The sequence below is a fragment of the Roseobacter sp. MED193 genome (assembly GCF_000152965.1).
Classification (GTDB): Bacteria; Pseudomonadota; Alphaproteobacteria; order Rhodobacterales; family Rhodobacteraceae; genus Pseudophaeobacter.
In genome coordinates this window covers 2,066,754-2,123,827 of the sequence record NZ_CH902583.1, presented here as the reverse complement: position 1 = coordinate 2,123,827, position 57,074 = coordinate 2,066,754, and the positions used below count along the sequence as shown (strand labels likewise).

The window sequence follows — 57,074 nt, the reverse complement described above, 5'->3', positions numbered from 1 at the left end:
CTGTATCTGGCTGTGGGTCAAAAGAGCTGCGTGATATCCGTAGCACCGGCACCGGACCGGATGAATTCCTGGTGTTGCCGCCCAAACCTTTGAGCGCTCCTGACGACTATGCCGCCCTGCCAACCCCCACCCCAGGCGGGCAAAACCGTACAGACGCTAACCCGCAGGCCGAGGCCGTTGCGGCACTGGGGGGCAAACCGGATGCCCTGCTGCCGGGCAATTCGATCCCAGCCACGGACTCTGGCTTGGTTACCGCCTCCAGCCGCTATGGCGTGTCGCCGGATGTGCGTCAGGTCCTGGCCAGCGAAGACGCGGCCTTTCTCAAGCGCAGACGCCGCGGCGGGCGGATCAAGATTGCTCCGGTTGATCGCTACGAACAAATTTACTCGAAACAAACGCTTGATCCTTTTGCGGTCAATGAAGCCTTCCGCCGCGCTGGCGTGGCAACACCATCGGCGCCGCCTCGCAACGAAGAGTAACAGCGTTTTACCTGTTGCATCGGGTGTTACAGTTTGAACCGAATGGGGCTGCTTTGGCGGCCCTGTTTGATTTTGACCTCTCGGTTTGTGTTGGATGCCACTACGCATGTTGAAGAGTTTTGCTTCATCTATTGTTTAACCTGGTCTTGCTACTGTTATGCCGCAAGGAAAGTCAGACCGTGGCCCTATTCACGTTTGCGATAGTGTTGCTTGCGCCCAAGCGTCAGGGGCGTAGGTTGAAGACTGGGCAGGACTGCACCAGATATATGGCTAGCCCATAGGGCAGCGACTTCAAGAATGAGGAGAATGCCAAATGTTTCCAAGGATTGCTTTGGTCGCCACCATGTTGGGCATCAGCCTGACCGGCGCTCTGGCCAAAACAGGGGATGGCACGTCTAGCCCGGATGACCTGGTGACCAGTTTTGCCTTGGACAATGGTATGCAAGTCGTTGTCGTTGAGGACCACCGGGTGCCGGTGGTGCAGCATATGGTCTGGTATCGCGCGGGATCAGCTGATGAGCCAATTGGCCAATCCGGGGTTGCGCATTTCCTGGAACACCTCTTGTTCAAGGGCACTGATACCCTCGCCCCGGGAGAACTCTCCGCGACTGTGGCGGCCAATGGCGGGCGCGACAACGCCTTTACCAGCTATGATTATACCGCATATTACCAGCGTGTTGCCTCGGACCGGCTAGAACTGATGATGCGGATGGAGAGCGACCGCATGGTCAATCTGCGCCTGTCCGAAGACGAGATTATCACAGAGCGTGAGGTCATTCTGGAAGAACGCAACCAGCGGACGGACAACAATCCACGCGCGTTGTTTGGTGAACAATTGAACGCAGCCCAGTATCTCAACCATCGCTATGGTCAGCCTATAATTGGTTGGCGCCACGAAATGGAAGAGCTGGATAGGGAAGACGCCCTGTCATTTTACGGCACATACTATGCGCCCAATAATGCCATTTTGGTGGTCTCTGGCGATGTGGAGCCTGATGCTGTCAAATCCCTTGCAGAGACGTACTATGGTGTCATTCCCGCCAATCCTGATCTGCCCATAGTGCGGGCACGTAGCAAAGAGCCGCCGCAAAATGCCGAGCGGCGTCTGATCTTTCGCGATCCCCGTGTGGCTCAGCCCTATGTCCAACGCGCCTATCTGGCGACGGAACGCAATGCTGGTGCCCAGGAAGAGGCAGCCGCGCTTTACCTTCTGTCGGAGCTTCTGGGCGGGGGGAACACCTCTTATCTGGCCAATGCGCTGCAATTTGACCAACAGATCGCGGTTTACACCGGGGCGTTCTATTCCGGGGTTTCTCTGGACAAAACCAGCTTTGATTTTCTGATTGTCCCAGCGCAAGGCGTGAGCCTGGAAGAGGCCGAAGCGGCGCTGGACGCAACCCTGGTCGCTTTCCTGGAAGAGGGCGTTGACGCGGAACAGCTGGAGCGGATCAAACTGCAGCTGCGGTCTTCGGAAATCTATGCGCGTGACAATGTGGACGGGATCGCCAATCGTTACGGGCGGGCGCTGACCTCGGGCCTGACGGTGCAGGATGTACAGGACTGGCCGCAGATTTTACAGTCTGTCACCTCGGATGAAATCATTGCTGCAGCGCAAAACCTGCTGCGTCCCGAGGCTTCGGTAACGGGATGGATGATGCGACAGGAGGAGGGCGAATGATGCGTCTCACAGCTTTGACAGTGGCAGTCTGTGCATGGGTGTCCGTTTTGGTCGTGCCTGCGCAGGCGGAGATTCAGATCAATGAAGTGACTTCTCCGGGTGGTATCACCGCTTGGCTGGTTGAGGATCACTCGATCCCCTTTACCGCGCTTGAACTGCGCTTTCGCGGCGGCACCTCGCTGGATGCACCGGGCAAACGTGGTGCTACCTATCTGATGGCTGGGTTGCTTGAGGAAGGGTCAGGTGAAATGGGCGCGCAGGACTATGCCCGCGCCGTGGAAAATCTGGCAGCCAGCTTTGGTTACGATGCTGACCGTGACAGCCTGTCGATCTCAGCGCGTTTCCTCAGCGAAAACCGCAGGGAAGCCATGGCGCTGTTGCACCAGACGCTGCATGAGCCGCGTTTCGACCAGGATGCACTGGACCGGGTGCGGGCGCAGGTCCTTGCCGGGCTGCGTTCTGATCTGAAAGACCCCAACAAAATCGCGGGTCAGGCCTTTGCTGCTATGGCCTATGGCGATCACCCCTACGGGAGCTCTGGTAAGGGGACGATTGAGAGTGTTTCTGGGCTAACGCGACAGGACATCTTTGCGGCCCATGAGGCAGTTTTTGCCCGTGACAGACTGTTTGTGAGCGCTGTTGGAGACATTACCCCGGCTGAACTGGGGACCCTGTTGGATGACCTGCTGGGGGATCTGGCTGCCAAAGGGGCGCCATTGCCCGGACCGGCGGAGGTCACGATCTCCGGTGGCGTTAGCATCGTTGACTACGACACACCACAATCGGTCGCATTGTTTGGCCACAGCGGGATCACGCGCGATGATCCGAGGTTCTTTGCGGCCTATATCATGAACCAAATTCTGGGGGGTGGCTCTTTTGACAGCCGCCTGATGAAGGAAGTCCGCGAAAAGCGGGGCCTCACCTATGGGGTGTATTCCTATTTGCTGCCGCAGGATCTCGCCACGGTTTATATGGGGCAGTTGGGATCGGCGAATACCAAGATGGCAGAGGCGGTTGCCGTGATTCAGGGCGAATGGCAGCGTCTGGCCAGCGAAGGCGTCACCGAGAAAGAGCTGACAGATGCCAAGACCTATCTGACAGGTGCCTATCCGCTGCGCTTTGATGGCAACGGGCGGATTGCCTCTATTTTGGTGGGGATGCAGATGGATGACCTGCCCATAGATTATGTCCAGACCCGCAATGACAAGGTCAACGCGGTCACTCTGGAGGAGATCAATCGGGTGGCGGGTGAAATCTTGATGCCTGAGGCTCTGCATTTTGTTGTGGTTGGACGCCCCGAGGGTCTGATCGCCAGCCCTTGACGGGCCAAGCGACGGGCCAAGCGCCCAGGCGCAGCGGCAACAGGAGGCGAAGTTAAATAGATCTCAGGGCCGGGGAATTCCTCGGCCCTGAGATTTTGAAGCTTAGCTTGCAGGGCTTTCCCTATTCGCCGTAGGGCACCCAGATGTTTTTCACTTCGGTGGATTCCATCAGAAACTTGCGGCTGTGATCAAGGCCCCAGTCCAGCGCGGTGCCATTGTTCACCCAGGTCCGTTTGAGGTTGAGCGCTGAGGCCTTTTCAATGGTTTCCGACAGGTCTGTCGACGCAAAGCTCCAGACCGCATCCACATTCATGTGGGCGGCCAGGGGCTGCGCCAACTCAGTGGCCTCGCCGGTCAGGATATTGACCACGCCTGCGGGTACATCAGAAGTTTCGATCACCTGATAGAAATCGGTGGCGGCCAGCGGGAAGGGTGCTGAGGCAGCCAGTACCACCCGGTTGCCCATGGCCAGCGCCGGGGCCATGACCGAGACCAGCCCCAACAGGGGTGCTTCATCTGCGCAAATCGCGCCAATCACCCCGATGGGTTCCTTCATCGCCAGTGCGACAGCACGCACCGGTACGCCATGGGCCTGACCGTCGTATTTATCGGCCCAGGCCGCGGCCGTGAACAGGCGCTGAATAGAGGCCTCGACCTCTTTTGCACCGCCCTTTTTGCCGGTCATCGTGTCGATGCGATGGGCAAATTCATCCGCACGCGCCGACAGGTTTTCGCCAATGTAATACAGAATCTGCGCCCGCAGATGGCCGGTGGTCTTGGACCAGGCCTTGGCCCCAGCCGCGGCCTCAACCGCGTTGCGCACGTCTTTGCGACTGCCCATGCCGACATGGCCCAAAAGCGCACCGTGGGCATTGTAGACGGCTTTGGAATAACCGCTGTCCGGCCGTGTCTGCTTGCCGCCGATATACATTTTGGCGGTCCGATCTACAGGGTCGGCCGCATGGCTGTCCTGTTTGCCGGCAAAGGCTTTGATCGGGGCTAGCGGCTTGGCCTTGCCCTTGGGGCGGGTATAGGCGCTGAGGCCTTCCCAGCCGCCTTCACGGCCAAAGCCGCTTTCACGGACACCGCCAAACCCGGCGGCCGCGTCAAACATATTGGTGCTGTTGATCCAGACAACGCCAGCCACCAATTTTGGCGCCAGATCCAGCGCCAGATTGATATTTTCGCTCCAGACCGTGGCGGCCAGCCCATAGCGACTGTTATTGGCCAGCTCCACGGCTTCGGCCGGGGTGCGGAAGGTGCAGGAGGCTAGAACCGGGCCAAAGATTTCTTCTTGCATGAGGGGATCGGCAGGCGACAGGCCCTGGATCAATGTCGGCAGGAAAAAACAACCGTCAGAGGGCAGCGGTAGGCTAGGCTGATAGGTCTCGCCCGCCTGGTTGCTCGCGACCAGCGCGGTGATAGTTTCCAGCTGAACCGGATCAACCACGGCGCCAATGTCGATTGATTTATCCAACGGGCTACCAATCCGCAGCTTGTCCATACGGGCTTTGAGCTTGGTATAGAACCGCTCGGCAATGCTCTCCTGCACCAAAAGGCGCGAGCCGGCACAGCAGACCTGCCCCTGATTGAACCAGATCGCATCCACCAGGCCTTCAACCGCAGAATCTAGATCGGCATCGTCAAAGACGATATAGGGCGACTTGCCGCCCAGCTCGAGCGTTAGCGCCTTGCCAGATCCGGCAGTGGCTTCGCGAATGCGCCGCCCGACAGAGGTGGAGCCGGTAAAGGCGATCTTGTCGACGTCGGCGGCGACGATCATTTCACCCACGGCCCCATCACCAGTGACGATATTCACCACCCCCTTGGGCAGGCCCGCCTGTTGGCAGATATCGGCAAAAAGCAGCGCGGTGAGCGAGGTGTATTCCGCCGGTTTCAGCACCACGGTATTGCCCATGGCAATGGCAGGGGCGACCTTCCAGGCCAGCATCAAGAGCGGAAAGTTCCAGGGGATGATCTGGCCACAAACGCCGAGCGCCTGCGCGTCGGGTAATTCGCTTTCCATCAGTTGGGCCATGCCCGCGTGATAGTAGAAATGCCGCTGTGCCAGAGGAATGTCGATATCGCGGCTTTCCCGGATCGGCTTGCCGTTATCCAGCGTTTCCAGCACCGCAAAAAGGCGGGAGTGTTTCTGCAATAGCCGGGCAATGGCATAGAGGAAGCGCGCGCGTCCCGGCCCGCCGAGCTTTTCCCATTTTGGCTGGGCGGTGCGAGCGGATCTCACCGCTGCATCAACGTCATCCTGACTGGCCTGGCTTAGGGTTGCCAGCACTTCGCCGGTGGCGGGGTTGCGGCTGTCAAAGCCATCCTGCGGCGCGGTGAAGGCGCCATTGATGAAGTGACCAAAGCGGTCGCCTTGGTCGATCAACCAGGCCAGTGCTTCGGCGGCATTTTCGGGGGCAGGGCCATAGTCCATGGAGTCGAACTTCTCTTTGATGGTCATGTCTGATGCTCCTTCAAGCCGACGCATGGCGGTAGCTGGCGGAGTAGGCTCCGGTGGTGTGGTGTTCCAACTGGCGTTCGATATCGTTCAGCAAGGATGAGGCACCAAAGCGGAACAGATCCGGTTGCAGCCAGCGGTCGCCCAGCTCTTCCTTGATGAGCGACAGATAGACCAGCGCGTCCTTGGCCTTGGAGATGCCGCCGGCAGGTTTGTAGCCGACTCGAAAGCCAGTGCGGTCATAATAGTCGCGGATGGCGCGGATCATCACCAAGCTGACAGGCAGGGTGGCATTGACGCTTTCCTTGCCGGTCGAGGTCTTGATGAAATCTGCCCCGGCCATCATGCAGATCACTGATGCCCGTGCCACATTGCGCAGGGACCCCAGCTCTCCGGTGGCGAGGATGGCCTTCACATGGGCCTCGCCGCAGGCTGTGCGAAAGGCTTTCATCTCATCATAGAGCGCCTGCCAGTTACCCGCGAGCACATGGCGGCGTGAGATCACGATGTCGATCTCTTTGGCGCCGGCCTTGACGCTTTCGCCGATCTCGGCCACCCGCAGATGAAAAGGCGACAGCCCGGCGGGGAAACCGGTGGAGACCGCAGCAACCGGAATGCCGCTGCCCGTCAGCGCCTTGACGGCGGCGGGGACCATGTCGTGATAGACGCAGACGGCACCGGTGGTGATCGCAGGCATATCCAGCGCCTGAAGGATATCGCCGCGCAGAGGCTGGCGCGCCTTGGCACAAAGACGGCGGACGCGCTCTTCAGTGTCATCGCCGGACAGGGTGGTCAGGTCGATGCAGGTCACGGCTTTCAAGAGCCAGGCGGCCTGATGCTCTTTTTTGACGCTGCGCCGGGCGGGCAGCGTGGCACAGCGGCGCTCGATCGCCGATGTATTGGCCTGCACGCTCGCGACCCAGTCCAGGTCAAGGTTCATGCCCGGGTTGCGGGGCTCTTGCGCCAGCACAAGCGGCTGTGTGTGTTCCAAGGTTTGGCTTTCCATTCCGGAGATCCTCAACAGAGTTCTGCGCGAAAGTCGCACGGGTGCGGCATCTTGGCAAGTAAACCGGCCGGGCTGGGGATGCAATATTTGACCTTTTGGACAAATGTCACAGAAGTTTTGTTGAGAATAATTCTCATTTTCATTGACTAAGTTGAGAATCGTTCTCATATTCGCATCAAGTTCGATATTTCAGGAGCCTTCGTCCAATGAACCTTACGCGACGCACCATTGTGGGACTGATGATGTCCCTTGCTCTGCCGTTTATGGCAGCAGGCGCCCGGGCGGAGGCACCGCTGAAGCTGGTGGCGACCACTGGCATGATTGCGGATGCGGCCCGTCAGGTCGGGGGAGAGCAGGTTGAAGTCAAAGCTCTGATGGGGCCTGGGGTCGACCCACATGCCTATCGTCAGACACGCTCTGACATCGTTGCCATGACCCGCGCCGATCTGGTTCTGTGGCATGGGTTGTATCTGGAGGCCCAGATGGAAGAGTTCTTTCATGATCTGGAGCGCAAACGCAAAGTTGTCGCTGTGGCCGAAGGTCTGCCCAAGGATGTGCTGCGCGGCCATGACGACTATGCCGACAAATTTGACCCCCATGTCTGGATGACGCCCGCACTGTGGAAACTGGTTGTCACCGAGGTCCAAAAGGCCCTGACCGAAGCCCGCCCCGAAGCCGCCGAAGTCTTTGCAGCCAACGCTGCAGAGCATATGGCGGAGTTGGATCGGTTGATCGCCTATGGCGATGATGTCTTGGCGCAGGTTCCGGAAAGCAAACGCGTCTTGCTCTCAGCCCATGATGCCTTTGGTTATTTTGGCCGCGATTATGGGTTCGAGGTCTTGGGCATTCAGGGCATCTCGACTCAGTCCGAGGCCGGCCTCAACCGCATTGGCGAATTGGTCGACCTGCTGGTCACCCGTGATATCAAGGCGGTTTTTGTTGAAAGCTCGGTCTCGGATCGGTCCGTGCGCGCCCTGATCGAAGGCGCAGCGGCACGGGGACACGAGGTCACCATCGGCGGCGAGCTGTTCTCGGATGCCATGGGCGCGGATGGCACCTATGAAGGCACCTACCTTGGAATGCTGGATCACAATATGACAACCATCTCCAGCGCCCTGGGGGCTGCGAATGTTCCAGCCCGTGGCATGGATGGAAAACTATCGGCAGGATTGTGACAGTGGAAATCGTGAAGACGCAGGCCCAGGGCGACCTGAGCACAGACAAAGCGCCAGAAGCAAAGCTGGCACAAAGCCCGCTTGCCATTCGCGGTCTCACCGTCAGCTACGGTGAAAAGCCGGCGGTCTTCTCGGTGGATATGACCGTGGAGCCGGGGCAGATGACAGCCATTATCGGCCCAAATGGGGCAGGTAAATCCACCCTGCTCAAGGCCGCATTGGGCATCGTTGCGCCGGTTTCTGGTCGGGTCACGATCTTTGGGCGTTCTTTGGCCGAACAGCGTGCCAGAATTGCCTACGTGCCACAACGCGCCAGCGTCGATTGGGATTTTCCAACACGGGTGATCGATGTGGTGCTGATGGGGCTCTACCGTGAACTGGGTCTGTTGGGCTGGATCAAAGGGGCCCATCGGGCCAAGGCGCTGGACTGTCTGGAACGGGTCGGTATGGGCGATTTTGCCACGCGTCAGATCGGCCAGCTATCCGGTGGTCAGCAACAGCGGGTGTTTCTGGCCCGCGCCCTGGCCCAGGGGGCGGATCTCTACCTCTTGGACGAGCCCTTTGCCGGAGTAGATGCCGCCACCGAAAAGGCGATTATCTCGGTGCTGAAATCCCTGCGCGAAGCAGGCAAGACGGTGGTAGTGGTGCATCATGACCTGGCCACCGTGGCCGAGTATTTCGACAATGTTTTCTTGATCAACACCCGCCGCGTGGCCGAAGGGCCTGTTTCAGAGGCCTTTACCGAGGAAACCTTGCAGGCGGCCTATGGTGGGCGGCTTGCGACCTCGCAAATCGACAAGCTGGCCAAGGCTTAAGGGGGCAATTTATGCTACTGGATGCTCTGCTCCTGCAGCTTGGATATAATGCCACCCTGGTGGCAGTTGGGGCCGCGCTCTTGGGCACGTCTGCAGGAATTACCGGCACGTTTCTATTCTTGCGCAAACGTGCGTTGGTTTCTGATGCTGTGAGCCACGCCACCCTGCCCGGTGTCTGTATCGCCTTTTTGCTCATGGCCTTTGCCGGTGGTGATGGCCGCAATTTGGCGGGGCTCTTGGCGGGGTCCGCGGTCTCTGCGGGGATTGGTCTGTGGTGCATGAATTGGCTAACACGCAACACCCGCCTCGCCGAAGACGCGGCGATTGGCGCGGTTCTGTCGGTTTTCTTTGGATTTGGAATCGTCCTGCTCACGGTCATCCAGACCTTGGGCGTGGGGCGTCAGGCGGGGCTTGAGGGGTTCTTGCTCGGCTCCACCGCAGGCATGCTTTATAGCGATGCCGTGGTGATTGCAGCGGGCGGAGCCATGACTCTGGCTCTGGTTTTGCTGACACGCAGGCCCATGACGCTGGTGGCCTTTGATCCTGAATATGCTGCGGCCCGCGGCCTGCCGGTGGATCGCATTGATATGCTGATGATGGGGCTGGTGATGGCGGTGACTGTCGTGGGTTTGAAGATCGTCGGATTGATCCTCATCGTGGCGCTGTTGATCATTCCGGCCGTCACCGCGCGGTTTTGGACAGAGCGATCGGAATATGTGGTTTTGCTGGCAGGCCTGTTTGGTGGCGTTGCGGCCTATCTGGGGGCGGCACTTTCCGCCTCAGCTCCCAATCTGCCGACGGGGCCATTGATTGTTCTCGTCAGCTTTACCCTGTTTTTACTCTCGCTGGTTTTGGCGCCCAATCGGGGTGTTCTGGCTGCGGTGCTGCGTCATCTCCGGCTCCAGCGCCGGGTGCATCTGCGCCAGGGACTGTTGGCCTTGGCACAGGGTCAGGCCATCTATGAAAGCCTAACACTACGCCTTTTACAGCGCGCGGGTCTGGTGCGGGCGGATGGGGTGCCAACGGCCAGCGGCAAGGCCCGCGCGGCTAAGGCCCTGCGTGATGAACGGCGTTGGGAAGTAGTACGCCGCGACATGGCCCATGAGGCTGCTGCGGCGCTTTATGACGGGTTGCGCGATATAGAGACGGTCCTGACGCAGGATCAGATACAGGAAATAGACCGCCAAATCGGTGGCCCGCGTGAGGTCTTGTCATGAGCGGAGAAGAATTTGTACCCCTGTCGCTTACGCCGATGTTGATTGGAATTTTTGCCGCTGTGGCCTGCGCCCTTCCCGGGAATTTCCTGTTGTTGCGGCGCCAGGCTCTGATCGGTGATGCCATCAGCCATGTGGTGTTACCGGGCATTGTATTTGCGTTTCTGATGACCGGCGTGATTGCCACTTGGCCGATGATGCTGGGTGCCGCCGGGGCGGCGATTGTGGCTGTGGTAATGATCGAGGCGATCCGCCGCCTTGGCCGGATCGAACCCGGTGCGGCTATGGGGGTGGTCTTTACCACCATGTTTGCCGGCGGAGTCCTGCTCCTGGAACAATCCGATACATCAGCCGTGCATCTGGATGTGGAACATGCGCTTTACGGCAATTTGGAAAGCCTGATCTGGCTAGATGCCACCGGCTGGTCCTCGCTGCTCGATCCGGAAGCTCTGCGATATCTGCCGACCGAGCTGCCACGGATGGCGCTCACCCTTTTGGGTGTGTGCCTTTTCACCGCGCTATTCTGGCGGGCATTGAAGATTTCCACCTTTGACGAAGGTTTTGCCCGCACCATGGGCATCCGTACCAATCTGCTTGGGCTGGGTCTGGTCATCACCGCTGCTGTGGCGGCTGTCGCGGCCTTTGATGCGGTCGGATCGATTATTGTGATTGCCATGTTCATCTGTCCGCCTGCGGCGGCGCGGATGATGACCAATCGACTGGAAGCGCAGATCGCCTGGAGTGTGCTCTTTGCGGTGCTTTCAGCGGTACTTGGCTATGTTCTTGCCGGTTTTGGCCCCCTCTGGCTGGGGGGCGGGGATGCGGTCAGCGCGGCCGGCATGATCGCCACCGTCTCTGGCGTGATCTTGGCGATCACCGCTCGATTTGGTCCCTGTAGGGGTCGTTCCGGGGTGCCGGCTACGGTCTGAGGCGGGCGTGCGCCGATCTCTGCGCAAAGGATGACCGGGCATGGCAAAGCGCGGCGCTCTTTTTGTTCCCCTCTTGTTCGATTTATGCACCAGACCCTGTGGTAGAATCGTGGGAAGCTGCTAAATTTAGCGGTATGAGCAGCCAAGACCCCCATATCAGCGATCATGATCGCCCGACCATTCGTCAGCTTGACGACAGTGCAATCAACCGGATCGCCGCTGGTGAGGTGGTGGAACGACCCGCCTCAGCCGTCAAGGAACTGGTGGAAAACGCCATCGATGCAGGGGCGCATCGCATCACCATCGAGATTGCGGATGGTGGCAAGACCCTGATCCGGGTGACCGATGATGGCTGCGGTATGACTTCCCGCGATCTGCCACTGGCGCTGTCGCGCCATGCCACCTCCAAAATTGACGGAACGGATCTGCTCAATATCCATACCTTTGGTTTTCGCGGCGAGGCACTGCCAAGTCTGGGTGCAGTGGGGCGGTTGACCATCACCAGCCGGGCGGCAGGTCATGACGCCGCGCAGATCCGGGTGGCGGGCGGCAAGATGGAACCGGTGCGCCCAGCGGCCCTGCGGGCGGGCACAATCGTTGAGCTCGCCGATCTTTTTTATGCGACCCCGGCGCGGCTGAAATTCATGCGCACGGATCGTGCGGAATCCCAGGCTATTGGCGATGTTGTAAAACGTCTGGCCATGGCAGAACCCTCGGTGGGCTTTACCCTGCGCGATGTTTCGGGAGGCGGCGAAGGCCGCGTGACCTTTCGGGCGGATCCGCTCACCGGGGATCTGTTTGATGCTCTGCACGGGCGCCTGGCCTCGGTACTGGGGCGAGAGTTTGCCGAAAACGCGCTCAAGATCGATGCCACCCGAGAGGGCATTCGCCTGTTTGGCTATGCGGCCTTGCCGACCTACTCGCGGGGGGCTGCGGTGGCGCAGTTCCTGTTCGTGAATTCGCGGCCCGTGAAGGACAAAATGCTGACGGGCGCCCTGCGGGGGGCTTATTTTGATTTCCTCAGCCGCGACCGCCACCCAGCGGCGGCGCTGTTTATTGACTGCGACCCGACCCTAGTGGATGTGAATGTGCATCCGGCCAAATCTGAGGTGCGCTTTCGCGATCCCGGCTTGGCGCGGGGATTGATTGTCTCGGCGCTGCGGCATGCCCTGGCCGAGGCCGGGCATCGGGCATCTACAACGGTGGCAGGGGCCACATTGGGTGCGATGCGTCCCGAAGCGCCGACTGCAAACGGTGCGGCGCGGGTCTATCAGATGGATCGACCCTCCTTGGGCGCACGCAACCTGTCTTATGCGGCGCAAGCCCCGGGTCAGCCGCAAGAGATGTCTGTGCCTGCGCCGCCAGCGGCAGCCCCGGGTTTTGCCGAGTTCCAGCACGAATACAGCGGCCGCCTGACCGACCCCCTTGCGGACACTGAGGCCCCGGGTCAGATGTCGGATGCGCCCGAGCCCACCGCGCCCGGGGCCGAGCATTTGCCGCTTGGGGCGGCGCGCGGGCAGGTGCATGAAAACTACATCATCGCCCAGACCGCTGACGGGATGGTTATCGTTGACCAGCACGCTGCCCATGAACGGCTGGTCTATGAAAAGCTGAAGCAGCAGATGGCGGAGAATGGCGTCGCTGCCCAGGCCTTATTGATCCCCGAGATTGTTGAGCTTGGGAGCAACGACTGCGCGCGCATCCTGGCCCAGGCAGAGGAGCTGAAAAAATTCGGCCTCGGGCTGGAGGCTTTCGGCGGAAATGCCGTAGCCGTGCGTGAAACCCCTGCCATTCTGGGAGAGGTCAATGCGGAGGCCATGGTGAAAGACATTTTGGATGAGCTGGACGATCAGGGCGAAAGCCAGCTGGTGCAGGCCCGGCTAGAGGCAATCCTGTCCCGCGTCGCTTGCCACGGGTCAGTCCGGTCTGGTCGTCGGATGCGTGGTGAAGAGATGAATGCGCTGCTGCGCGAAATGGAGGCAACACCGCATTCGGGCCAGTGCAACCATGGTCGCCCCACCTATGTGGAGTTAAAGCTTGCCGATATCGAACGGTTGTTTGGACGCAGCTGATGGAGGAAATGGGGGACGCAGTTCAGGCAATGAATGAGGTCGGGGTGCTGATCCTTCTGGCAGGCGGATTTGCCGCGGTGCTGTTGCTGTTGCTCCTCCTGTCGCTGCGGGCCTCGGCGCGGATGGCGCGGGTCATGGGGCCGCTCACGGGGCAGATCGGGCAGTTGGGCCAATCGGTGCAGCAACTGCAGGGAGGCTTGCAGCATGTGTCTGACACTCAGACGACCGCGCAGGTGCAGATGGTGCAAACGGTCGAGGCGCGCCTGACAGCGGTGCAGCAGCATATGAATGACCGGCTGGCGGACAATGCCCTGCGTCAGGCTCAGTCGATGGCGCAGATGCAGGAGCGTATGCAGGAAAGCCTGCATGGCAGCAGCAAACGCACGGTGACCTCGCTCACCCAATTGCAGGAACGTCTAGCGGTGATCGACAAGGCGCAGGACAATATCACCAAACTCTCAGGCGATGTGCTGGGCCTGCAGGATATCCTGTCGAACAAGCAGACCCGCGGTGCCTTTGGCGAGATCCAGCTGTTTGATATCGTCTCCAAGGCGCTGCCGGCGGGCAGCTATACGATGCAGGCTACCCTGAGTAACGGTAAGCGTGCCGATTGTCTGGTGCATCTGCCAAATCCACCGGGCCCGATTGTCATTGACAGTAAATTTCCGCTGGAACCCTATGAGGCGCTGCACCGGGCCGAGACACGGGATGAAAAGGCCTATGCCATAAGGCAGATGAAAGCCGCGCTGCGGGCCCATATCTCTGCGATCTCGGAAAAATACATTATTGACGGTGAAACTGCCGAAGGCGCGCTGATGTTTCTGCCTTCCGAGGCGGTTTACGCAGAACTTCACGCGAATTTCACGGCTGTGGTGCGCGAAGGCTTTGCCGCCAAGGTCTGGATCGTTTCGCCCACCACCTGTATGGCGACGCTCAACACTATGCGGGCCATCCTCAAGGATGCGAGGATGCGCGAACAGGCTGGGGCGATACGATCTGAGCTGGGGCTCTTGTACCGCGATATGGAGCGCTTAGGTGAGAGAGTAAGCAACCTGGATCGCCATTTCGGCCAGGCTGCCAAGGATATCGCAGAGATCCAAGTCAGCGCTGAGAAGGCTGGAAAACGGGCCAAGCGTTTGGATAACTTTGACTTTGAAGAGATCGGTGGCGAGGCCGCTGGCAATATTGTGCCCCTGGAGCAGACCCCACAATGAAAAGCCAACCTCTGGATACAAAACTACTGCATCGGGCGGAAGTGAAGGTTGAGCGGATGGTTGCCGTTCTGCGTGTTGCTGTGGCTGGTTGTTTGTTGGCGGCTTTCCTTCTTCTGGTAAAAGGGGAAGGGGCAGACCAGCCCTATCTGAAAATCCAATGGCTTTTGGCGCTGCTTACGCTGCTGTCCTATTTTATCCTGGGGGCGATATCTTATTGGCTGGCCAGCTCTGGACGGTTTCGGCGCTGGATGGTCTGGCCAGCGGTGACACTGGATTGTCTGTTCATGCTGGTGAACACCTGGGCGGGGCTGGCAAATACCGGCTTTCCGGGGGAACTGACCTTTTTGTTGCCGCCCACCTGGCTGGTGCCGGTCATTATGGCCTTCGCTGTGTTGCGGTTTAATCCCTACCTGCAGGCCTATTGCGTTGTGCTGACGGTTGGAGGGCTGTCTTATCTGACGCTCTGGCAACCTGCAGAAATCACACCTGATCTCGCCGCACGCGCCGAATTTATGCTGCTGTTGCCTCCGAATATGGTGCGGATAGTGATGATTGCGCTGGGGGGGCTGGTGCTGATCGTTGCGGCCTACCGCACGCGCCAACTGTTGCATAATTCGATCACTGACGCCCGTGCCCGTGCCAATTTGACCCGCTATCTCCCGGCGCAGATGGCGGATCGGTTAGCGGCAGGGGAATTGAGCGAGCTGCGCAAAGGCCGCCAGCAGGAAATGGTGGTGATGTTTGTCGATATTCGCGGTTTTACCAACTGGTCTGAGGGGCGGGCCCCGGAAGAGGTGGGCGCCTATATCAGCGAGTTTCGTCTCAGGGTACAACGGGCTGTGGGACAGAACCAGGGGATGATCGACAAGTTCATTGGTGATGCGGCCATGATCCTGTTCGAGGATGAGAATGCGGCCTCCCGTGCGTTGAGCTGTGTCGATGACCTTTTGGCAGAGTTAAAGGACTGGAGCGCTGAGCGCCAGGCCGAGGGACGTGATCCGGTGCGCGTGGGAATTGGCCTGCACCTAGGGGAGGTCTTTTCCGGTGTGGTTGGGGACGCCCAGCGTTTGGAATATTCGGTCTTTGGCGATACCGTGAATACTGCGGCGCGTCTGGAAGAGCTGACCAAGGCGGTCGGTGCCGATGTCATTGCTTCGGCGGCTGTGCTGCAGGCTGTAGGGAGCGGGCCCGCGCGCGATGGCTGGTCGGCTCTGCCGACGGAGCACCTGCGCGGGCGCAGCAGTGGGCTGGAGATCTTCGGACGGGGGCTGGGGACAGATCGCGCGGGTTAGCCTGCTGCCCATTGCGGTTTTCTTGCCTCAGATCAAAGACCCCGACCTTGCGCTGCTGTCAGATGACCACAGACGGCGAACAGAAGGAGACAAACAATGTTGGAGATTTCCAAACGCAAGGTTGCACAGGTGGCCCTGATGGCGCGGGAACTGGGCCGGGCTGAAGGTGAGTTACGCGCCTTTATTGAGCGTCTCGGTATGGATGAACAGGCCGAACTCACTGCAGTTATGTGGATCGGACGGGGTAGTTTTGAGCGTGAAGAACTGGCGGAAGCCATTGAGACGGCCAAGTCCGAAGCCTCCACCCCTACTGCCGACTACCTGATTGGCACGCCGCATTTGGCCGACAATATCGAAGCGGGTCTGGATGCACTGGGCGTGGATGTGCAGGACGTCGAAGAGGATCTGATCGGCCGCTAGGCCGACCGCTCCCTTGCAAGACAGCGTGGTTTTATCAGAGCTGCGGCACCGCTAGCTTCAGCTCGGTCGCCTCGGCCCGGCTGAGCTGCTGTCCCTGTTTGCGCTTGGTCAGCACCTCGCGGGCGCGGGCATACTGATCGTCTTGCCAGAAGATCATGCAGCCATTGCAGCCCTTGCCGCAGCAGCCCTCGACCCCGAGGCGATTGGTTTTGAATCGTCGCTCATTTCCGTCTTGCTCGATGCTTTTGGCCAGAGCATCGCGGCGCTTGGCATAGGCCTTGGGGTTTTCTGTGCCACTGATCTCGAGCCCCTGGGTCAGCTTGTCAAAGCGCACTCGGTTCCATTGTTCCTCTGTCAGGGCGCGCTCCTTACGCAGGACGGAGTATTGCGGGAAGCGCGCCTTCAGGTCGTCGATTTCTTCGTGATCAAACAGAGTAAAGGGCAGGCGGATCACCGTCTTGGTACTGCCCTGAACCACCTCCGTGCGCATTCCATTGGCGGCGTTTTCAAAGTCATAGACCCGCAAGAGCACGGTTTCGCGGGCAATGGGCGAGACAAATTCCAGTACCTCGCCGGCAACTAGCTTGTTCTTCACCTCCACCAGCAAAGCATCCTCGGTCACCTCGGTGACAACCCCGGCATATTCCCACTGCGCGAGTGACGCGGTGTGTTCGTAGTTGTGGGCGTAATTCGTCAGCCGCCCCTCGTGGAAGGCCAGCGTATATCCGCGGTTCCCGACCGCTTCCAGTTCGCGCATATAGGGCTTGGGGTCCCAGTTTCCCGGGTCAGCATAGTAGTCATCAATCGCCATGCGATAGGCGCGTGCCACGATGGCGCAATAGTATTCCGACTTGCCACGGCCCTCGACCTTGAGACTGTCAACGCCGATCTCCAGATACTCGTTCAGCTTGGGCATGATGCAGAGATCTTTGGAGTTGAGGATGTAAGAGCCGCGCGCGTCTTCCTCAATCGGCATCAGCTCACCGGGGCGGCAGCCCTCTTCGAGCAGGAATTCGAACATATCGGCGTTGTCATCGGTGATCTGCAGATCCTGCACTGTGCCGTCTTTGAGCCGCATGCGGAAGGTATAGTTCCAGCGGCAGGAATTGGCGCAGTTGCCCTGGTTCGCACCGCGTTCGGCCATGAAGTTCGACAAGAGGCAGCGGCCGGAATAGGTCATGCACATAGCGCCATGGACAAAGGCCTCTAGCTTGATATCCGGGCATTTCTCGCGGATCTCTTTCAGCTCGGCAAAGGAGACCTCGCGGGCCAAAACGCAAAGCTCAGCCCCCTGATCCTGCCAGAATTTCACCGAGAGCCAGGAGCAGATATTACTCTGGGTGGAGATATGCAGAGGCAGCTCTGGTGCGCGATCCTTGACGTATTGGAACACACCGGGATCGGCGATGATCAACCCATCAGGGCGCACCTTGCGGACGGTCTCGACATACTCATCCAGCTTGTCGATGTCTTTATTATGGGAAAACAGGTTCAGCGTCAGATAGGCGCGCCGTCCGTATGCATGGCAAAACGCTACACCCTCAATTACCTCTTCCAAGGAGAACTCGGATTTTGTGCGCAGGGACATATCCGGCGTGCCCAGATAGACGGCGTCAGCCCCGTAGAGAATGGCGAGCTTGAGCTTGCGCAGGTTGCCTGCGGGCATCAAGAGTTCAGAGCGATGCTCGGGAGAGGACGCGGGGCGGATCATCGGTTTCATACCCTTCACCAGGACTGGAAAACGCGCCTATAGAGCAAGCCAGGGTATGGCGATTTGATCTAGCGCAAATTTGCGCAGATGCGATCTTGCCAGCCCAATTTTGAGAAGGGCTGTCAAAGGGGCGCTCCCTTCCGCCAAAGGGCGCGCCTGCTGAGCTCAGCTTTTCAGCGAGCAGGTGTTGATACCTAAGATCGAATAGAGTGGGCAGTTGCCCAGAAGGCCGGTGGCCAGAGGCACAATACCGATCAAACCCCAAAGCGACTGGGGGCCGATAAAGATCAGTGAGAGCAGTATGATGCCGGTGATGACACGCAGGATACGGTCCGTTTTGCCTTCGTTCTTAGTCATGGAAAATCTCCTCTTTTGCGGTGCTGAAAAAAGCATAGCAAAAAGAAGATGTGAGGCGCGGTGACAGAGTCACCAGATCTGCAAAGAAAGCTATTTTTGTTCGGAAATCTGAGCCAGTTCAGCCGGGTTGCACAGGCGAATACCCTCTGCAAGCTGTTCGACTATGCCACGGCGGGCAAATTCTGCCAGACGGCGCGATACATAGGCCCGGCCTGAAGCTGTTTCTGCAGCCAGTGCCGTATGGGTAACATGTACAATCCCGGTTGCATCGACAAGACGCAGCAAAACCTTGGCAAGGCGGGCATCAAATCCTGTGAGGGCAACGTCTTCGATCAGTTGCTGATATTCGCTAAATCGTAGCGCCACCGAAGTCAGTACATCGTTGCGAAAGGCGTCATCCTGTTCCATCACCTGACGAAACTGACCCGCCGAGATCAAGTCGCCTTGCAGATCTTCTTCGACAACGCCCTCGGCGGAATAGGTCTGATCTTCGATCAGGCAGGTAAAGGTCTGCAGGCAGACCTCACCGGGATGGACCCGGTAAAGCACGACCTCGCGCCCACTGCTGCCGGTCAGAGTGACCTTGATGCAGCCCTGTTTCAAGATGAGAAACCCAGGGCAGTCTTGGCCTGGGCTGAACAGGATCGTGCCCTTTGGGGCGGTGAATTTTTTCGCGAGATTCAACAGGGCTACTCCAAACGCACTTTCTGCTACCGGATACCAGCGCGCCGGAGAGTGCAAGCCTGATCCAGAACCGCGCCCTGAAGAAATGAAAAAGGGCCCGCTCGCGCAGGCCCCTCGAATGGTGATAGGCTGATGCCTCAGGCCAGACGGTCGGTGATCTCCAGGTGCTGTGCCAGGCTACCAATCTTGCCCATCCAATCCGCGACCAAACCAGCATCGCTCGGCGCCGCATGGACACCGGCGGCAATCTTGCCGTTCATCACCGCCTCAATGGCATAGGACACAGGATAGGAAACCAGGCGCGCCATGGCGGTTCCACGTTCGTCGCCCCAGGCATCCATCACATAGGTCTTATGCCAGACCGCTGCGCCGTCCTTTTCAGCCTTGAGATCGACACAGAGCACAACCCGGTCAGGTTCACCCTCGTCATAGGAGTTTTCCTCCCAGAACTGATCTGACATTTCCTTCAGGCGGGCATCGCCAGTTTCGCCTTCGAGCGTCTCTACCTCTTTGAACACATCCCCCCAGGCCTCGGTCCAGCCGTTCAGGCGCAGGGTGCCGCGGACGAATTCCTTCACCTTCCAGTCGGCGCCAAAGTGATACTGCCCTATAAAGGGCAGGGAGTCGCGGTTTGGATAGACCTCAAAGCTTTCTGGGGTTGGCAGCGGGGCGTCGAAGGTTGAGATCGCATCCCAGGGACGGGCGACGTCCAGCTCTTTGAAATCACGGATTGATTTCGACGGTGACCGCAGCGCCTTCAGCACGCCCAGGGGCGACCAGCTGAATTTATAGCGGAAGGGGTTGGGGGTCTTGGGAATGCCGCCACAATAGGAGAGGAAGCTCAGCTCATTTACGGAGTCAAAAGCCTCCGACGCCTTGTATTCATCCACCAGGGCGTGAGCCATCAGGTGGTCAATCCCAGGGTCAAGACCCACCTCGTTGACCAGCGCGACACCGGCTGCTTTGGCCTTGTCATTCAGCGCTCGCATTTCTGGCGCGATGTAGGACGAAGAAACAAAATGCGCCCCTTTTGAGATCGCCAGTTCTGCTAGCGGCACATGCCAGTCACCGGGCAGCATCGAGACGACAACATCCGCCGGGCTGAGCATTTCCCCCAAGTTGTTAATGTCAAAGACATGAATGTTGGAAGTGAGATCGCCGACTGCTTCGCGCGCCTTGTCGGCGGTGCGATTCCAGACAGCGACATCGTGACCAGCCTCCAGCAGGCGACGCAGGCCTGGGATGGCGGAGAGGCCGGTGCCGCACCAGTGAATAGTCATGAGAGTTCTCCCTTATTTGTAACGCAGTTTGGCAGCGACAATGCTCAGCACGATGAGAATGGCGCAGATATTTGCAATGATGATCGGCCAGTCACCGACCAGGATTCCGTATAAAAACCACAGGCTGACGGTCAGCAGAAACATTAGATTTGCAGGCAGAGATAGGCCAGAGGTATCGCGACTGGCCCAGGCCTTCCAGGCCTGTGGCAGCCAGCAGATCGTCCCCATAAAGGCCGCGAAATATCCCAGATAGAGTTCCATCAGGCGGGCACAAAGTCGAGGAATGTGGTTTCAGCCCGGCCCCAGACGCCCGTCTTCAGATCGGTGAGCGTCAGCAGCGAGGGCAGCAGCTGTGCAGCATAGTCCTCAGAGCTCTCCACCGGCAACATCGAAGGCAGGTTATCAATCGCCATGACATCCATCACCGGGTCATTGGCGACCCGCAGGGCTGGCGCCTCCCAACTGGTGGCCTCAGCATAGATGGGCACCGGGTTGTAGTCGCTGTCTGGGTCACAGGCCACATCGCCGATCGCGGTCAGTTTGCGCGCGGCGGTGAGCGCTTCGGCAGGCACAAAGACGGGCGTGCCGGGGCGGGCAAAGATGCAATTGAGGAACAGATCATGCTGCAGGATTTCCGGGAAAGGGCCGCCGCTTGCGGTCTCTGCCATGTCCCATTTGGTGACTGTGACCCCCATGGCTTCGCACAGGTCAGCGGCACCGGTGCCAACCCGGCCCATAGCGCCGATGACAATGGCCGTAGGGACATCCGCCGGCACGGCTTTAAGCTCTGCACCTAATTCGGTCAGCAGGGCATCCTTGCCGGGGTAAACACCAACCGGGCCGCAGATCTCGCCCCGTTGTTGCGCGCACCAGCTCTTGAGGGTGACCGCAGCGCCCGCATAGCCCGCCCAATAGCCAAAGGCCGCGACCCGGCGGCCAGCCTCATCCACCAGATACTCCAGATCATATAGTGTACCGCCACCAGCCGCGAAACGATCCAGCAGCGCCTTGCCGGAATGCTGACCCTTGAAGGCATGGCCAAACATAATGTGGCGATGCGGCAGGGGCGTGCCATCTTCGGGCAGCTCTTTCAGACCAAAGATGATGGCGTCCGCTGGTGCTGTGGGCCAGGAGTTCTCTGGCGCGATTTCGCAGCCCGCATCGATGTAGCCCTGCAGCGGGATCGCCCGGACCGAGCTCTCCTCCACCGTGACCTTGATGCCGCCTGACAGAAGCGCCTTGGCGCCTTCGGGCGTCAGGCCTACACGGTCTTCATTGGGGCGCTGTTCGGCCCGTACCCAGAGATGTGTCATTGTGGAATCCTTTAGAGCATGTCCTTGGCATAAACGGCGCGCAGCGAGTCGCGCTGTTCCATTGCCGTCATGAAGGACTGTATTTTTGGAAAATCTGCAAGGGTGACGCCATCGCCCTCCAGCCAGGTGCAAACCACATACAGATAGCAATCTGCCAGGCTGACCTCATCGCCCAGCACAAAGGGGCCGCGCAGCCCGTATTGGCTCAGATGGGCGCAGCTCTCTGCCATGGTCTGGGGCACCTTGGCCTGCATGTCCTTGTAGCTAGAGGTCTTGCTGGCCCAGCGACTGCCGCGCAGTTTATGGGCGTGGTTCACGTGCATGGTGGAGGCGAGATAATACATCACCTCACGCATCCGGGCGAGCAACACCGGATCGCTGGGGCGCAGGCCTGCTGTGGGGGCGACATCGGCGATATAATCCAGCAAGGCGCCGGTCTCAGTCAGGATGCCGCCCTCCACCGCCAATGCCGGCACACGGGCCTTTGGATTGATCTGCGCATAGGCCGGGCTGAGCTGTTCCTTGTTGGCAAAATCAATTTTAACGGCCTCATAGTCGAGACCGGCCTCTTCCAGTGCGATGGCCACGGCAACCGAGATTGTGCCTGGGGAGTAGTAAAGCTGCATGTCAGATCTCCTGTTGGGGCTTGGCTTCTGATTGGGGTCCGGCCGTTATAGATGCGTTTGAGCGTGTTGCCGATCCGCCCTATCCAGATGCGGGACTGCATTGAACAGAACGGGGCTCAGGTGACCGCCAATGGGGAACAGGCGGTGCATTGATGTATTCATAATCGCCAGCGCCATGCGGGCCATGCCATCGGTATCCAACCCCATGGCCTGTCGCATTGCCATCGAGATAAAGCCCCCAGAGGTGACCACCAGAGCGGGGCCATCGCCCGCGGCAATCTCGGTCAGAACCGATTGAGTACGACTTTCAAAATCGCTCCAGCTTTCTGGTGGGTTCTCAATCTCACCCGCCGACCAGGCTTTGAACACCTTGGGCAGGTGGGCAATAAAGCCCTCGCGCTCCTGTGGGACAGGCAGACCCTGCTGGGCCTCCATGGCTTGGGCCATGGTGAAATACTCCATCTCGTTGAGACGGGCATCCTGAACGACCTCATCATGCCCCATGCCTGCTGCGGTCTCGATATGGCGGGTCAGGGTACCGCAATAGACGCGTGGGTGATGAATGCCGCTGCTTTCCAGATGCGCACCAAGCCAGGCAGCTTGCTGATGACCCAGCTCACTGAGCCGGTCATAGCTGACCTCATCGCGGGCCTCGGTGTTGGCCTGCCCGTGGCGGATAAGGGTGATATGTGTCATGCGCCGCTTCCCATTCTCGTTCCTGAGAATTTCATAGGTGAGCTGGCAGCGACATGGAAGAGAGGGTTTTAGGGGAGCGCAACTTTTTGGAGCGGTGAAATTTCTTCAAGGTCTCCTAAGGTGATTTGAGCCCCAAATGTTCGATTTTGCTATTTTATCAACACCAATAGTAAATGCACTCAAATCCAATCTTGGCCATTGCGCTGTGGGCAAAGGCATGAATTATATCAAATATCGCAGAATGCGAGAAGATCGGTGACCGTTACGGTGCACCCAAATTAGAGGTAGCCCTATGACATTGAACCCTGATCGTTTTCTTGATGATTTGCACCGGCTACAATCATTTGGCGCTTCGGGTCAGGGAAAGGGAGTAGTCCGACCGGCCTTTACAGCAGTGGATATTGCTGCCCGGCGGTGGCTGGCCGCCCGGATGAAAGAGGCGGGGTTGAAAACCCATTTTGATCCAGTTGGAAATCTCTTTGGGGTCGGCGGAGAAAGATCGTTACTGATCGGATCCCATAGTGATAGCCAACCCGAAGGGGGATGGCTCGACGGGGCTTTGGGCGTGGTTGCTGGGCTAGAGATCGCCCGCGCCGCCAAGGAGGCGGGTGGTCCCCCCATCTCTGTAGTGAACTTCCAGGACGAGGAAGGCCGCTTTGGCATTCTTACTGGTTCGGATGTCTGGACAGGTAAGATCCCGTTGGCCGAAGCGGATATGTTGACTGATACAGATGGCTTGGCCCTGGGCGCCGCCCGGGCCCGTATGGCGGAACGCGCCCGTGAGTTTTTGCCTCATGATATGTTTACCGGTTTTATCGAACTGCATATCGAGCAGGGGCCGGGCATGGATGCTTCGGGGGATCAGATCGGCGTGGTGAGCGAGATTGTCGGCATTCGCGAGGTGCGGATCGTGATAAGAGGCCGCCAAAACCACGCTGGCACCACGCCTATGGCGCAGCGCCAGGATGCCTTTCAGGCGCTGTCAAACTTCAATCAACGAATTAATGAGCGTTTTTCGACGGTGGCAACCCCTGAGACCGTCTGGACCCTTGGCCATGCCACATTAAGCCCGAACGCGTCCTCTGTTGTGCCAGGGCAGGCGCGGTTTTCATTGCAATGGCGTGACGGCGATTCCGCACGTTTGAACTATATGGAAAAGATCCTGCGGGAGGTTGCAGAAGAAGTCGCCCGCGATCGAGGGGTTGAGATCGAACTGAGCGAGGTGGGCGGTATTGAACCCTCTGCGATGGACCCGCGCCTCAAGGCGGCTTTGCGCCAGGCAGCAGAGGAGCTCGCACCCGGGAAATGGCTGGATCTGCCCTCAGGCGCCCTGCATGATGCGGCCAATGTCTCCAGTGTGATACCCTCAGCGATGCTTTTTGTGCCCTCGATTGGAGGCATCAGCCATGCCTTTGATGAAGACACCAAGGAGGCCGATCTTGTCAAAGGGCTGGAGGTTCTGGCTCAGGCGGCTTTTTCACTTTGATGCGCTGTCGGCACTTGGGGGCTTTACAGGGGTGCTAGACTGATCACGCCATTAATGTTGGAGTGATTTCAATGCCAGTCCTTGCCATAGTCCCAAAGGGATCAGAACGCGCCTGCCAGGATTTGGCGCTGTCGCCGGGGGTCCTGTCCGGAGAGCATCTGTTCCTCACCGGGATGACCGGTTCCGAGGCTTCGGGGGAAATGCCGGATGATCCAGAGCAGCAGTTTCGCAACGCCTTTGCCAAGATCGGAGCAGTGCTGGCAGAGGCGGGTCTAGATTTTTCTTCGATTGTCGAAATGACCAGCTACCACGTAGGGATGAGCGATCATTTTGATCTGTTCACTGAGGTTCGCCGCGACTACGTTTGCGAGCCCTTTCCGGCTTGGACTGCCCACGGCGTGGCGGAGTTAAGACGCCCGGGAGCGGTGGTGGAAATCCGGGTCATTGCTCAAAAGCCAAAGACACCTTGAGGCTTGCTCAGCCGCGGGCGTAGCCGCGTTTCAGCATGCGATTGCGATGCTTGTCCGCCGCCAGTGAGGCCTCGCGCAGGTTGTCATAGATGTTGATGGCGCTTTGACCATTGCTCCCAGCGATCCCCCATTCCCGAAGGACGGACACCTCGGAAAACAGGTTCAGTGCCAGCTCGATCCGATAGAACCGAGAGCGGCGGCTTGGGGTTTGGCTATAGAGAAGACAGGTGGCCATGAGGTGATTCTATACCAAAGCGAATCGCCGGGGCAAGAGGCGGTAGCCGGGATTTCCGAGGCGCTGCCCGGAGGTTAGCTCCAGGTCACATCGCCCAGAAAGATATAGCCAGCACCGTAGATGGTTTTGATCAGGCGTGGATTTTTGGGATCTTCGCGCAGTTTGGTGCGCAGCCGCGACACGCGTACATCCATGGCCCGATCAAAGCTGTCACCAGCTCCACCGCCCAGGCTCTCCTGCATCTGGGCGCGCGAGATCAGGCGTTTGGGACTGTCCAGAAACAGCCGTAATACCTCACCCTCGGCATGGGAGAACGGCACTTCAATTCCCTGGTCATCTTCGAGCAGGTAGCGATCAAAATGCGCGGTCCAGCCGGCAAATTGAGCGGAGTTTCCGCCTACAGGTTGGTTGCGGGGGCCAGAGCGCAGCCGGGCACGAATACGGGCGACCACCTCTGCGGGGTCAAAGGGTTTGGTGATATAGTCATCCGCGCCAAGCTCCAGCCCGGTGACGCGATCCTGCACCTGGGCGCGACCAGAGATAATGATCACTGCGGCGCCCTGCTCTAGCGCTAAGCGATGTACAAGGGCCAACCCATCTACATCCGGCAGCGACAGATCCACCAGACAAACATCCGGCGTGACCCGTTTGAGAGAGGCCTCGAACTCGCGGGCACGGGCAAAGCTCTGGGTGCGAAACCCGGCCTCTTGCAGGCAGTCCGTGAGGATCTGACGAATTTCGGGTTCATCGTCCAAAATGGTGACAAGAGGCGCGGTCATGCAGGTGTCTCCGTGGGGATGAGGGCCGATAGTTGCTGTGTCGTAAAGGGTTTTGGCAGGACAGGTCCAGCCTTCAATGCCAAACGGAACTGCGGATCACTGGGCGGTAAGGAGGTCATAAGGATAATAGGCAGGTGGGAGCCCTTGAGGCGTTGCGCCAGGTCAATGCCGGTGGCTTCACCTTCCAGCCGCACGTCTGAAAGGACCAGGGCAATATCAGGAATATCTGCCGCCAGGGCCGATGCTTCGTCAACGCTGGTGGCTTCGATTACCGAATAACCAAGATCAATCAACATATCGCGGAACGTGGCGCGCAACTCTTCACTGTCCTCAACCAAGAGGGCCAGGCCGCCATTGGGATCGGGGGCGAGCCTGTAGGGCAAGCGCAGTGTGACGCTGGCACCAGAAACTGTGTTGCCCACGCGCATGTCCCCGCCCGCAGATTTTGCCATATCATAGACCATGGGCAGACCAAGCCCAGAGCCCTCGCTGCCCTTGGTAGTGAAAAAGGGGTTGAGCGCATTTTTGAGCGCATCATTGGAAAATCCGGGGCCGGTGTCCGAAACGCTGATTTCCAGCCAGACTTTGCCAACGACATGGGCGCTGACAGTGATCTGGCCATTAACGCCACAGGCGTCACGCGCGTTGAGGATCAGGTTCAGCAGCGCATCTTGCAGCTTTCCTGCATCCAGCAGCAAGATTACATCGGGCGTATTGTCCAATACGCTTAACCCTACCCCCTGGGGCAACGAAGGGGTAGCGAGAATTTTTAGTTCAGACAGGAGCGCGTGCATATTGGTGGCCTGTGGGCGCAGGCTGCGCTGTCCGGTCATCTCTCCGATCCGGTTCAGCAATCTCCCCCCGCGCCGCGCCGCTGAGAGGGTGCCACGCACCATCTCCTGGGCAGCCGCGGGCAGCTCCATCTTGTCTAGCTTGCCCTGCATTCCCAATATGATGGTCAGCAGGTTGGAAAAATCATGGGCCAGCCCCGAGGTCATCTGTGCAGCAATCTCACGCCGTCGCGCCTGCTGCAGGGCGACCCGTGCTTGGGTTTCCTCGGTCACATCCATAGAGAGGATATAGACCCCGCCGCCCAAATCGGGGGTAAAGGCCACCCGGATGCGACGGCTGTCGTGCACTTCGGTGAATTCAAATACCGGGCTGCTCCCCTTGTAGGCCGCCATAAGATGCGGCTCAATCTTGGCAAAGGCCTCAGGGCCGAGCGCGTCGGAAATATGCATCTCCAGAATATCAGAGGGGCGGCTGGGAAAGACCGAACTAAGCCGTCTGTTGGTATAGGTGTAATAGCCATCAGCATCGACATGGGCGATATGAGCTGGCATCATTTCGGTGGTGAGACGGGTGCGACCCTCGATTTCGGTAAGCTGTCGTTTGGCCTCTTCCAGCGCGGTAATCGTCGCCGCCAGCTTACGGTTGGTCGCCGAGAGTTCCTCGGTGTGAGAGATCAACCGGTCAGACATTTCCTCGGATTTTGCGCGTAGCAGCTGCTCAACCCGTTTGGTGCGGCTGATGTCGGTATAGACCGCCACCCACCCCCCCTGCGGCAGCGGTGCCCCCTCGATCGAGATCACCTGGCCATTGGAACGGGTGCGTTCGATGTAATGGGGTTCAAAATCCAGCGCCTGTTCCACACGGGCCGAGACAAATTCCTCAATGTCCTCCATCGGGCCGTATTCGCCGCTGGCGGCGATATAGCGAATGGTGTCGTCAAAGCGGGCACCGGGGCTGACCAGGTCATTGGGCAGGTTGAACATTTCTTGAAATCGACTGTTGCAGACGGCCAGCCGTAACTCGCTGTCGTAGATTGAAATCGCCTGCGCAATCAGGTTCAGCCCGGCGGTTGTCATTGCTGCGCGTGATTTGTCGGATGTGTTCATGCTGTCTCCCCGCCCTTGGGGTAGCATCTTAGCAAAAAAGAGCAAGCGCGGCGCGACGACGCGGGGAACCTAGCTGCCCAAGAGGGCGCGCATTGCCGCGCGGGTGCCGGGGCCAATCTTGCCATCGATCGCGCCTGTGTAAAGTCCCATGTCGCGAAGCCTGCGTTGCATCGCCATCAGGGTGCTTTGCCGCCAAGAATCACCGGACCAGCCCAAGGGGGTTTCGCTCCCCAGTTTTAACCCGTCGATGTAATAGGATACCGCGCGTTGGTCATTTTGGGTCACTCCACGGCCCAGTTCATATTGAACCCCGATATTGACGGTTGCCGTCGCATTCCCTTGCGCCGCAGCCTTGTGGTACCACTCCAAAGCCTTGCTGTAGCTTTGCTGTACCCCCCGGCCTTTTTCGTACATCCACCCCAGTGACGTCTGCGCCTTTGGCAAATCACGCGCTGCGGCCATTCGGAACCAACGTACAGCCTCTACATCATTCTGAGAAACGCCGTACCCTTCCCGGTGGAACACGCCGATCTTGTACTGAGCGTTGAGATAGTCAGCCTGCGCTGCTTTTTGGTACCAGTCATAAGCACGAGAGTAGCTCTGGCTTGTGCCGCGACCGTTTTCATACATCCAGGCCAGATTGTACTGGGCGCGCGGATGGTCCCTGTTGGCGGCCTTGCGATACCAGGATACTGCCAAAGCATCATCCTGCGGTACTGCGCGGCCTTTTTCGTACATCCATCCGAGCTGTGTTTCTGCGATTGGGTATCCCTGATTAGCGGCGCGCCTAAGATAGGTCACTGCGAGTTGGTCGCTTTGGGTTACACCCTGGCCCTTGCGGTACATCAGCGCCAGATTGGTTTGCGCCATCGGGTCCTGAGCTGCAGCGGCCGCGCGGTAATTGGATAGGGCTTGGGGCAAGTTGTTTGCCTTGTCGTAGGCGCGGGCCAAAAATGCTTGTACTGCTGGGGTCTCAGGGTTGAGCTGTACGGCCCGTTTGCAGGCGAGAATAGCTGTCTCTGCTCTTAAGCTGTCCCATTTTACGCCAGCGGAATTGATGCGCTGGCCTGTCAGGTGCGGATGGCGTGGGTGTCCGGCCTCATCGGCACAGGACACGAGCGCCGCTTGTTGCGGTGTGGGTGAGGATGGCGTGGCAACGGCTGCTGTGGGGCTGGGCGCGCCAGCTGCCGCAGTGGACGGGGCTGCCGGTCTGTTGCCCGCAAGAGGAGGGGCAGGGACATTCCCTTTGTTCTTTGAAAGAAGCGCCAGAAATTGGTCAGGATCCGGTATTGTGGCCGCCTGTTCTGTCAGCCTGGGTGCGACCGGCGTAGGCTCGGTCTGACTCGATGCGATCGTCTGATTTTCAGGCTCGATCTGCGCGCGGGTTTGCGGCGTGGTAATTGGTGGAGGCTCCGTAGCTTCACACCGAAGTCTCACATAGGATTCAGCGATGGGTGCAAAGGTGTGATCCGCACAGTGGGACTGATAGGCCAAATAGGCGTAGCATTGGTCGGTATCCTGCGCGACTTTGAAAAGGGCACTGCATTGATCGAGAGCCACGGTCTGCGCAGCGGAATCAGTGGGCGGCTTTGGTGGCTCTTGTGTCTGAACGCCACACTGGCCGGCGAGGCAGATGCGCGCTGTTGTCTGATCATAATAGGCAGGTAACTGTTGGTGCCCGCCATAAGAGGCTGCCTGCCGAGTGGTTTGTCTGCGGGCATCCAGTATTGCATCCTGCAGGTAGGTGCCCGGTTTCAGATGCTGGACGAAATTGCGGGTAAAGACCGAGAGCTTTTGGTCCGGACTATCTGTGGGGAGGTGGTCCAGGGCCTGCTGCCCCTTCCCGGCCGAGTAAACAATAAACGTGCCAGTACTGGGCAAAATCGGCGTTAGCCCCCGTGTGACGCCAATGGATTTTGTGCCAGGACTTTGCAAAAAGGGACTGTCACGGCAGGCATCAATGACGGCAATGGTGAGGGCAACGCCCTTAGCCTCCAACTCATCCAACAGGCCATTATGGCCGTTCTGAAGGGGGATGGTGGCATCCTCTAGCAGCTTTTGAAATTCAGGTTGGGGGCGTTGGACCTCGGTTGGGACAATGTAGTTGACCCGGCCATTGCTCCAGCCATGCCCAGAATACACAAAGGCCACGTCGTCTCCGGGGGCGACCTGATTGAGGAAACTGTAGAAGGCATGCAGCGTTTGGCGCCTGTCGAGATCCTTGTTCAGGGTTATCGCAAATCCTAGACCTTCCAGTGCCTTAGCGTAGGCCTCAGCGTCAGCATGGGTATTGGCCAGATCCCCCAACTCTGCGTAGTCGGAGTTTCCCAGAATAAAGGCGTATCTGGCCGCGGATGCAGGCTCGGTGAGGAACAGAGCCAGAATCAATGCCAGAATGCGTTTCATTTGAACCCCCGCTACTCAACACTCACACAGTTACAATGTTGGCTGACATCCCCCCGTCTTGGCAAGGGTTGTGATTGAACTGCCCTAATCCATTTCGGTCCAACGCCTAAAAGAGCCCGCCTGAGGGGGCTGTTACAATTCGTTAGATTTGTGAAAACTTCACGAAAAAGTTGACCCGCTAGCATGAGGCAGTCCCTAATTGGGGCCAGAATCGTGTGACAGCGATCTGCCGGTCGGGGAAGGCCGGAATGGGAGGAGAAAGACATTGGCTCAGATGCAGTCAGGCGCTGCGGGGAAACTCTCCCTGCCAGCGCTGCTTGAACGCAACGTATCGGAATTCGGTGATCAACCGGCTTACCGAGAAAAAGAATTTGGCATTTGGCAGTGCTGGACCTGGGCGGAGACCGCCAAGGAGATCGAGTCACTGGCGCTTGGTCTCATCAATCTTGGTGTGAATGAGGGCGATTTTATTGCCATCATTGGCGGCAACCGTCCCTATATGTACTGGTCGATGGTTGCAGCTCAATCGGTAGGCGCCATTCCGGTGCCGCTCTACCAGGATGCCAACGCCGAAGAAATGGCTTATGTTCTGGATCACTGTGGCGCACGCTTCGTGATCGCTGCTGACCAGGAACAGGTCGACAAGGTGATCGAGGTGCAGGATCAATTGCATCAGTTCGAACACCTGATCTATCTGGATCCACGCGGTCTGCGCAAATACGACCACCACACGCTCCATCAGTATTCCCATGTTCAGGAGCAGGGCCGGGCCGCCTATGACGAATGGATCACCGATCTGAACGATCGCCGTGCTAAACTGTCCTATGACAGTACCTGTGTGATGCTTTACACTTCGGGCACCACCGGTAAGCCCAAGGGCGTGGTTCTGTCGAACCGCAATATCATCGAGAGCGCCAAGAACGCTTGCGAATTTGATAAGCTTAAACAAACCGACGAGATCCTCGCCTATCTGCCGATGGCCTGGGTTGGCGACTTCATCTTCTCAATTGGTCAGGCCTATTGGGCGGGGTTCTGTGTAAATTGCCCAGAAAGCCCAGAGACCATGATGACCGATCTTCGCGAGATCGGCCCCAGCTACTACTTTGCCCCCCCTCGTGTGTTTGAAACCCAGTTGACCAATGTGATGATCCGCATGGAAGATGCGGGCAACTTCAAGCGCAAGATGTTCCATTACTTTATGGATCACGCCAAAAGGGTCGGCCCCAGCATTCTGGATGGTAAACCCATCGGCATGATGGACCGGCTGAAGTATGCCCTGGGCAATGTCATGGTCTATGGCCCGTTGAAAGACACCCTGGGCTTTGGCAATGTACGTGTCGGCTATACGGCGGGTGAGGCCATCGGTCCGGAGATCTTTGAATTCTACCGCTCGCTGGGGATTAACCTCAAACAGCTTTATGGTCAGACCGAAGCTACCGTGTTCATCACCGTGCAGCCTGATGGCGAAGTGCGCGCCGATACTGTGGGTGTGCCAGCACCAGATGTTGAAATCCGCATCTCTGACAATGGCGAAATCTTCTACCGCTCCCCGGGGACCTTTGTGGAATACTACAAAAACCCCGAAAGCACCGCAGACACCAAGGATTCCGAAGGTTGGGTGGCAACCGGTGACGCGGGCTTCTTTGAAGAGAAGTCAGGCCACCTGCGTATTATCGACCGGGCCAAGGACGTTGGCAAAATGGCCGATGGCAGCATGTTCGCGCCCAAATTTGTCGAGAACAAACTGAAGTTCTATCCCGACATCCTTGAGGCCGTTCTTTTTGGAAACGAAAAAGACCGCTGTGTCGCCTTTATCAACATCGATCTCTCGGCGGTGGGCAACTGGGCGGAACGCAACAATATCGCCTATGCGTCCTATCAGGAACTGGCGGGTCACCCCAAGGTTCTGGCTTCGATCCAAGAGCATGTCTCGGCGGTGAACAAATCTGTTGCTGAGGATCCGATGCTGTCGGGCTGTCAGGTGCACCGTTTTGTGGTTCTGCACAAGGAACTGGATGCGGATGACGGCGAGATGACCCGGACCCGCAAGGTGCGTCGTCGGATCGTCGAAGAGAAATTCGCCGATATCATCGGGGCGCTTTATGATGGGGCTGGCGAGATTTCGACCACCACCGAAGTCACCTATGAGGACGGTCGCAAAGGGTCGATCTCCGCAACGCTGACGATCATTGATGCGGATCTTTCTGGCGCTGTTCAGCAGCGGGTGGCCGCAGAATGAGCAATTTGATCTCAGACTGGCGCTTTGCCTGTTCTGACACGCTTGATCTGGGTTCAGACCAGGTCGGGACAGTGTTCGGGATGAAAGGCGGTCTGCACCACCTGGCGGATCATGAACGGTGCGCTGAACCCACGGGTTCGGCGGCTGATACTGGCACGGCTTTCAGAGGGGGACAGGCCTTTGCGTCTGCACTCAATCGCCATGTCCAACAGGCAACCGTGCTCGAATTCGCTAAACATTGCAGGGATCTCCTTGCTGCTCATCTTTCTCAAGTGTCCTCTAAAATGGTTAACATTTTAGTGTGGCATAATAATGGAGACGTCACCCATGCTTGACCAATCCGATAGCTATGTCACCGAAGACGGTCGCACCATTGGCGGCGTGGTGATGGAAATGAAAAACATCACCCTGCGCTTTGGCGGTGTGGTGGCGATCAAAGATATCTCCTTTGATATCCGCGAAGGCGAAATTCGCGCCATCATCGGGCCCAACGGTGCTGGTAAGTCTTCGATGCTGAACGTGATCTCGGGCTTTTACGTGCCACAAGAGGGCACGGTCGAGTTTCACGGTAAGCCGCGCCCACAGATGCGCCCCTATGAGGTGGCCCAGCAGGGCATCGCCCGGACGTTCCAGAACATTGCCCTGTTTGAAGGCATGAGCGTGTTGGACAACGTGATGACCGGTCGCCTGAACCACATGAAATCAGGTCTGTTTCAGCAAGCCCTGTGGAAGGGCAAAGCTGAGAAAGAAGAGACCGCCAACCGTGAAGTGGTTGAGAAGGTTATCGACTTTCTGGAAATCCAGCACATCCGCAAAACACCGGTTGCGCGCCTGCCTTATGGTTTGAAAAAGCGGGTGGAACTGGCACGTGCTCTTGCGGCGGAGCCCAAGCTTTTGCTGCTGGACGAGCCAATGGCCGGTATGAACGTTGAGGAAAAAGAGGACATGTCCCGCTTTATTCTCGATGTGAACGACGAATTTGGCACCACCATCGCCCTGATCGAACACGATATGGGTGTTGTCATGGATCTGTCCGACCGCGTGGTGGTGATGGATTACGGCAAAAAAATTGGTGACGGCACACCAGATGAAGTGCGCAACAACCAGGCCGTTATCGACGCCTATCTTGGTGTGGCACATGACTAAAGTTCTGACAGATATGAGGAGAGTGACTGATGTCTGACCAGTTTCTTTTTGCAACCGAAGTCTTTTTCAACGGGCTGATGGCCGGGGTGCTTTATGCGCTTGTGGCGCTGGGCTTTGTTCTGATTTACAAGGCTTCCGGCATTTTCAACTACGCCCAGGGTGTTATGGCGCTGTTTGCGGCGATGACCCTGGTTGGCATCATGCAGGGGCAGGTTCCCTTTAGCCATATCATCAATGCAGTCTTTGGCACCGAGGTGCACCACTTTGGCTGGCATGTGCCGGCGCTGCTGGCGATCCTGCTGACGGTGGGTGTGATGGTGATCTTTGCCTGGCTGGTGCAGCGTATCGTCATGCGCCATCTGGTTGGCCAAGAGCCGATCATCCTTTTTATGGCCACCATCGGCCTGGCCTATTTCCTCGAAGGGTTTTCTGACCTGATGTGGGGCTCTGAGATCAAAAAGCTCGACGTGGGCCTGCCGCAGGGTGGCTCGTTCTGGATCGAAGACATGACTGCGGGTCTGGGCTCGGATAACTTCTACGGCTTCTTCATTGACCAGCTGGATATCGTGGCGACCGTGATTGCGGCACTTCTGGTGATCGGTCTGGTGCTCTTTGCTCAGTACACCAAACAGGGCCGCGCCATGCGGGCTGTCGCGGATGATCACCAGGCGGCTCTGTCGGTCGGCATCTCGCTGAACTTCATCTGGGTGCTGGTCTGGTCGGTTGCGGGCTTTGTGGCCCTGGTCGCTGGGATCGTCTGGGGTACCAAATCGGGCGTGCAGTTCTCGCTGTCCCTGATCGCGCTCAAAGCCCTGCCAGTTCTGATGCTGGGTGGCTTTACTTCGATCCCTGGCGCCATCGTTGGTGGCTTGATCATCGGTGTGGGCGAGAAGCTCTTTGAATTCGCCATTGGCCCGATGGTGGGCGGCGCAACAGAGAACTGGTTTGCCTATGTTCTGGCGCTGCTCTTCCTGGTGTTCCGACCCCAGGGTCTGTTTGGCGAGAAGATTATCGAGAGGGTCTAGCTGCCCATAAGAAACACAGACCTCCCCGTTCCAGGCGGGATGGGGAGGCATCACGGAAACCTCGCAGCCTGCGCAGACTGACAGCGCACCGAAAATTAGGAGAACATGCATGATGAAGCTCATCGCCATCATCAACGTGATTGCCTGGTCCGGTTTCTGGGCCTTTGGATACCTGGCCATCAGTGCCAGCGGCTTTTCCGAAGCTCAGGTTGTAACCTCTGCGCTGCTGGCTGCAGCGGGTCTCTTTACCGGCATCATTGCCTATCTGCGCCTGGCCCGTTCGGCTGAGTTGAGCGGATATGCAAAAAAATCCAATCAAATGAGCGCAGCGGATCGTAACCGCGCGCAGCAACAGGGGAGCATCTAACCCATGTTCTATCGCGAAGCCGGAGACTTCAAAGTCTCTTATGAACAGGACAGCCAGACCTTCCCGATCAAATTTGATCGTTACCGGTATTACCTTGTGCTGCTCATCGCCTTTTTGGTCATTCCTTTTACCATCAATGACTATTGGGCCAGCGCCATTCTGCTGCCCTTCCTGATCTATTCGATCGCAGCCATCGGTCTGAATATTCTGGTTGGCTACGCGGGGCAGGTGAGCCTTGGAACCGGTGGTTTCATGGCGGTGGGTGCCTATGCCTGCTACAAGCTGATGACAGCCTTTCCCGAAGTCAGCATGTTCGTGCATGTTATGCTGGCCGGCGGGATTACCGCGCTGGTCTGCGTGCTCTTTGGCCTACCAAGCCTGCGCATCAAGGGGTTCTATCTGGCGGTGGCAACACTGGCGGCGCAGTTCTTCCTGGTCTGGGTGTTCAACCGGGTGCCATGGTTCTACAACTACTCGGCCTCGGGTCAGATCAACGCCCCAGAGCGTGACGTCTTTGGCATCGTGATCACTGGCCCCAATGCCCCGGCCTGGGCAACCTATCTGTTCTGCCTGATTTTCCTCACCATCTGTGCCGTGATTGCTCGCAACCTGACCCGTGGTACCGTAGGCCGCAGCTGGATGGCGATCCGTGACATGGACATCGCAGCTGAAATTATCGGGGTGAACCCGCTGAAAGCCAAACTCACTGCCTTTGCGGTTTCCGGCTTTTTCATCGGCATCTCGGGCGCCTTGTTCTTTGCGCTTTATTTGGGTGCGGTTGAGGTTGGTGAGGCCTTTGGCATCACCAAGTCTTTCCAGGTGTTGTTCATGGTGATCATTGGCGGCCTGGGCTCTATCTTTGGATCCTTTGCTGGTGCGGCCTTCCTGGTTCTGCTGCCGGTGATCCTGAAAGTGGTCGGCGTCGACGTGTTGGGCTGGCCCACAGATATTGTGGCACATTTCCAGCTGGTTATTGTCGGAGCGCTGATTGTGTTGTTCCTGATCGTAGAGCCACATGGGCTGGCGCAGCTCTGGCGCGTTGCAAAAGAAAAACTGAGGCTATGGCCCTTCCCGCACTAACGCGGCAAGGTTTGAAACGAGCGGCGGGGACAAGATCAATATTTCGGCCCCGTCACCCAAGACGACTATCGGATGAGACCAAGGGAGGATGAATACCGATGAATATGAAACTTACCACTTTGGCGCTGGGCGCCGTGATGGCTGCGGGTCCAGTAATGGCGGACCTGGTTTTCCCATCGCTGAGCTACCGGACTGGACCCTATGCAGCGGGCGGTATCCCGTTTGCGGATGGCTACGCTGACTATTTTACTCTCGTCAACGAGCGTGATGGCGGCATCGGCGGCGTAAAGGCGCGTTTGATCGAATGTGAAACCGGCTACAACACCGAGAAAGGTGTGGAATGCTATGAATCCACCAAAGGCGAAGGCGCTCTGGTGTATCAGCCCCTTTCCACCGGTATCACCTATCAGCTGATCCCAAAAACTGCCGCTGACGGCATCCCGCTCCACACCATGGGCTATGGTCGGACATCGGCTGCCAACGGCAAAGTCTTTGGCAACGTGTTCAACTACCCCGCAAACTACTGGGATGGCGCTTCGGGCATCATCAACTACCTGCTGGATGAAAACGGTGGCGACCTGAAGGGCAAGAAGATTGCTCTGGTGTACCACAACTCTGCCTACGGTAAGGAACCAATCCGGACCCTGGAAGAGCTGGCTGCAAAGCATGGCTTTGAACTGACCGCCCTGCCTGTTGACCACCCTGGTCAGGAGCAGAAATCCCAGTGGCTGCAGATCCGCCGCGAGCGTCCTGACTTTGTCATGATGTGGGGCTGGGGCGTGATGAACCAGGTTGCCATCCAGGAAGCCGCAAACATCCGTTTCCCAATGGAAAACTTCATTGGTGTCTGGTGGTCCGGTGCCGAGCATGACGTTCTGTCTGCGGGCGCAGCGGCTGATGGCTACAAGGCTGTGACCTTCCACAATGTTGGCCGTGACTTCCCTGTCTTTGACGACATGCAGAAATATGTTGTTGATGCAGGTAAAGCGGCTGGCGCTGGCGATCAGATCGGCAACGTTCTGTATAACCGCGGCATGTATGCAGCAATGCTGGCTGTTGAAGCGGCTAAAACTGCTCAGGAGATCCACGGTACTGCCGACATCACCCCAGCAATGATGCGTGATGGTATGGAAGCTCTGGAAATGCCAGAAGCCCGCATGTCTGCGCTTGGCATGCCTTACTTTGGTCCTTCCTTCAACGTGTCCTGTGAAAACCACGGTGGCCCCGGCCTGGTTGGTGTGACCCAGTGGGACGCAGAATCCAAAACCTGGAGCCTGGTTACTGACTTCCAGCAGACCGATGGTGACGTGATCAAGCCGCTGATCGAGGCTGACTCTGCTTCTTATGCGTCTGAAAACAACATCGAGCCTCGTTGTAACTAAAGACTATTCTGACCCCACAGCCTAGTGGGGTCGGGCCTTAATCCGGCGCGGCGGCCCTAGTCTGCCGCGCCACACCGAACAGACCCGGACGCGCCGAATAAACAGCGCCCTGGACCGTATGAGGACAAGCTTTGATGCTGGATGCAGCCAACACCACTGATGTGCAGGCCGAGGCCCTGCTAGAGGTCAACAATATCGAGGTGATCTACAATCACGTGATCCTGGTGCTGAAAGGCGTCAGCCTCAATGTTCCAAAAGGCGGCATTACCGCGCTTTTGGGCGGCAACGGTGCCGGTAAGACCACCACGCTCAAGGCGATCTCGAATCTGCTGCGCTCCGAGCGCGGTGAAGTAACCAAAGGTTCGGTGAAATATCGCGGCAGCGATGTGCATGATGCCGATCCGGCCGATCTGGTGCGCAAGGGCGTGATCCAGGTGATGGAAGGTCGCCATTGTTTTGAACACCTGACCGTCGAGGAAAACCTGCTGACCGGTGCCTATACCCGCTCTGATGGTGGCGCCAATATCAAGCAGGACCTGGAAATGGTCTATAACTACTTCCCCCGCCTGAAAGAGCGCCGCACCAGCCAGGCTGGCTATACCTCTGGCGGTGAACAGCAGATGGTGGCCATGGGCCGCGCCCTGATGAGCCGCCCCGAGACCATCCTGCTGGACGAGCCTTCGATGGGCCTGGCACCGCAGCTGGTGGAGCAGATTTTTGAGATCGTAAAATCGATCAACGAACAAGAAGGCGTGACATTCCTTTTGGCCGAACAGAACACCAATGTGGCGCTGCGCTATGCCCACTACGGCTACATTCTGGAATCCGGCCGGGTGGTCATGGATGGCCCTGCCGCAGAGTTGCGGGAAAACCCTGATGTAAAAGAGTTCTACCTTGGTATGTCCGACGAAGGCCGCAAGAGCTTCCGGGATGTGCGCTCCTATCGTCGCCGTAAGCGGTGGTTGAGCTAAGGGAGTGATGGTGAGCAAATGACCTATTTTGATACCCTAGAAACGCGTTCTGACGATCAGCGCGCCAATGACCTCGCTGCGGCGCTGCCTGCGCAGATTGCCTTGGCCCAGACGGCTGTCGGCTATGCTGGCAGCTTGGCTGACGTTGATGCCACAGCTATTACCTCGCCCTCGGATCTGGCGGCACTGCCGGTTTTGCGCAAATCTGATCTTAGCAAAGCCCAGGGTGGCAACGCGCCTTTTGGCGGATTCACCGTAAAACCCGCTTCTGGCTTTGCGCATATTTTCCAGTCGCCGGGTCCGATCTATGAACCAGGCGGGGTGGATCACGATTGGTGGCGCATGGGGCGGTTCCTGCATGCGGTAGGTATTGGCCAGGGCGATGTGGTGCAAAACTGTTTTGGGTACCACCTGACACCTGCGGGCATGATCTTTGAAAACGGTGCCCGCGCTGTTGGAGCTGCGGTGCTGCCAGCCGGTACCGGTCAGACCGAATTGCAGGTCACAGCGGCGCGCGACGTTGGTGCCACGGCCTATGCCGGGACCCCGGACTATCTCAAGGTTATCCTGGATCGTGCCGACAGCATGGGCATCAAGCTGGGCTTTACTAAGGCGGCTGTCGGTGGCGGAGCGCTGTTCCCCAGCTTGCGTCAGGAATATGCTGATCGTGGCATCACCTGTTTGCAAAGCTATGCCACGGCGGATCTGGGCAATATCGCCTACGAGAGCGCCGCGATGGAAGGCATGATTGTAGATGAAAACGTCATCGTCGAGATCGTTACCCCTGGCACCGGCACGCCAGTGGCGCCGGGTGAAGTGGGCGAAGTTGTTGTGACCACGCTGAACCCTGACTATCCGTTGATCCGCTTTGCCACGGGTGATCTGTCTGCGATGATGCCGGGTGTCTCGCCCTGTGGCCGGACCAATATGCGGATCAAGGGTTGGATGGGTCGTGCAGACCAAACGACCAAGATCAAAGGCATGTTTGTTCGCCCTGAGCAGGTCGCGGCCCTGGTCGAAAAACATGATGAGATCGTCAAGGCCCGTGTGATCGCTGCTCGCGATGGCGAGATGGACACCATGACTGTGCAGATCGAAGCCAATGCAGGCGATGAAATCACCTTTGGAAAATCGGTGATCGAGGTGCTGAAAATGAAAGGTAAGATCGAAGTGCTCGCACCCGGTGCATTACCCAAGGACGGCTTGGTGATCGAAGACCAACGCAGCTACGACTAAGAAAATCCGGAGCCCTTCCTTCCAAGTTCGGAGGGCTTCTTGGATCCCCGCACCGCATGTCGGTGTCCTATCCCCCCGATGTGCCCTGCGGCTATCGGGGGGACTTTTTTTGCACCGAGGCCCGCAAGAGACGACCAGATAGCGCTCTACGTGAGGTTTCCGGCTGGAGTTTCCGACCAAAATGATCGCATAAGGGAGCAGAGCCAATTGACAGCCGAGAGCCGGACAAATGACTGCCGTGAGCGAGACTGAAGAATACGCCCCAAAGGGGAGCCGCCGTGGGAAGCGATCCGGAACCAAGGTGTTTTCTGTGTTGGCATGGGGCGTGGCTCTGGCTTGTATCTTGCCAATGGTCGCGGTGGCGCTTGCAGCGCTGACCGGTGGGACTGATACAATCCAGCATTTGGCCGAAACGGTGTTGAGCCGCTACATTCTGACAACAGTTGCCTTGGTTGCTTTGGTGTCTATCGGGACCCTGGGAATTGGTGTTGGTGCCGCTTGGCTGGTCACCATGACGCGGTTTCCCGGTGTGCGGCTGTTTGAAATTGCCTTGGTCTTGCCGCTCGCCTTTCCGGCCTATGTTCTGGCCTATGCCTATACCTTTGTTCTAGATCATCCCGGTATCGTTCAAACCACCCTGCGATCTGTGACGGGATGGGGGCCGCGCGACTATTGGTTTCCGGAAATCCGCTCCTTAGGGGGCGCGGCGGTGATGCTGATCCTGGTGCTCTATCCTTATGTCTACTTGCTGGCGCGGGCTGCCTTCTTGCAGCAAAGCGGCGGTGCCTTTCTTGCGGCGCGCGCCCTTGGAAAGAGCGCTTTTCAGGCCTTTTGGTTGGTCAGCCTGCCCATGGCACGCCCGGCGATTGCCTCAGGGGTTTTGCTGGCGGTGATGGAAACCATCGCAGATTTTGGCACCGTGTCCTATTTTGGCGTGCAGACCTTTGCCACAGGGATCTACACCAGCTGGTTTTCCATGGCGGACCGCGCTGGCGCCGCTCAACTGGCGCTTTGCTTGCTGAGTTTTGCGCTGGTTCTTGCTGTGGTGGAACGCTCCACCCGCGGCAAGGCGCGCTACCATCAGGCTGGCAAACAACACGCAGTGATGCCGCCAACGGATCTTAAGGGCTGGCGCTCTGCGGGTGCTTGGGTTCTATGTGCGCTGCCAGTCTGCTTTGGCTTTTTGCTGCCGGTCGTTATCCTGTTTAATATGGGGCTTCAGTCCGAACAGAATCTTCTAAGCCGCCGCTATATCGCCTTTTTGCAAAACTCGCTCACCCTCGCGATGTTGGCGGCACTTTTGACAGTGATGGCGGCCATCTGCCTTGGCTTTTATCAGCGGTTGCGCCCAGGTCGTCCCTCGGCGATGGCAGCCTACATGTCCCGTTTGGGCTATGCGGTGCCTGGCGGGGTGATTGCGGTCGGGCTGATGGTGCCCTTTGCGGCTTTTGACAATGCTCTGGACGCCTGGATGCAGGCCAATTTTGAGATCCGAACAGGATTGCTGATTTCGGGTTCTATTTGGCTTTTGGTGGCGGCCTATATGGTGCGATTTTTGGCGGCAGCTCTGGGCGCCTATGAAAGTGGGCAATCCACGGTTCACGCAAACATGGATGCGGCGGCGCGCTCCCTGGGACAGGGACCCTTGGGCATGCTGCGCCGGGTGCATTTGCCTATGCTCACCCCCAGCTTGCTGACCGCACTGTTGATTGTCTTTGTCGATGTGATGAAAGAGCTGCCAGCCACGCTGATCATGCGGCCCTTCAATTACGACACCCTTGCGGTCCAGGCCTACCGGCTTGCTTCGGATGAGCGGTTAGAGGGCGCGGCGGTGCCGTCGTTGGTCATCGTCGCGGTTGGGCTCCTGCCCGTGATCTTGATTTGCCGTCAGGTGGGGCGCCGCTAACGGGGGCTGCTGCCTTTTAGCTGCCCCACCAGTCGTCAATCTCTGCGCGACTGATCTGATCTCTTGGTCCCAGAGCCACCAGTTGGGTCTTGCTCGCTTCGCACCGTTTGGCCTCGACGTTTTGGCCGACAATATGCAGCGCATAGGCACCACCGGAGGTCAGCACAAACCCCTTCATCCGATAGAGCCCCTTGGGCCGTGCAGCCAGCTTGTCGCCCAGTTGGCGGCGATCAAGGGGGATGTCGCTCTGGAACTGCCAGGTGGTAAAAGCGGCATGGGGTTTGGATGTGCTGTGGCCCTGCGGCAAGGGCAGCAGATCAAATAGCAGATCCGCCAAGGGGGTGTCATCCAGCAGACGTAAACCACGAGCACCGATCTTTGAAAGCTGCACCTCCAGATCCTGGTTCAGCTCCGCAGTTTTGGTCACCAGGACGAGATCGGCGCTGCTGATCTGTTGGCGTACCAAATCGGCCACGGCGCGATCCGCAAGCAAGGCGGCGGCGTTATCGCCATCCACCAGTGACACGATACCCCCGTAGCTGAGTTCGGGGATGCTGTGGATAGTGTCGGCGATCGCGGCGGGGTCTGACACGCCGCTGGCTTCGATCAAGATATGATCGGGGCGATCAGCCTGAATGACGATCTTGCGCAGGGCCATCTGCAAATCCTGGTCCATGCTGCAGCAGACACAGCCATTGGTCAGCGCCAGGGTGTCGCCATCTTCGGCGGTAATCAGCGCATCGTCAATGTTCACCGCACCAAAGTCATTGACCACAACCATCAACCGCAGGCCGTGATCTTCGGCCAGCAGCCGATTGATCAGGGTGGTTTTCCCTGCGCCCAGATAGCCGCTCAGCACCGTGACTGGCAGGCGATTCATTTGAAACGGGTCCAACGATGGGCGGATCGGATGTGAAACATGGGGGCTCCTGCCTGGTTACGCGTAGCGAGCTATAGGCATTTGCGAGCTCTCGGTCCAGCCAGCTAGATCAGTGCCTTATATAGGTAAGTGGTTGCCTCATAGGTTTCGATCTGCGGGTTGCGGCAATACCCAGGGATAGAGCCCGCAACGGTAAATCCAAGACTTTCATAAAGTCGCTGCGAGGGATCGCCGGAACGCGTATCAAGCACCAACAGCGTTTTGCCCAACTGCCGAGCCACATCCTCTATGGCCTGCATCAGGCCCCGGCCAAGCCCGCTGCGACGGGCCTCGGGATGGACGAGAAGTTTGCCCACATCGGCTCGGTGCAACTGATTGGGAGGCTGAGAGATCGCCAGTTGTGCGGTGCCTTGCAGCTGTCCGTTCACAAAGGCTGCGAAAAGGATGACGTCATTGCGTTGTACGGCTGGAAAGACCTGATCGCTCCAGAACCGGGTGGCGTCATTTTCGGAAAATGGCAGCACAAAGCTAACGCTTGCGCCTTCCTGAACGCAGGCCCAGAGGATATTGGCCAGGGCTGGTTCAAGGTCACTCAGTTCGGTGGTTATAGCGGGGCGTATTTCGATTTTCATATCAGCACCAGAATGTAGCGGGCACCTTGGGCACCGGATAAAAATTGAGATGACCCGGTCAGGTGGTAGCGCAGACAATCGCCCGCCTGTAACACATGACATTTCCCGGACAGGGTCAGATGCAGTGCGCCCTCCTGTAGAATAAGGTGATGTTCCAAGCCTGGGCGCGATGGGGAATCATAGGTAATGGTCTGCTCTGGTGGCAGGTAGCCTGCGATCACTTCGCCGGCCAAAGTGGGCGCAGGGGGCGATACCTGCCGGCGCTCAAATCCGGTGGTTGGGTCTCGCCATACCTGTTGGCGTGACGCGGCTACCAGCTGCTCGTGACTGTCTTCCACCTGCATCAAGAGGCGGGACATAGGCAGCGCATAGGCGGCACAAAGCTGGCCAAGACTTTCAGCGGTGGGACTGACCTCGCCTTTTTCCAAGCGTGACAGGCTCGCCCGGCTGATTCCGCTTGCCTGCGCCAGCTGGTCCAATGACCAACCCCTGTCCTGTCGAAGTGTTGCGAGCCGGTTGGCCAAGCGGCTGTTGAAGCCATCCATTTTCTTGCTCCACCTTGATATAGGGAATATTTCCCATATTTGAGATGGGCGCAAGACAAAAACACCCGAAGCAGGCGTTTCTGCTCCGGGTGCTGTGCAGATTTGGGGCTGATACTATTCCCAGCCAGCCTCGTTAAAGATCTTCTGCGCCTCTGGGATATTCTTGGCGACTTCGGACAGGTTGATATCATCGGGCTTAAAGTGCCCAAGAGCTGCGATGCTCGGCGCTAGGCCAACGCCGGGTACACTGGGGTATTCGTCGTTGCCGGCAGAAAAATACTGCTGTGCCTGGTCAGAGGCGAGATACTCTAGAAACTTCACCGCATTGTCGCGGTTTGGCGCATGGGCGGCAACGCCCGCGCCAGAGAGGTTCATATGGGCACCCACAGTGTTTTGCGAGGGGAAGACCCAGCCGATCATATCCCGTTGATCCGAAACACCTTTGACGTTCTTACGGATCGTGCGGGCGAAGTAATAGCTGTTGCCAACTGCGATTTCACATTCACCAGAAACGATACCACGCAGCTGATCTGTGTCGCCTCCCTGCGGGGCACGGGCCATATTCGCCACCACGCCATCTGCCCATTCCAAGGCTTTTTCCGCCCCATGGTGCGTTACGATCGAAGCCAGGAGCGTCTGGTTATAGGTGTTGCTGGAGGACCGGATACAGATTTGGCCCTGGTAGGCGGGATCCGCGAGGTCGAGGTAGGTGCGTGGTGGGTTTGTCACATCGTTTTTGTCGTAAAAGATGATCCGCGCGCGCTGGGAAAAGCCAAACCACTGGTTGTCAGCATCCTGAAGGTATCCGGGGACGCGCGCCTCCAGAAGGTCGCTTTTGACCGACTGCAGAATGCCCGCATTTTTGGCCCGTGCTAGACGCGAGGTGTCAACGGTCAAGAGAATGTCGGCGGGTGAGTTGGCACCCTCGGCAGACATCCGAGCAATCAACTCGTCCGCTTTGCCTTCGATCCGGTTGATGGTGATGCCAGTAGCGTCTTCAAAATCAGAGTAGAGGCGTTCGTCGGTGTCGTAGTGACGAGAGGAATAAAGATTCAACTCACCTTCGGCAGCAGCGGAGGTTGCAAGGGCGGCGACAAGAGTACCAGCGAGGACAGAGGGGGCTTTCAACATAGCAGTTCCGATCTAAAAGTGACGGGCCAGATTGGGGAATTAGAATTCCGACTTCTTTTGTCAGTTATAGGAAAGTGAACCAAAGGGAAATAGAGTGCAACCACACTAGGCGCAAAAACTCTTGTCATAGAAATGCAAGCCCAGGCCTGGTTGGCTCTGGGGCAGACGGATCCGTTTTGGCAGAAGAGCTGGAGCGATAAAACTACAGAGCAAACACAAAAAAACCGCATCCAAGGATGCGGTTCTTCCGGTTAGAGCGAGATCTTAGTCTCAGCCCTGGCGTGCTTTGAAACGCGGCTGTGTCTTGTTGATCACATATACGCGGCCCTTGCGACGCACAATGCGGCAATCACGGTGCCGGTTCTTGAGCGAGCGGAGCGAGTTCTTGACTTTCATAGCCATTCTCCTGTTCTGCGGCGCGAACCAGCGCCTGGGTTGCGGGTGTCTGGACCGGATGGCCAAAACAATGAATTCATGGTGGGCACTACAAGGTTCGAACTTGTGACCCCTTCGATGTCAACGAAGTGCTCTACCGCTGAGCTAAGCGCCCATGAAACCCTTGCGATCCTCTGCCCCAAAATAAATGGGACGCGGAGAACCGCGCCGGTGAAGGGGTCTATAATCAGAGTCGCGAAGGGGCGCAAGAGCTTTTGATGCTAGAATTTTCGCTCTATGGTGATTTCCAGAAACCAAGGGCAAAAGCACCTATGTCAAAGCAAGCATTTTCCGTTTTTTCGCCGGTTGAGCTGACCTCAGCCGTTGTTTTTGCCTCGCCGCATAGCGGATCTGACTATGATTCTGCCTTTCTGCAAACGTCTGTCCTTGATGCCCAACAGATTCGCAGCTCGGAAGATGCCTTTGTGGATCAGCTTTTTGCCGAGGTTCCCAAATTCGGTGCCCCTCTCCTGACGGCTACCAAACCGCGTGCTTATTTGGATCTCAATCGGGCTGTCGAGGAATTGGATCCGGCGCTGATTGAAGGCGTGGCGCGCCGGGGGCAAAATCCTCGGGTTGCGTCGGGGTTGGGGGTGATTCCCCGTGTGGTGGCAAATGGACGGGCGATTTACCGTGGCAAGTTGCAACAGCAAGAGGCGCAGCGACGTATCCAGCAGTATTGGCACCCCTATCATACGGAATTGCAGGGGCTGATGCGGCAAGCGCAGGGCAGGTTTGGTCATTCTATTCTGATCGACTGTCATTCCATGCCACATGAGGCGGTGGCGGCTTTGCCGAATCGAGGGGCTGCGTTACCGGAGGTGGTTCTGGGGGATCGCTTTGGCTCTTCTGCAGGAGCAGAGGTGATGGATCAGGTCGAGGAAGCCTTTGTACGGGCAGGGTTGCGGGTGGCGCGCAATGCGCCTTTTGCCGGAGCCTATATCACCCGAACGTATGGGCGCCCATCGCGCGGTCAGCACGCCATACAGGTGGAGATTGATCGCGGGCTTTACATGAATGAGGCAGAGATCCGCCCGAGTGCCGATTTTGCAGCCTTTCGCGAGCTCTTGGGGCAGGTTGTCCGGGTGATCTCAGGTATTAAGCTGGGGCAAGATGAAATGCCACTGGCGGCCGAATAGCTCCTCGCTTTCTGAGGACACCGCAATGGCTGCGGGCTGTTGTGCATGGAGTTAGGTCAGCGCAGCGCGCGCCCCTTTAGAATGGCACTCTCGCCAAATCGCTTTCGAATCGCATCTGTGGCGCGTTCTGCTTGGGCACGTTTTCCCGCCTGGGGGTCCAACAGGTCTCCGCTGGAATCGGCCTGAGCTTCGGGAACCAGATCCGAGATACCACAGCCGAGCAACCTGTAAGGTCCCTGGTCTCCAACCTGATCGAGCAGTGCGCGCGCCTGGCGATAGATGACATCGGCCAACTGCGTTGGGCTGTGCAGTGAGATCCGTCGTGTCAGCGCCGAGTGATTGGTTCGTTTCAGTTTGAGCGTCACCACCCGTCCGGCCATGGCTTTGGCCTTGGCGCGATCCGCCACCTGCTCTGCCAGCCGCCACAGATGACCATCCAGTACATCGATATTCGCGGTGTCCTCCAAAAAGGTGGTCTCCTTGGATATGGATTTCACAGGGGCATTTGCCGAGACCCGGCGGCGGTCTTGGCCACGTGCCAGATGCCAGAGCCGTTCTCCGGTGCTGCCAAAGCGGGCGATGAGATCCTGTTGCTCCCAACGCAAAAGATCGGCAAAACTGCGAATGCCTGCCTTTTCCAGTGAGGCCTGTGCCGCCGGGCCGATCCCCCAAATCATTCGCACAGGTTTGTCGCGCAGAAAAGCAGCAGTCTCGCCCTTGCCGATCACCGAAAACCCACGCGGCTTGTCCAGATCAGAGGCAACCTTGGCCAGGAACTTATTGTGTGACAGCCCGATTGAACCAGTGATTCCCAGCTCATCCTTCATCCGCTTGACGAGCCGTGCCAACATCACGGCGGGCGGGCGACCGTGCAGTTTTTCCGTGCCAGAAAGATCCATGAAGGCCTCATCCAGAGATAGGGGTTCCACCTCCGGCGTGAGTTCATCCATCATTTCTCGCACCGCCCGGCTGACCTCGACATAGGCCGACATGCGCGGTTTGATCACCACCGCGTCGGGGCAAAGTTTGAGCGCCTGAAACATCGGCATGGCAGAGCGCACCCCGCGAATACGCGCCACATAGCAGGCGGTCGAGACCACGCCGCGTTTGCCGCCGCCAATGATCACCGGTTTGCTGGCAAGTTCTGGATTGTCACGTTTTTCGACGCTGGCATAAAAAGCATCGCAATCCATATGCGCAATCGTCAAAGAAAACAGCTCGCCGTGCTGCTTGATCCGCGGGCTGCCGCAGTGTGGGCAACGTCGCGTCGGAGCGATCTGGCTGAGGCAATCACGGCAAAGGGCTTGCATGGCGCTGTGGGGGCTCTATCTCTGTGCAGGGCGATGCTGTGTTTACCGCCGCAGTCTCGACTTGTCTTTGAGTCTATCAGTTTTCAAGCGATGAACATGTCTTTTTCTGGCGCAAAGCTAGCCCTGTTTCTTGGGCAGGAGCTCTTGGTTATCAAACGAGATGACAAACCGGATATTCCTTATCCGGGCTATTGGGACTTGCCGGGTGGTGGCCGCGAAGGAGAGGAAAGCCCAGAGGCCTGTGTTTTGCGGGAAACCCTGGAAGAGGTGAGCCTGTCGATCCCGATATCAGATCTGACCTGGTCCAAAAGTTATCAACGCCCACGGGGCAAGGTTTGGTTTTTCGTCAGCCATCAGTCAGAAGAATTGGTAAAACAGGTGCGCCTCGGGTCTGAGGGCCAATGCTGGCGTTTGATGGACCCGCAAGACTATTGCCGAAATACGCTGGCGGTGCCTCATTTTGCGGAGCAATTGCTCAGCTATCTTGGTCGCTGAGGCAGATGTACGCTCTCGCGAGGATCTTTGTTGAGCGGCTTTTTTGGGAAAAAACTCCCCCGCTCTGAGGCGGGGGCAGGGAGACGAGCCTCAGGAAGAGGAGCCCGTCAGGGGAGTGTCTCACAAACAGAATCGCCTATCATCGGGGGTTTCGCAAATCTCATCTGGTGTCTGACTGGGCGCCCTACCCCTAGATGTGGCATTCCCGTCACGGGACAATTTGGCACAGTTTAAGGGCTGTGCCGAATTTCTCGCCTGAATACATCAGGTTGACGTAGGGTAATCTTGTTGGGGTGGAGTCAGAATGTCCCATTAGGGGAAGAGCATCGGAAGTTTATTTTTTGATGCATATTTAGGCACCGATGTCCGGAAGCGCGAATTTTGGCGCCTCCAAACCGACCTGACGCACAAGGTATAGGCTGAACTCTGACGAAAAGATGCGCTGATAGTCAAAAAATATACGCGCCTGGTCCAGCGTCTCATTGTCAGGCCGAGCGCAATTCGTCCACGATCGCCAGGGCAGCGGCACGAGGATCTGTGGCCTGCCAGACGGGACGTCCCACAACGATGTGATCTGCGCCTTCTTGAACCGCAGAGGCGGGCGTCGCCACCCGCTTTTGATCTCCCAGCGCTGCTCCAGTTGGGCGCACCCCTGGGGTGACAATCAGCTTGCCTGCCGCCTCGGGTAGGGCGCGGATCAGCGCGGCCTCCTGTGGGCTGGCGATCACCCCGTCAGCGCCGGCAGTAAAGGCCTTACCAGCGCGTTCTTGCACCAGATCACGGATCTCACCGGGTTTGATTAGGGCGCTATCCAGATCGGCACGATCCAGCGAGGTAAGGATGGTAACGGCAAGGATCTTCATTTCTTTGCCCGAAGCCCCCTCTTTGGCGGCGCGCACCACATAGGGGTCGCCATGGACGGTGAGGAAGTCCAGATCAAACTGTGACAGACCGCGCACCGCCTTTTCCACCGTTGCGCCGATATCAAACAGCTTCATATCGAGAAAGATCCGTTTGCCCAGTTCCTGCTTCATCTCATTGGCCAGCGCCAGCCCGCCACCGGTGAGCATGCCAAGGCCGATTTTATAGAACGACACGGCATCACCCAGCTGCTCCGCCAGCTTCAGCCCGGCAAGCGCATCCGGAACATCCATGGCAACAATCAGGCGGTCGTCGGCTGTGGTCTGGGTCATGGTCTATCTCCGGTTTCAGGGCTGAGGGAATGGCGCTTTCCTACTGTGCGGGCGGCTCTGAAGAAAGCCCAAATCCCCAAAAATCGGCTTCAGTATTGAGCCATATCAGGGAATTTTCAGGAATTTTGCCACAGGATGATCTTGAAGAGGCGACAAGACCTCCCAAATTGATCTGTGAGGCCCGGACCGGGGTGTGCCGCATAGCGGGCACCGCCACATTTATCCGGGCGCTTGAAAAAGGAGAGAGACATGGACTTGAACAAGTTCACTGAGCGCGCACGGGGTTTCGTGCAGGCGGCGCAGACTATTGCGATGCGTGAAGAGCATCAGCGGATGATGCCGGAGCATCTTCTCAAAGCATTGATGGATGACGATCAGGGGTTGGCCAGCAATCTGATCGGTAAATCGGGTGGCAATGCCGCCCGTGTGGTTGAAGCCGTGGATGCGGCTGTGGGCAAATTGCCCAAGGTCAGCGGTGATGCCGCGCAGGTCTATTTGGATGGCCAGACTGCCAAGGTTCTGGATGAGGCTAGCAAGATTGCCGAAAAGGCTGGCGATAGCTTTGTGCCCGTCGAGCGGGTGCTGATGGCGCTGTGCATGGTAAAATCCAAAGCCAAGGAGGCGCTGAGCGCTGGCGATGTTTCCGCGCAAAAGCTGAACGAAGCGATCAATGACATCCGCAAGGGGCGCACAGCAGACAGTGCCACCGCTGAGGAGGGCTATGACGCGCTGAAGAAATACGCCCGCGACCTGACCGAGGCGGCCCGCGAAGGCAAAATCGATCCTATTATTGGCCGGGACGAAGAAATCCGCCGCGCCATGCAGGTGCTGAGCCGCCGGACCAAGAATAATCCGGTTCTGATTGGCGAACCTGGCGTTGGTAAGACCGCCATCGCGGAGGGCATGGCGCTGCGTATCGTCAATGGCGATGTGCCCGAGAGCCTGCGTGACAAGCAGCTCTTGTCGCTGGACATGGGTGCGCTGATCGCCGGGGCAAAGTATCGCGGTGAATTTGAGGAACGCCTCAAGGCGGTTCTGACCGAGGTGACAGAGGCGGCTGGTGAAATCATCTTGTTTATTGATGAGATGCACACCCTTGTTGGGGCGGGTAAATCTGACGGTGCCATGGACGCGGCCAATCTGATCAAGCCGGCGCTGGCAAGGGGGGAGCTGCACTGTATCGGTGCAACCACCCTGGATGAATACCGCAAATACGTGGAAAAAGACGCGGCTCTGGCCCGTCGCTTCCAGCCTGTTGTGGTGCAGGAACCCACGGTGGAAGACACCGTGTCGATCCTGCGCGGCATCAAGGAAAAATATGAGCTGCACCACGGGGTACGGATTGCGGATGCGGCCCTGGTCGCGGCGGCCACCCTGTCGAACCGCTATATCACTGACCGTTTCCTGCCAGATAAGGCCATCGACCTGGTGGATGAAGCCGCCAGCCGGTTGCGGATGCAGGTGGATAGTAAACCAGAAGAGCTGGATGCGCTCGACCGACAGATCCTGCAGATGCAGATTGAAGAAGAGGCGCTGAAGGTAGAAGAGGATGCGGCCTCCAAGGATCGTCTTGAAACGCTGCAAAAGGAGTTGTCGGATCTGCAAGAGCAATCCTCTGAGATGACGGCCCAGTGGCAGGCCGAACGGGACAAGCTGGCTGGTGCCCGAGACATCAAGGAGCAGCTGGACCGTGCCCGCGCCGATCTGGAGATTGCCAAACGGGAATCGAACCTGGCCCGCGCCGGGGAGCTCTCCTATGGCGTCATTCCGAACCTGGAAAAACAGTTGGCCGATGCTGAGAGCCGCGAAGAGCAGGGCGTGATGGTGGAAGAAGCCGTGCGCCCCGAACAGATCGCAGGGGTGGTCGAGCGCTGGACCGGGATTCCGACCTCCAAGATGCTGGAAGGCGAGCGTGAAAAGCTGTTGCGCATGGAAGATGAGCTGCACTCCCGCGTCATTGGACAGAACGCGCCGGTGACGGCGGTGGCCAATGCAGTGCGCCGTGCGCGCGCTGGGCTAAACGATGAGAACCGCCCGCTGGGCTCCTTCCTGTTCCTCGGGCCAACCGGTGTGGGTAAAACCGAGCTGACCAAGGCTGTCGCGAACTTTCTGTTTGACGATGACAATGCCATGGTGCGCATCGACATGTCGGAATACATGGAGAAGCACAGCGTTGCCCGCCTGATCGGGGCGCCTCCCGGCTATGTTGGCTATGATGAGGGCGGGGCCCTGACTGAAGCGGTGCGGCGGCGTCCCTATCAGGTGGTGCTGTTCGACGAGGTGGAAAAGGCGCATCCGGATGTCTTCAACGTGCTCTTGCAGGTGCTGGACGACGGTATGCTCACTGATGGTCAGGGGCGCACGGTTGATTTCAAGCAGACGCTGATCATCCTGACCTCCAACCTCGGCGCGCAGGCGCTGAGCCAACTGCCCGAAGGCGCCGATGCCTCGGATGCCAAGCGCGATGTGATGGATGCGGTGCGGGCTCATTTCCGGCCAGAGTTCCTCAACCGGTTGGATGAAACCATCATCTTTGACCGGCTGGCGCGCAAGGACATGGATGGCATCGTTGATATCCAGATTGCCCGCCTGGCCAAACGCCTGGCCGCGCGCAAGATCACCCTGTCGCTGGATGAGGGTGCCAAGACCTGGCTGGCGGATGAAGGCTATGATCCGGTCTTTGGCGCGCGTCCGCTGAAACGGGTGATCCAGCGGGCCCTGCAGAATGCGCTGGCCGAGCTGTTGCTGAGCGGTGAAGTCAAGGACGGCGATACCGTTCCGGTCTCTGCCGGGAGTGAGGGGCTGATCATTGGTGACCGTCTGGGCACAACAGATCGGCCAAAGCCGGATGATGCTGTGGTGCATTGATCTGAGTGATCAGTCTCACCCGAAAACAATAGGACAAAGCCCGCCAATTTCGGCGGGCTTTGTTATGTGAAATCGCCGTTTCCAGGTGGCTTGTCTACTCTTCGATGGCTTCTTTTACGATCTCATCCAGAAGGGTTTGGATGATCTGCATATCTCCCTTTGGGAAACTGCGGAAGCCGATGGTGACAGTGTCTTCGCCGGGACGTTGGGCGACAAAGATGTCATAGGGGCAGAAGGTGATATTCATTGGATCGGCCTCCATCACCTGCCGCGACAGTTTGGCAGAACAGAAAGAGTAGACATCGGCCTGCTGAAACAGCACCACGTCAGAACCCACATCGGCGCGGGTGCGCTCCAGCATTTCGCCCACATGGCTGATATGATCCACCACAAAGCCGCGATCGGTGATCGCGCTTTCCAGGCCAAAGGTGACATCAGCGTAGTCCAGATCGGTTGAATAGCTGACCATGTCCTGAGCCTGCGCAAAGGCTGGGGCCAAAAGCAGCGTGCCCAGGGCAATAGCGGCGGTAAAATGTTTCATCTGGATTCTCCCAATGTGATCTGCGGTGACTTGCTCAATCAATCTATCCCCTTCATTTTGGGGATAGATACAGGCAGCACCGGGCCACCTGTAGGTTTTATATATAGGAAATTTTGCATGGGTTTTGCGGCAAAAGCTATAGAATTTCTCGCACTTGGGTTTGTTTTCTTTCTGGGCGCACTGGTGTTGGTGGGGGTGCTGCTGTTTGTGGTGGACCGCTTGCAGACCCATGATGCCATCCGCAGGAACTATCCAGTTGTTGGCCGTTTCCGCCATTTATTCAGCACCATGGGGGAGTTTTTTCGCCAGTATTTCTTTGCCATGGACCGCGAGGAGCTGCCCTTTAACCGCGCTCAGCGTGAATGGGTTGGCCGTGCCGCCGAAGGTGCAGGCAATACTGTGGCTTTTGGCTCGACGCGCAATATTTCGGTGCCCGGTACGCCCATTTTTGTAAACGCGCCTTTCCCGCCGCTGAACGATCAATATGCCAGCACCGAGCCCCTGTGCATCGGAGCAGAGGCGCGCGTGCCCTATATGGCGCCCTCCTTCTTCAATATCTCAGGCATGAGCTATGGCGCGCTGTCACAGCCTGCTGTGCGGGCGCTCAGCCGAGGCGCCCGTGAGGCTGGTGTCTGGCTGAACACGGGCGAGGGTGGTCTGAGCCCGTTTCATCTGGAGGGCGGTTGTGACATCGTCTTTCAGATCGGCACTGCAAAATATGGCGTGCGCAATGCCGAAGGTGGTTTTAGCGACGCCAAGCTGCGCGAGGTCGCAGCTAATCCAACGGTGCGGATGTTTGAGTTGAAACTGTCACAAGGGGCAAAGCCCGGCAAGGGCGGCATCCTTCCCGCTGAAAAGGTCAGTGCTGAGATCGCGGCTATTCGGGGCATTCCTGAGGGCGAGGCCAGTATCTCGCCCAATCGGCACCCTGAAATGAAGAGCTTTGATGACCTGTTGAACATGATCGCCCATGTGCGGGAGGTAACGGGCAAACCGGTGGGCATCAAAACTGTGGTGGGATCCGAGGCGGTGATGCGGGAAATGTTCATGGTGATTGCTTCCCGTCCTGAGGCGGCGCCGGATTTCATCACCATTGATGGCGGTGAAGGCGGCACCGGAGCGGCGCCAATGCCCTTGATTGATCTGGTGGGCATGTCGGTTCGCGAAGCCTTACCTATGGTTTGCAACCTGCGCGACGAATATGGCTTTCGGGACCGGATCCGGTTGATCTCCAGCGGTAAACTGGTCAATCCCGGTGATGTGGCCTGGGCGCTGGCGGCAGGGGCAGATTTTGTCACCACCGCGCGTGGCTTCATGTTTTCATTGGGCTGCATTCAGGCGCTCAAATGCAACAAGAATACCTGCCCCACTGGCATTACCACCCATGACCCCCGTTTTCAAAAAGGCCTGGTGGTTGAGGATAAGGACAAGCGTGTGGCACGTTACGCCAGCGAAATCATCCATGAGGTTGAAACCATCGCTCATTCCGTTGGCGTGACCGAGCCGCGCAAGCTGCGCCGCCGCCATGTGCGCATCATGCAGGAGAACGGACACTCCCGCCCGATGAATGAAATCATGCCAAGTTACAGTGCCATCGCGCAGACGTGACAGGATATGTTTTGGCCTGGGGGCTGCGCTGCGCTAGGCCTATGGGAACTGTTATTCTTAGGAGAAGCCCATGGCTCGCCGCTGGACCAATACCCTGACCGCCGCTGATGTGACGCCCAAAGCCGCCTTTTTGAACCGCCGCCAGATCATGGCGGGGCTTGGTGGTATGGCGGGTTTGGCTGGAATGGGGGCCTTGCCAGGTGCGGCGCAGGCTGATGAGCTGGAACCGAACTCCTGGGAGGATGTGACCACCTATTGCAACTACTATGAATTTGGCACCGGCAAGGGCGATCCCGCTGAATATGCTGGGCAACTCACCACCTCTCCCTGGAGCGTCAAGATCGACGGCATGGTCGAACGCCCCGGCGACTATGATTTTCAGCAGATCCTGGGGGAGATGACGTTAGAGGAGCGTATCTATCGCTTCCGATGTGTCGAGGCCTGGTCGATGGTTGTGCCCTGGACCGGGTTTGAGCTGGCAGATCTGTTGGCCCTGGCTGGCGTGCAGGCTGAGGCAAAATACGTGGCTTTTGAAACGCTTTACCGCCCCTCGGAAATGCCCGGCACTGCGTATCGCGTCCTAGATTGGCCCTACCGAGAAGGTCTGCGCCTGGACGAGGCTATGCATCCGCTGACGCTGATGGCGACTGGCATCTTTGGCAAAGACCTTCCCAACCAAAATGGCGCTCCACTGCGCCTGGTGGTGCCATGGAAATATGGCTTTAAGTCGATCAAATCCATTGTGCGGATCACACTGACCGATGAAGAACCCCCCACAAGCTGGAACATGGCAAATGCGCGGGAGTATGGGTTCTATAGTAATGTGAACCCGGAGGTCTCGCATCCTCGATGGAGCCAGGCTACTGAACGCCGCATTGGCAGCGGGCTGTTTGCCAGCCGCCAGGAGACCCTCATGTTCAATGGTTACGAAGCCGAAGTAGCCTCGATGTATGAGGGAATGGATCTGGCGCAGAATTTTTGACGCACAGGATGATAGACAGACTTAACCAGGGCCTGCGCAAAGTTCCTATATGGTTGCTTTATCTTTTGGGCGACCTGTATCCGGGATGGCTGCTCTATCTCGGTCTGACTGGTGGTCTGGGGCCGGACCCTGTGAAAGCACTGGAGCACGCGCTGGGCGAGGCCGCACTCCAGTTGCTTATATTAGGTTTGGCAGTAACCCCCCTGCGCCGGTTCCTGGGGCTGAACTTGCTAAAGTTTCGCCGCTCTGTTGGGGTATTGGCCTTCACCTATGTAGCGCTGCATCTTTTGGTCTGGCTGCTGCTGGATGTTCAGATCCTGTCGCAGGTCTTCAATGACATTATTAAACGCCCCTATATCACCATCGGCATGGTTGGCTTTGCGCTTATGCTGCCCCTGGCCCTGACCTCAAACAACCTGTCTTTGCGTCGCTTGGGAGCCGCACGGTGGCGACGTCTGCACCTGTTGACCTACCCAGCAGTACTATTGGCGGCTCTGCATTTTGTTATGCTGGTGAAAGGGTTTCAGATCGAGCCCTTAATCTATCTGAGCGTGGTTCTGTTTCTCTTGCTGTGTCGTATTCGTGTTGTTGGGTAGTTTTGGGTCTGTCGGGGGTATTTTTGAGGGCTGGACGGGGGAATCTCTTTGGAATGGCTTTGGGATTTGCTGCGAGTCGTTTGGGTTTGTTGTAGTTTGTGGTGCGTGAGGGGCTAGATGTTGATTTGGGCGCTGTTGCGGGATTGCTCTGGGTGGTTTGGTTTGCGGATGTTTGGGGTTGGCCGCTGCGGAGGCTTCATTTAACGCTTTGTTTTTGGGTGATTATTTCTGTTTCTCCAAAAAAGGTGTGATTTTTGTAATTTAGGTATTGCGGGTGATTTGAGTTATGCTTAGAACCCCCTTCACCGGCAGCGGCGACGCGGCACGGCGGGGGGTTGCGAGGCTCTGGACGGATCGGAAAGACGATTGAGACGCTCAGGAGAGACTGGGGCATCTGAAGGATGTCGTGAGGCGGTAGCGCTAAGGAATTGGCGCCTCTGTCTTATTTTTGGCCTTTTGGTGTAGCTCTTTGACATTGATGAAAACTGAAGAGATATGTGGGCGGTTTGGTTCGTTTCGATGGATCAACGTCTGTATATCAACGCTCTTAGTAATATTGCGGCGCTCAAGTAGCGAAGCGGTAGCGCGATGATAGAGTGTCAGCTTCACTGTTTGAACGGTTCACTGTTTTCTTATGAAAACTGTGTACATCAAACAGATGACTTCCGATACGTGTCCAATCCTTAGCCGGGTGGACATAGAGGCCTGCCCCCAAAGGTGGCCTTGAGTATTGGAGATGTGCAGAGGTTCGAACGTCAAGGATAAGCAAGCGATTGCTTTTCAACTTGAGAGTTTGATCCTGGCTCAGAACGAACGCTGGCGGCAGGCTTAACACATGCAAGTCGAGCGCACTCTTCGGAGTGAGCGGCGGACGGGTTAGTAACGCGTGGGAACGTGCCCTTTTCTAAGGAATAGCCACTGGAAACGGTGAGTAATACCTTATACGCCCTTCGGGGGAAAGATTTATCGGAGAAGGATCGGCCCGCGTTAGATTAGATAGTTGGTGGGGTAACGGCCTACCAAGTCTACGATCTATAGCTGGTTTTAGAGGATGATCAGCAACACTGGGACTGAGACACGGCCCAGACTCCTACGGGAGGCAGCAGTGGGGAATCTTGGACAATGGGCGCAAGCCTGATCCAGCCATGCCGCGTGAGTGATGAAGGCCCTAGGGTCGTAAAGCTCTTTCGCCAGAGATGATAATGACAGTATCTGGTAAAGAAACCCCGGCTAACTCCGTGCCAGCAGCCGCGGTAATACGGAGGGGGTTAGCGTTGTTCGGAATTACTGGGCGTAAAGCGCACGTAGGCGGATCAGAAAGTATGAGGTGAAATCCCGGGGCTCAACCC

At 57.8% G+C, this 57,074-nt stretch carries 51 protein-coding genes, 1 tRNA gene and 1 other annotated feature (1 of these 53 only partly in view); of the genes, 28 read left to right on the top strand and 24 right to left on the bottom strand.

All coding sequences use genetic code 11. The annotated features are described in order from the left end of the window. The 3 genes from MED193_RS12560 to MED193_RS12550 all read left to right on the top strand — a co-directional run. On the top strand, positions 1-479 hold the 3' portion of the coding sequence (locus tag MED193_RS12560) for a DUF3035 domain-containing protein (RefSeq protein WP_009810105.1). The gene continues 43 nt to the left of window position 1, outside the view; only the last 479 of its 522 coding nucleotides appear in the window; the start codon falls outside the window, past its left edge; its stop codon occupies positions 477-479. 313 nt (positions 480-792) lie between these two features. Next, positions 793-2,157 (top strand): pitrilysin family protein, encoded by a 1,365-nt coding sequence (locus tag MED193_RS12555; RefSeq protein WP_009810104.1) that lies wholly within the window; start codon positions 793-795, stop codon positions 2,155-2,157. Beyond that, entirely contained in the window at positions 2,154-3,479 is a 1,326-nt protein-coding gene (locus MED193_RS12550) for a pitrilysin family protein (RefSeq protein ID WP_009810103.1), read from the top strand. The genes MED193_RS12555 and MED193_RS12550 overlap by 4 nt, the downstream gene beginning before the upstream one ends. A gap of 121 nt (positions 3,480-3,600) precedes the next feature. Here the strand turns inward: MED193_RS12550 and MED193_RS12545 are convergent, their stop codons facing one another. Then, positions 3,601-5,943, bottom strand: coding sequence for an aldehyde dehydrogenase family protein (locus MED193_RS12545; RefSeq protein WP_009810102.1), 2,343 nt, complete (start codon positions 5,941-5,943; stop codon positions 3,601-3,603). Positions 5,944-5,956: 13 nt separating this feature from the next. After that, positions 5,957-6,946, bottom strand: a complete 990-nt coding sequence (deoC, locus tag MED193_RS12540) for a deoxyribose-phosphate aldolase (protein ID WP_009810101.1) — start codon at positions 6,944-6,946, stop codon at positions 5,957-5,959. Between the two features lie 206 nt (positions 6,947-7,152). Here deoC and MED193_RS12535 point away from each other — a divergent pair, with 206 nt between their 5' ends. The 8 genes from MED193_RS12535 to MED193_RS12500 all read left to right on the top strand — a co-directional run bounded on the left by MED193_RS12535 (position 7,153) and on the right by MED193_RS12500 (position 16,077). Further along, positions 7,153-8,121 carry a metal ABC transporter solute-binding protein, Zn/Mn family gene (locus MED193_RS12535; RefSeq protein ID WP_009810100.1) on the top strand — a complete coding sequence of 323 codons (969 nt, stop codon included), beginning with the start codon at positions 7,153-7,155 and terminating at the stop codon, positions 8,119-8,121. A gap of 35 nt (positions 8,122-8,156) precedes the next feature. Further along, positions 8,157-8,936, top strand: a complete 780-nt coding sequence (locus MED193_RS12530; protein WP_039966863.1) for a metal ABC transporter ATP-binding protein — start codon at positions 8,157-8,159, stop codon at positions 8,934-8,936. A gap of 11 nt (positions 8,937-8,947) precedes the next feature. Beyond that, positions 8,948-10,153 (top strand): metal ABC transporter permease, encoded by a 1,206-nt coding sequence (locus MED193_RS12525; protein WP_009810098.1) that lies wholly within the window; start codon positions 8,948-8,950, stop codon positions 10,151-10,153. Continuing rightward, entirely contained in the window at positions 10,150-11,079 is a 930-nt protein-coding gene (locus MED193_RS12520) for a metal ABC transporter permease (protein WP_009810097.1), read from the top strand. Before MED193_RS12525 ends, MED193_RS12520 begins: the two co-directional genes overlap by 4 nt. Positions 11,080-11,213: 134 nt before the next feature. Beyond that, a complete protein-coding gene (gene mutL, locus MED193_RS12515; RefSeq protein WP_009810096.1) occupies positions 11,214-13,151 on the top strand; it encodes a DNA mismatch repair endonuclease MutL in 1,938 nt (645 codons plus the stop codon). Next, positions 13,151-14,365 carry a DNA recombination protein RmuC gene (locus MED193_RS12510; RefSeq protein ID WP_009810095.1) on the top strand — a complete coding sequence of 405 codons (1,215 nt, stop codon included), beginning with the start codon at positions 13,151-13,153 and terminating at the stop codon, positions 14,363-14,365. The genes mutL and MED193_RS12510 overlap by 1 nt, the downstream gene beginning before the upstream one ends. Then, positions 14,362-15,657: an adenylate/guanylate cyclase domain-containing protein gene (locus tag MED193_RS12505; protein WP_009810094.1), complete on the top strand. Its 1,296-nt coding sequence runs from the start codon at positions 14,362-14,364 to the stop codon at positions 15,655-15,657. The genes MED193_RS12510 and MED193_RS12505 overlap by 4 nt, the downstream gene beginning before the upstream one ends. A 96-nt stretch (positions 15,658-15,753) precedes the next feature. Further along, on the top strand, positions 15,754-16,077 hold the full coding sequence (locus MED193_RS12500; protein ID WP_009810093.1) for a DUF3775 domain-containing protein: 324 nt from the start codon (positions 15,754-15,756) through the stop codon (positions 16,075-16,077). 34 nt (positions 16,078-16,111) lie between these two features. Here MED193_RS12500 and MED193_RS12495 read toward each other — a convergent pair whose 3' ends face one another. The 8 genes from MED193_RS12495 to MED193_RS12460 form a co-directional block, all read right to left on the bottom strand. Further along, positions 16,112-17,797 (bottom strand): U32 family peptidase C-terminal domain-containing protein, encoded by a 1,686-nt coding sequence (locus tag MED193_RS12495; protein WP_009810092.1) that lies wholly within the window; start codon positions 17,795-17,797, stop codon positions 16,112-16,114. Between the two features lie 156 nt (positions 17,798-17,953). Continuing rightward, a complete protein-coding gene (locus MED193_RS12490; protein WP_009810091.1) occupies positions 17,954-18,145 on the bottom strand; it encodes a DUF2892 domain-containing protein in 192 nt (63 codons plus the stop codon). 90 nt (positions 18,146-18,235) lie between these two features. After that, positions 18,236-18,829, bottom strand: a complete 594-nt coding sequence (locus MED193_RS12485; protein WP_009810090.1) for a Crp/Fnr family transcriptional regulator — start codon at positions 18,827-18,829, stop codon at positions 18,236-18,238. A gap of 137 nt (positions 18,830-18,966) precedes the next feature. After that, on the bottom strand, positions 18,967-20,109 hold the full coding sequence (locus MED193_RS12480) for a saccharopine dehydrogenase family protein (protein WP_009810089.1): 1,143 nt from the start codon (positions 20,107-20,109) through the stop codon (positions 18,967-18,969). 12 nt (positions 20,110-20,121) lie between these two features. Further along, positions 20,122-20,370, bottom strand: coding sequence for a SemiSWEET family sugar transporter (locus MED193_RS12475; protein WP_009810088.1), 249 nt, complete (start codon positions 20,368-20,370; stop codon positions 20,122-20,124). Beyond that, positions 20,370-21,422, bottom strand: coding sequence for a saccharopine dehydrogenase (locus MED193_RS12470; protein WP_009810087.1), 1,053 nt, complete (start codon positions 21,420-21,422; stop codon positions 20,370-20,372). Before MED193_RS12470 ends, MED193_RS12475 begins: the two co-directional genes overlap by 1 nt. Before the next feature lie 11 nt (positions 21,423-21,433). Next, entirely contained in the window at positions 21,434-22,048 is a 615-nt protein-coding gene (locus tag MED193_RS12465; protein WP_009810086.1) for a glutathione S-transferase family protein, read from the bottom strand. Between the two features lie 45 nt (positions 22,049-22,093). Beyond that, complete coding sequence (locus MED193_RS12460) at positions 22,094-22,744, bottom strand: histidine phosphatase family protein (RefSeq protein ID WP_009810085.1); 651 nt, start codon at positions 22,742-22,744, stop codon at positions 22,094-22,096. 292 nt (positions 22,745-23,036) lie between these two features. Here MED193_RS12460 and MED193_RS12455 point away from each other — a divergent pair, with 292 nt between their 5' ends. Further along, positions 23,037-24,230 carry a hydantoinase/carbamoylase family amidase gene (locus MED193_RS12455; RefSeq protein WP_009810084.1) on the top strand — a complete coding sequence of 398 codons (1,194 nt, stop codon included), beginning with the start codon at positions 23,037-23,039 and terminating at the stop codon, positions 24,228-24,230. A 71-nt stretch (positions 24,231-24,301) separates the two neighbouring features. Further along, complete coding sequence (locus MED193_RS12450) at positions 24,302-24,700, top strand: RidA family protein (RefSeq protein ID WP_009810083.1); 399 nt, start codon at positions 24,302-24,304, stop codon at positions 24,698-24,700. A 7-nt stretch (positions 24,701-24,707) separates the two neighbouring features. Here MED193_RS12450 and MED193_RS12445 read toward each other — a convergent pair whose 3' ends face one another. The 4 genes from MED193_RS12445 to MED193_RS12430 all read right to left on the bottom strand — a co-directional run bounded on the left by MED193_RS12445 (position 24,708) and on the right by MED193_RS12430 (position 30,018). Continuing rightward, positions 24,708-24,935 (bottom strand): WGR domain-containing protein, encoded by a 228-nt coding sequence (locus MED193_RS12445; protein WP_009810082.1) that lies wholly within the window; start codon positions 24,933-24,935, stop codon positions 24,708-24,710. Positions 24,936-25,009: 74 nt separating this feature from the next. Beyond that, complete coding sequence (locus tag MED193_RS12440; RefSeq protein ID WP_009810081.1) at positions 25,010-25,714, bottom strand: response regulator transcription factor; 705 nt, start codon at positions 25,712-25,714, stop codon at positions 25,010-25,012. After that, entirely contained in the window at positions 25,711-27,612 is a 1,902-nt protein-coding gene (locus MED193_RS12435) for a PAS-domain containing protein (RefSeq protein WP_009810080.1), read from the bottom strand. Before MED193_RS12435 ends, MED193_RS12440 begins: the two co-directional genes overlap by 4 nt. Positions 27,613-27,681: 69 nt before the next feature. After that, complete coding sequence (locus MED193_RS12430; RefSeq protein WP_009810079.1) at positions 27,682-30,018, bottom strand: caspase family protein; 2,337 nt, start codon at positions 30,016-30,018, stop codon at positions 27,682-27,684. A gap of 274 nt (positions 30,019-30,292) precedes the next feature. On the opposite strand from MED193_RS12430, the gene MED193_RS12425 reads away from it, so the two are divergent. Then, on the top strand, positions 30,293-32,257 hold the full coding sequence (locus MED193_RS12425) for an AMP-binding protein (protein WP_009810078.1): 1,965 nt from the start codon (positions 30,293-30,295) through the stop codon (positions 32,255-32,257). Between the two features lie 53 nt (positions 32,258-32,310). Here the strand turns inward: MED193_RS12425 and MED193_RS12420 are convergent, their stop codons facing one another. Continuing rightward, the gene (locus MED193_RS12420; RefSeq protein ID WP_039966862.1) at positions 32,311-32,496 is read right to left on the bottom strand and encodes a hypothetical protein; all 186 of its coding nucleotides are present in this window, start codon (positions 32,494-32,496) and stop codon (positions 32,311-32,313) included. 88 nt (positions 32,497-32,584) lie between these two features. Here MED193_RS12420 and MED193_RS12415 point away from each other — a divergent pair, with 88 nt between their 5' ends. The 8 genes from MED193_RS12415 (at position 32,585) to MED193_RS12380 (ending at position 41,370) form a co-directional block, all read left to right on the top strand. Then, positions 32,585-33,403, top strand: coding sequence for an ABC transporter ATP-binding protein (locus tag MED193_RS12415; RefSeq protein WP_009810076.1), 819 nt, complete (start codon positions 32,585-32,587; stop codon positions 33,401-33,403). A gap of 29 nt (positions 33,404-33,432) precedes the next feature. Continuing rightward, complete coding sequence (locus tag MED193_RS12410; RefSeq protein WP_009810075.1) at positions 33,433-34,428, top strand: branched-chain amino acid ABC transporter permease; 996 nt, start codon at positions 33,433-33,435, stop codon at positions 34,426-34,428. Between the two features lie 109 nt (positions 34,429-34,537). Further along, positions 34,538-34,795, top strand: coding sequence for a hypothetical protein (locus tag MED193_RS12405; protein WP_009810074.1), 258 nt, complete (start codon positions 34,538-34,540; stop codon positions 34,793-34,795). A gap of 3 nt (positions 34,796-34,798) precedes the next feature. Continuing rightward, entirely contained in the window at positions 34,799-35,875 is a 1,077-nt protein-coding gene (locus MED193_RS12400; RefSeq protein ID WP_009810073.1) for a branched-chain amino acid ABC transporter permease, read from the top strand. Positions 35,876-35,973: 98 nt separating this feature from the next. Beyond that, positions 35,974-37,257: an ABC transporter substrate-binding protein gene (locus tag MED193_RS12395; RefSeq protein WP_009810072.1), complete on the top strand. Its 1,284-nt coding sequence runs from the start codon at positions 35,974-35,976 to the stop codon at positions 37,255-37,257. Between the two features lie 134 nt (positions 37,258-37,391). After that, positions 37,392-38,228, top strand: a complete 837-nt coding sequence (locus tag MED193_RS12390) for an ABC transporter ATP-binding protein (RefSeq protein ID WP_009810071.1) — start codon at positions 37,392-37,394, stop codon at positions 38,226-38,228. An 18-nt stretch (positions 38,229-38,246) separates the two neighbouring features. After that, positions 38,247-39,464, top strand: coding sequence for a phenylacetate--CoA ligase family protein (locus tag MED193_RS12385; RefSeq protein ID WP_009810070.1), 1,218 nt, complete (start codon positions 38,247-38,249; stop codon positions 39,462-39,464). Between the two features lie 229 nt (positions 39,465-39,693). Then, positions 39,694-41,370 (top strand): iron ABC transporter permease, encoded by a 1,677-nt coding sequence (locus MED193_RS12380; RefSeq protein ID WP_009810069.1) that lies wholly within the window; start codon positions 39,694-39,696, stop codon positions 41,368-41,370. 16 nt (positions 41,371-41,386) lie between these two features. Here the strand turns inward: MED193_RS12380 and MED193_RS12375 are convergent, their stop codons facing one another. From MED193_RS12375 to MED193_RS12350, 6 genes are all read right to left on the bottom strand, one after another. Next, positions 41,387-42,250, bottom strand: coding sequence for a GTP-binding protein (locus MED193_RS12375; protein ID WP_009810068.1), 864 nt, complete (start codon positions 42,248-42,250; stop codon positions 41,387-41,389). 104 nt (positions 42,251-42,354) lie between these two features. Next, positions 42,355-42,882, bottom strand: coding sequence for a GNAT family N-acetyltransferase (locus MED193_RS12370; RefSeq protein WP_009810067.1), 528 nt, complete (start codon positions 42,880-42,882; stop codon positions 42,355-42,357). Then, the gene (locus MED193_RS12365; protein WP_009810066.1) at positions 42,879-43,427 is read right to left on the bottom strand and encodes a helix-turn-helix domain-containing protein; all 549 of its coding nucleotides are present in this window, start codon (positions 43,425-43,427) and stop codon (positions 42,879-42,881) included. The genes MED193_RS12370 and MED193_RS12365 overlap by 4 nt, the downstream gene beginning before the upstream one ends. A 114-nt stretch (positions 43,428-43,541) precedes the next feature. Further along, positions 43,542-44,558, bottom strand: coding sequence for a Fe(3+) ABC transporter substrate-binding protein (locus tag MED193_RS12360; protein WP_009810065.1), 1,017 nt, complete (start codon positions 44,556-44,558; stop codon positions 43,542-43,544). A 270-nt stretch (positions 44,559-44,828) separates the two neighbouring features. Continuing rightward, the gene (gene ykgO / locus MED193_RS12355; RefSeq protein ID WP_008205324.1) at positions 44,829-44,954 is read right to left on the bottom strand and encodes a type B 50S ribosomal protein L36; all 126 of its coding nucleotides are present in this window, start codon (positions 44,952-44,954) and stop codon (positions 44,829-44,831) included. A gap of 79 nt (positions 44,955-45,033) precedes the next feature. After that, positions 45,034-45,108: transfer RNA gene (locus MED193_RS12350), tRNA-Val, on the bottom strand. 157 nt (positions 45,109-45,265) lie between these two features. On the opposite strand from MED193_RS12350, the gene MED193_RS12345 reads away from it, so the two are divergent. Then, positions 45,266-46,132, top strand: coding sequence for an N-formylglutamate amidohydrolase (locus MED193_RS12345; RefSeq protein WP_039966860.1), 867 nt, complete (start codon positions 45,266-45,268; stop codon positions 46,130-46,132). 56 nt (positions 46,133-46,188) lie between these two features. Here MED193_RS12345 and MED193_RS12340 read toward each other — a convergent pair whose 3' ends face one another. Beyond that, positions 46,189-47,442: a DNA polymerase IV gene (locus tag MED193_RS12340; protein ID WP_039966161.1), complete on the bottom strand. Its 1,254-nt coding sequence runs from the start codon at positions 47,440-47,442 to the stop codon at positions 46,189-46,191. Between the two features lie 96 nt (positions 47,443-47,538). Between MED193_RS12340 and MED193_RS12335 the strand changes: the two genes are divergently transcribed. Beyond that, positions 47,539-47,937: an NUDIX hydrolase gene (locus MED193_RS12335; RefSeq protein WP_039966160.1), complete on the top strand. Its 399-nt coding sequence runs from the start codon at positions 47,539-47,541 to the stop codon at positions 47,935-47,937. A 485-nt stretch (positions 47,938-48,422) separates the two neighbouring features. Here the strand turns inward: MED193_RS12335 and pyrF are convergent, their stop codons facing one another. After that, positions 48,423-49,130 (bottom strand): orotidine-5'-phosphate decarboxylase, encoded by a 708-nt coding sequence (gene pyrF / locus MED193_RS12330; protein ID WP_009810060.1) that lies wholly within the window; start codon positions 49,128-49,130, stop codon positions 48,423-48,425. 249 nt (positions 49,131-49,379) lie between these two features. On the opposite strand from pyrF, the gene clpB reads away from it, so the two are divergent. Then, positions 49,380-51,998 (top strand): ATP-dependent chaperone ClpB, encoded by a 2,619-nt coding sequence (gene clpB / locus MED193_RS12325; RefSeq protein ID WP_009810059.1) that lies wholly within the window; start codon positions 49,380-49,382, stop codon positions 51,996-51,998. Between the two features lie 94 nt (positions 51,999-52,092). Here clpB and MED193_RS12320 read toward each other — a convergent pair whose 3' ends face one another. Further along, positions 52,093-52,539 carry a DUF302 domain-containing protein gene (locus MED193_RS12320; RefSeq protein WP_009810058.1) on the bottom strand — a complete coding sequence of 149 codons (447 nt, stop codon included), beginning with the start codon at positions 52,537-52,539 and terminating at the stop codon, positions 52,093-52,095. 117 nt (positions 52,540-52,656) lie between these two features. Between MED193_RS12320 and MED193_RS12315 the strand changes: the two genes are divergently transcribed. The 3 genes from MED193_RS12315 to msrQ all read left to right on the top strand — a co-directional run bounded on the left by MED193_RS12315 (position 52,657) and on the right by msrQ (position 55,725). After that, positions 52,657-54,147, top strand: coding sequence for an FMN-binding glutamate synthase family protein (locus MED193_RS12315; protein ID WP_009810057.1), 1,491 nt, complete (start codon positions 52,657-52,659; stop codon positions 54,145-54,147). Between the two features lie 70 nt (positions 54,148-54,217). Continuing rightward, on the top strand, positions 54,218-55,129 hold the full coding sequence (gene msrP, locus MED193_RS12310) for a protein-methionine-sulfoxide reductase catalytic subunit MsrP (protein ID WP_009810056.1): 912 nt from the start codon (positions 54,218-54,220) through the stop codon (positions 55,127-55,129). An 11-nt stretch (positions 55,130-55,140) separates the two neighbouring features. Next, entirely contained in the window at positions 55,141-55,725 is a 585-nt protein-coding gene (gene msrQ / locus MED193_RS12305; RefSeq protein WP_157041483.1) for a protein-methionine-sulfoxide reductase heme-binding subunit MsrQ, read from the top strand. A gap of 789 nt (positions 55,726-56,514) precedes the next feature. Continuing rightward, positions 56,515-57,005 (top strand) — a sequence feature (16S ribosomal RNA rRNA prediction is too short). Positions 57,006-57,074 lie beyond the last annotated feature (69 nt).

Bases quoted from the DNA above. Each gene is read 5' to 3' on its own strand.
- MED193_RS12555 (WP_009810104.1), top strand. From the start codon at position 793: ATGTTTCCAAGGATTGCTTTGGTCGCCACCATGTTGGGCATCAGCCTG.
- MED193_RS12550 (WP_009810103.1), top strand. From the start codon at position 2,154: ATGATGCGTCTCACAGCTTTGACAGTGGCAGTCTGTGCATGGGTGTCC.
- MED193_RS12545 (WP_009810102.1), bottom strand. From the start codon at position 5,943: ATGACCATCAAAGAGAAGTTCGACTCCATGGACTATGGCCCTGCCCCC.
- deoC (WP_009810101.1), bottom strand. From the start codon at position 6,946: ATGGAAAGCCAAACCTTGGAACACACACAGCCGCTTGTGCTGGCGCAA.
- MED193_RS12535 (WP_009810100.1), top strand. From the start codon at position 7,153: ATGAACCTTACGCGACGCACCATTGTGGGACTGATGATGTCCCTTGCT.
- MED193_RS12525 (WP_009810098.1), top strand. From the start codon at position 8,948: ATGCTACTGGATGCTCTGCTCCTGCAGCTTGGATATAATGCCACCCTG.
- MED193_RS12520 (WP_009810097.1), top strand. From the start codon at position 10,150: ATGAGCGGAGAAGAATTTGTACCCCTGTCGCTTACGCCGATGTTGATT.
- mutL (WP_009810096.1), top strand. From the start codon at position 11,214: ATGAGCAGCCAAGACCCCCATATCAGCGATCATGATCGCCCGACCATT.
- MED193_RS12510 (WP_009810095.1), top strand. From the start codon at position 13,151: ATGGAGGAAATGGGGGACGCAGTTCAGGCAATGAATGAGGTCGGGGTG.
- MED193_RS12505 (WP_009810094.1), top strand. From the start codon at position 14,362: ATGAAAAGCCAACCTCTGGATACAAAACTACTGCATCGGGCGGAAGTG.
- MED193_RS12500 (WP_009810093.1), top strand. From the start codon at position 15,754: ATGTTGGAGATTTCCAAACGCAAGGTTGCACAGGTGGCCCTGATGGCG.
- MED193_RS12495 (WP_009810092.1), bottom strand. From the start codon at position 17,797: ATGAAACCGATGATCCGCCCCGCGTCCTCTCCCGAGCATCGCTCTGAA.
- MED193_RS12490 (WP_009810091.1), bottom strand. From the start codon at position 18,145: ATGACTAAGAACGAAGGCAAAACGGACCGTATCCTGCGTGTCATCACC.
- MED193_RS12480 (WP_009810089.1), bottom strand. From the start codon at position 20,109: ATGACTATTCACTGGTGCGGCACCGGCCTCTCCGCCATCCCAGGCCTG.
- MED193_RS12475 (WP_009810088.1), bottom strand. From the start codon at position 20,370: ATGGAACTCTATCTGGGATATTTCGCGGCCTTTATGGGGACGATCTGC.
- MED193_RS12470 (WP_009810087.1), bottom strand. From the start codon at position 21,422: ATGACACATCTCTGGGTACGGGCCGAACAGCGCCCCAATGAAGACCGT.
- MED193_RS12465 (WP_009810086.1), bottom strand. From the start codon at position 22,048: ATGCAGCTTTACTACTCCCCAGGCACAATCTCGGTTGCCGTGGCCATC.
- MED193_RS12460 (WP_009810085.1), bottom strand. From the start codon at position 22,744: ATGACACATATCACCCTTATCCGCCACGGGCAGGCCAACACCGAGGCC.
- MED193_RS12455 (WP_009810084.1), top strand. From the start codon at position 23,037: ATGACATTGAACCCTGATCGTTTTCTTGATGATTTGCACCGGCTACAA.
- MED193_RS12450 (WP_009810083.1), top strand. From the start codon at position 24,302: ATGCCAGTCCTTGCCATAGTCCCAAAGGGATCAGAACGCGCCTGCCAG.
- MED193_RS12445 (WP_009810082.1), bottom strand. From the start codon at position 24,935: ATGGCCACCTGTCTTCTCTATAGCCAAACCCCAAGCCGCCGCTCTCGG.
- MED193_RS12440 (WP_009810081.1), bottom strand. From the start codon at position 25,714: ATGACCGCGCCTCTTGTCACCATTTTGGACGATGAACCCGAAATTCGT.
- MED193_RS12435 (WP_009810080.1), bottom strand. From the start codon at position 27,612: ATGAACACATCCGACAAATCACGCGCAGCAATGACAACCGCCGGGCTG.
- MED193_RS12430 (WP_009810079.1), bottom strand. From the start codon at position 30,018: ATGAAACGCATTCTGGCATTGATTCTGGCTCTGTTCCTCACCGAGCCT.
- MED193_RS12425 (WP_009810078.1), top strand. From the start codon at position 30,293: ATGCAGTCAGGCGCTGCGGGGAAACTCTCCCTGCCAGCGCTGCTTGAA.
- MED193_RS12420 (WP_039966862.1), bottom strand. From the start codon at position 32,496: ATGTTTAGCGAATTCGAGCACGGTTGCCTGTTGGACATGGCGATTGAG.
- MED193_RS12415 (WP_009810076.1), top strand. From the start codon at position 32,585: ATGCTTGACCAATCCGATAGCTATGTCACCGAAGACGGTCGCACCATT.
- MED193_RS12410 (WP_009810075.1), top strand. From the start codon at position 33,433: ATGTCTGACCAGTTTCTTTTTGCAACCGAAGTCTTTTTCAACGGGCTG.
- MED193_RS12405 (WP_009810074.1), top strand. From the start codon at position 34,538: ATGATGAAGCTCATCGCCATCATCAACGTGATTGCCTGGTCCGGTTTC.
- MED193_RS12400 (WP_009810073.1), top strand. From the start codon at position 34,799: ATGTTCTATCGCGAAGCCGGAGACTTCAAAGTCTCTTATGAACAGGAC.
- MED193_RS12395 (WP_009810072.1), top strand. From the start codon at position 35,974: ATGAATATGAAACTTACCACTTTGGCGCTGGGCGCCGTGATGGCTGCG.
- MED193_RS12390 (WP_009810071.1), top strand. From the start codon at position 37,392: ATGCTGGATGCAGCCAACACCACTGATGTGCAGGCCGAGGCCCTGCTA.
- MED193_RS12385 (WP_009810070.1), top strand. From the start codon at position 38,247: ATGACCTATTTTGATACCCTAGAAACGCGTTCTGACGATCAGCGCGCC.
- MED193_RS12380 (WP_009810069.1), top strand. From the start codon at position 39,694: ATGACTGCCGTGAGCGAGACTGAAGAATACGCCCCAAAGGGGAGCCGC.
- MED193_RS12375 (WP_009810068.1), bottom strand. From the start codon at position 42,250: ATGAATCGCCTGCCAGTCACGGTGCTGAGCGGCTATCTGGGCGCAGGG.
- MED193_RS12370 (WP_009810067.1), bottom strand. From the start codon at position 42,882: ATGAAAATCGAAATACGCCCCGCTATAACCACCGAACTGAGTGACCTT.
- MED193_RS12365 (WP_009810066.1), bottom strand. From the start codon at position 43,427: ATGGATGGCTTCAACAGCCGCTTGGCCAACCGGCTCGCAACACTTCGA.
- MED193_RS12360 (WP_009810065.1), bottom strand. From the start codon at position 44,558: ATGTTGAAAGCCCCCTCTGTCCTCGCTGGTACTCTTGTCGCCGCCCTT.
- ykgO (WP_008205324.1), bottom strand. From the start codon at position 44,954: ATGAAAGTCAAGAACTCGCTCCGCTCGCTCAAGAACCGGCACCGTGAT.
- MED193_RS12345 (WP_039966860.1), top strand. From the start codon at position 45,266: ATGTCAAAGCAAGCATTTTCCGTTTTTTCGCCGGTTGAGCTGACCTCA.
- MED193_RS12340 (WP_039966161.1), bottom strand. From the start codon at position 47,442: ATGCAAGCCCTTTGCCGTGATTGCCTCAGCCAGATCGCTCCGACGCGA.
- MED193_RS12335 (WP_039966160.1), top strand. From the start codon at position 47,539: ATGTCTTTTTCTGGCGCAAAGCTAGCCCTGTTTCTTGGGCAGGAGCTC.
- pyrF (WP_009810060.1), bottom strand. From the start codon at position 49,130: ATGACCCAGACCACAGCCGACGACCGCCTGATTGTTGCCATGGATGTT.
- clpB (WP_009810059.1), top strand. From the start codon at position 49,380: ATGGACTTGAACAAGTTCACTGAGCGCGCACGGGGTTTCGTGCAGGCG.
- MED193_RS12320 (WP_009810058.1), bottom strand. From the start codon at position 52,539: ATGAAACATTTTACCGCCGCTATTGCCCTGGGCACGCTGCTTTTGGCC.
- MED193_RS12315 (WP_009810057.1), top strand. From the start codon at position 52,657: ATGGGTTTTGCGGCAAAAGCTATAGAATTTCTCGCACTTGGGTTTGTT.
- msrP (WP_009810056.1), top strand. From the start codon at position 54,218: ATGGCTCGCCGCTGGACCAATACCCTGACCGCCGCTGATGTGACGCCC.